The sequence below is a fragment of the Pseudanabaena sp. FACHB-2040 genome, assembly GCF_014696715.1.
Classification (GTDB): Bacteria; Cyanobacteriota; Cyanobacteriia; order Phormidesmidales; family Phormidesmidaceae; genus JACVSF01.
In genome coordinates, this window is the sequence record NZ_JACJQO010000012.1 from 169,452 (window position 1) to 214,974 (window position 45,523).

At 54.0% G+C, this 45,523-nt stretch carries 50 protein-coding genes, 2 pseudogenes and 1 riboswitch (1 of these 53 running past the window's edge); of the genes and pseudogenes, 19 read left to right on the forward strand and 33 right to left on the reverse strand.

Annotated elements, in window-relative coordinates:
- Positions 1–1,010, forward strand: the 3' portion of a protein-coding gene (locus H6G13_RS15490; protein ID WP_190484235.1) for a heterodisulfide reductase-related iron-sulfur binding cluster. It extends 349 nt beyond the left edge of the window; 1,010 of the gene's 1,359 nt are visible here — the last part of the coding sequence; its start codon lies off the left edge, out of view; it ends in the stop codon at positions 1,008–1,010.
- Between the two features lie 196 nt (positions 1,011–1,206).
- Here H6G13_RS15490 and H6G13_RS15495 read toward each other — a convergent pair whose 3' ends face one another.
- Together H6G13_RS15495 and H6G13_RS15500 are read right to left on the reverse strand one after the other, a co-directional pair.
- Positions 1,207–2,421 carry an AI-2E family transporter gene (locus tag H6G13_RS15495; protein WP_190484237.1) on the reverse strand — a complete coding sequence of 405 codons (1,215 nt, stop codon included), beginning with the start codon at positions 2,419–2,421 and terminating at the stop codon, positions 1,207–1,209.
- Between the two features lie 248 nt (positions 2,422–2,669).
- Positions 2,670–3,248, reverse strand: coding sequence for a phycobilisome protein (locus tag H6G13_RS15500; protein WP_190484240.1), 579 nt, complete (start codon positions 3,246–3,248; stop codon positions 2,670–2,672).
- A gap of 281 nt (positions 3,249–3,529) precedes the next feature.
- On the opposite strand from H6G13_RS15500, the gene H6G13_RS15505 reads away from it, so the two are divergent.
- The 3 genes from H6G13_RS15505 (at position 3,530) to psaK (ending at position 5,175) form a co-directional block, all read left to right on the forward strand.
- Positions 3,530–4,066 (forward strand): phycobiliprotein lyase, encoded by a 537-nt coding sequence (locus H6G13_RS15505; protein ID WP_190484243.1) that lies wholly within the window; start codon positions 3,530–3,532, stop codon positions 4,064–4,066.
- A 135-nt stretch (positions 4,067–4,201) separates the two neighbouring features.
- Positions 4,202–4,795 carry a chromophore lyase CpcT/CpeT gene (locus tag H6G13_RS15510; protein ID WP_190484246.1) on the forward strand — a complete coding sequence of 198 codons (594 nt, stop codon included), beginning with the start codon at positions 4,202–4,204 and terminating at the stop codon, positions 4,793–4,795.
- Between the two features lie 113 nt (positions 4,796–4,908).
- The gene (psaK, locus tag H6G13_RS15515; protein ID WP_190484248.1) at positions 4,909–5,175 is read left to right on the forward strand and encodes a photosystem I reaction center subunit PsaK; all 267 of its coding nucleotides are present in this window, start codon (positions 4,909–4,911) and stop codon (positions 5,173–5,175) included.
- A 103-nt stretch (positions 5,176–5,278) separates the two neighbouring features.
- On the opposite strand, the gene H6G13_RS15520 is transcribed toward psaK, so the two are convergent.
- Both H6G13_RS15520 and H6G13_RS15525 read right to left on the reverse strand, forming a co-directional pair.
- Positions 5,279–6,022, reverse strand: a complete 744-nt coding sequence (locus H6G13_RS15520) for a phycobilisome rod-core linker polypeptide (protein WP_190484250.1) — start codon at positions 6,020–6,022, stop codon at positions 5,279–5,281.
- Between the two features lie 522 nt (positions 6,023–6,544).
- Positions 6,545–7,126 carry a phycobiliprotein lyase gene (locus H6G13_RS15525; RefSeq protein WP_190484253.1) on the reverse strand — a complete coding sequence of 194 codons (582 nt, stop codon included), beginning with the start codon at positions 7,124–7,126 and terminating at the stop codon, positions 6,545–6,547.
- A gap of 651 nt (positions 7,127–7,777) precedes the next feature.
- Here H6G13_RS15525 and H6G13_RS15530 point away from each other — a divergent pair.
- The 7 genes from H6G13_RS15530 to H6G13_RS15560 all read left to right on the forward strand — a co-directional run bounded on the left by H6G13_RS15530 (position 7,778) and on the right by H6G13_RS15560 (position 12,774).
- Positions 7,778–8,296 carry a phycocyanin subunit beta gene (locus H6G13_RS15530; protein ID WP_190484256.1) on the forward strand — a complete coding sequence of 173 codons (519 nt, stop codon included), beginning with the start codon at positions 7,778–7,780 and terminating at the stop codon, positions 8,294–8,296.
- 99 nt (positions 8,297–8,395) lie between these two features.
- A complete protein-coding gene (gene cpcA, locus H6G13_RS15535; RefSeq protein WP_190484259.1) occupies positions 8,396–8,884 on the forward strand; it encodes a phycocyanin subunit alpha in 489 nt (162 codons plus the stop codon).
- Positions 8,885–8,989: 105 nt separating this feature from the next.
- A complete protein-coding gene (locus H6G13_RS15540; RefSeq protein WP_190484263.1) occupies positions 8,990–9,811 on the forward strand; it encodes a phycobilisome linker polypeptide in 822 nt (273 codons plus the stop codon).
- 188 nt (positions 9,812–9,999) lie between these two features.
- Positions 10,000–10,869 carry a phycobilisome rod-core linker polypeptide gene (locus H6G13_RS15545; RefSeq protein ID WP_190484265.1) on the forward strand — a complete coding sequence of 290 codons (870 nt, stop codon included), beginning with the start codon at positions 10,000–10,002 and terminating at the stop codon, positions 10,867–10,869.
- Between the two features lie 122 nt (positions 10,870–10,991).
- A complete protein-coding gene (locus H6G13_RS15550) occupies positions 10,992–11,240 on the forward strand; it encodes a phycobilisome linker polypeptide (protein WP_190484267.1) in 249 nt (82 codons plus the stop codon).
- An 11-nt stretch (positions 11,241–11,251) separates the two neighbouring features.
- Positions 11,252–12,085 carry a HEAT repeat domain-containing protein gene (locus H6G13_RS15555; protein WP_190484269.1) on the forward strand — a complete coding sequence of 278 codons (834 nt, stop codon included), beginning with the start codon at positions 11,252–11,254 and terminating at the stop codon, positions 12,083–12,085.
- Positions 12,086–12,111: 26 nt separating this feature from the next.
- The gene (locus H6G13_RS15560; protein ID WP_190484378.1) at positions 12,112–12,774 is read left to right on the forward strand and encodes a HEAT repeat domain-containing protein; all 663 of its coding nucleotides are present in this window, start codon (positions 12,112–12,114) and stop codon (positions 12,772–12,774) included.
- Here the strand turns inward: H6G13_RS15560 and H6G13_RS15565 are convergent.
- Genes H6G13_RS15565 through H6G13_RS15575 form a run of 3 tightly spaced genes read right to left on the reverse strand, consistent with a single transcriptional unit; the run spans position 12,749 to position 15,311 of the window.
- Positions 12,749–13,789, reverse strand: coding sequence for a DUF389 domain-containing protein (locus H6G13_RS15565; protein WP_190484272.1), 1,041 nt, complete (start codon positions 13,787–13,789; stop codon positions 12,749–12,751). The genes H6G13_RS15560 and H6G13_RS15565 overlap by 26 nt on opposite strands.
- Positions 13,790–13,810: 21 nt before the next feature.
- Entirely contained in the window at positions 13,811–15,031 is a 1,221-nt protein-coding gene (locus H6G13_RS15570; protein WP_190484275.1) for a lipid-A-disaccharide synthase-related protein, read from the reverse strand.
- A 22-nt stretch (positions 15,032–15,053) separates the two neighbouring features.
- Positions 15,054–15,311 (reverse strand): chlororespiratory reduction protein 7, encoded by a 258-nt coding sequence (locus H6G13_RS15575; protein WP_190484276.1) that lies wholly within the window; start codon positions 15,309–15,311, stop codon positions 15,054–15,056.
- Positions 15,312–15,627: 316 nt separating this feature from the next.
- On the opposite strand from H6G13_RS15575, the gene sir reads away from it, so the two are divergent.
- Entirely contained in the window at positions 15,628–17,577 is a 1,950-nt protein-coding gene (gene sir, locus H6G13_RS15580) for a sulfite reductase, ferredoxin dependent (protein ID WP_190484278.1), read from the forward strand.
- Between the two features lie 112 nt (positions 17,578–17,689).
- Here the strand turns inward: sir and H6G13_RS29175 are convergent, their stop codons facing one another.
- From H6G13_RS29175 to H6G13_RS15605, 6 genes and pseudogenes are all read right to left on the reverse strand, one after another.
- Positions 17,690–17,824, reverse strand: coding sequence for a hypothetical protein (locus H6G13_RS29175; RefSeq protein ID WP_277882516.1), 135 nt, complete (start codon positions 17,822–17,824; stop codon positions 17,690–17,692).
- 30 nt (positions 17,825–17,854) lie between these two features.
- A riboswitch (Glutamine riboswitch) is annotated at positions 17,855–17,939 on the reverse strand.
- A gap of 82 nt (positions 17,940–18,021) precedes the next feature.
- Positions 18,022–18,534 carry an isoprenylcysteine carboxylmethyltransferase family protein gene (locus H6G13_RS15585; RefSeq protein ID WP_190484281.1) on the reverse strand — a complete coding sequence of 171 codons (513 nt, stop codon included), beginning with the start codon at positions 18,532–18,534 and terminating at the stop codon, positions 18,022–18,024.
- Between the two features lie 68 nt (positions 18,535–18,602).
- A complete protein-coding gene (locus H6G13_RS15590) occupies positions 18,603–19,553 on the reverse strand; it encodes an aldo/keto reductase (protein ID WP_190484381.1) in 951 nt (316 codons plus the stop codon).
- Positions 19,554–19,645: 92 nt separating this feature from the next.
- Positions 19,646–19,912, reverse strand: a complete 267-nt coding sequence (locus tag H6G13_RS15595; RefSeq protein ID WP_190484284.1) for a DUF3143 domain-containing protein — start codon at positions 19,910–19,912, stop codon at positions 19,646–19,648.
- A gap of 376 nt (positions 19,913–20,288) precedes the next feature.
- A pseudogene (locus H6G13_RS29495) lies at positions 20,289–20,729 on the reverse strand (J domain-containing protein); the annotation flags it as partial.
- Between the two features lie 18 nt (positions 20,730–20,747).
- Entirely contained in the window at positions 20,748–21,599 is an 852-nt protein-coding gene (locus tag H6G13_RS15605) for a hypothetical protein (protein WP_190484384.1), read from the reverse strand.
- Positions 21,600–21,699: 100 nt separating this feature from the next.
- Here H6G13_RS15605 and H6G13_RS15610 point away from each other — a divergent pair, with 100 nt between their 5' ends.
- Positions 21,700–22,788 (forward strand): FAD-dependent oxidoreductase, encoded by a 1,089-nt coding sequence (locus H6G13_RS15610; RefSeq protein WP_190484289.1) that lies wholly within the window; start codon positions 21,700–21,702, stop codon positions 22,786–22,788.
- 127 nt (positions 22,789–22,915) lie between these two features.
- Here the strand turns inward: H6G13_RS15610 and H6G13_RS15615 are convergent, their stop codons facing one another.
- The gene (locus H6G13_RS15615) at positions 22,916–23,092 is read right to left on the reverse strand and encodes a hypothetical protein (RefSeq protein WP_190484292.1); all 177 of its coding nucleotides are present in this window, start codon (positions 23,090–23,092) and stop codon (positions 22,916–22,918) included.
- A gap of 275 nt (positions 23,093–23,367) precedes the next feature.
- On the reverse strand, positions 23,368–24,633 hold the full coding sequence (locus H6G13_RS15620) for a CCA tRNA nucleotidyltransferase (protein WP_347277488.1): 1,266 nt from the start codon (positions 24,631–24,633) through the stop codon (positions 23,368–23,370).
- 286 nt (positions 24,634–24,919) lie between these two features.
- Here H6G13_RS15620 and H6G13_RS15625 point away from each other — a divergent pair, with 286 nt between their 5' ends.
- Positions 24,920–25,168, forward strand: coding sequence for a Ycf34 family protein (locus H6G13_RS15625; RefSeq protein ID WP_190484295.1), 249 nt, complete (start codon positions 24,920–24,922; stop codon positions 25,166–25,168).
- A gap of 12 nt (positions 25,169–25,180) precedes the next feature.
- A complete protein-coding gene (locus H6G13_RS15630; protein ID WP_190484298.1) occupies positions 25,181–27,061 on the forward strand; it encodes a serine/threonine-protein kinase in 1,881 nt (626 codons plus the stop codon).
- Between the two features lie 23 nt (positions 27,062–27,084).
- Here H6G13_RS15630 and H6G13_RS15635 read toward each other — a convergent pair whose 3' ends face one another.
- Positions 27,085–27,429 (reverse strand): DUF5320 domain-containing protein, encoded by a 345-nt coding sequence (locus H6G13_RS15635; RefSeq protein ID WP_190484300.1) that lies wholly within the window; start codon positions 27,427–27,429, stop codon positions 27,085–27,087.
- Between the two features lie 310 nt (positions 27,430–27,739).
- Between H6G13_RS15635 and H6G13_RS15640 the strand changes: the two genes are divergently transcribed.
- Positions 27,740–28,669, forward strand: a complete 930-nt coding sequence (locus tag H6G13_RS15640; protein WP_347277489.1) for an NAD-binding protein — start codon at positions 27,740–27,742, stop codon at positions 28,667–28,669.
- 312 nt (positions 28,670–28,981) lie between these two features.
- Here the strand turns inward: H6G13_RS15640 and mdh are convergent, their stop codons facing one another.
- The 9 genes from mdh to H6G13_RS15685 all read right to left on the reverse strand — a co-directional run bounded on the left by mdh (position 28,982) and on the right by H6G13_RS15685 (position 35,992).
- On the reverse strand, positions 28,982–29,965 hold the full coding sequence (mdh, locus tag H6G13_RS15645; RefSeq protein ID WP_190484303.1) for a malate dehydrogenase: 984 nt from the start codon (positions 29,963–29,965) through the stop codon (positions 28,982–28,984).
- A 205-nt stretch (positions 29,966–30,170) separates the two neighbouring features.
- Complete coding sequence (locus H6G13_RS15650) at positions 30,171–30,392, reverse strand: NAD(P)H-quinone oxidoreductase subunit O (RefSeq protein ID WP_190484305.1); 222 nt, start codon at positions 30,390–30,392, stop codon at positions 30,171–30,173.
- 89 nt (positions 30,393–30,481) lie between these two features.
- Positions 30,482–31,330: a DNA-formamidopyrimidine glycosylase gene (locus H6G13_RS15655; RefSeq protein WP_190484308.1), complete on the reverse strand. Its 849-nt coding sequence runs from the start codon at positions 31,328–31,330 to the stop codon at positions 30,482–30,484.
- A 104-nt stretch (positions 31,331–31,434) separates the two neighbouring features.
- A complete protein-coding gene (locus H6G13_RS15660; RefSeq protein ID WP_190484311.1) occupies positions 31,435–31,647 on the reverse strand; it encodes a photosystem I reaction center subunit IV in 213 nt (70 codons plus the stop codon).
- 305 nt (positions 31,648–31,952) lie between these two features.
- On the reverse strand, positions 31,953–32,852 hold the full coding sequence (locus H6G13_RS15665) for a hypothetical protein (RefSeq protein ID WP_190484314.1): 900 nt from the start codon (positions 32,850–32,852) through the stop codon (positions 31,953–31,955).
- A gap of 151 nt (positions 32,853–33,003) precedes the next feature.
- Complete coding sequence (locus H6G13_RS15670) at positions 33,004–33,789, reverse strand: RNA polymerase sigma factor SigF (RefSeq protein ID WP_190484315.1); 786 nt, start codon at positions 33,787–33,789, stop codon at positions 33,004–33,006.
- A gap of 692 nt (positions 33,790–34,481) precedes the next feature.
- A complete protein-coding gene (locus H6G13_RS15675) occupies positions 34,482–35,045 on the reverse strand; it encodes a Spy/CpxP family protein refolding chaperone (RefSeq protein WP_190484318.1) in 564 nt (187 codons plus the stop codon).
- A 15-nt stretch (positions 35,046–35,060) separates the two neighbouring features.
- The gene (locus tag H6G13_RS15680) at positions 35,061–35,447 is read right to left on the reverse strand and encodes a hypothetical protein (protein ID WP_190484321.1); all 387 of its coding nucleotides are present in this window, start codon (positions 35,445–35,447) and stop codon (positions 35,061–35,063) included.
- The gene (locus H6G13_RS15685) at positions 35,444–35,992 is read right to left on the reverse strand and encodes a sigma-70 family RNA polymerase sigma factor (RefSeq protein ID WP_206756528.1); all 549 of its coding nucleotides are present in this window, start codon (positions 35,990–35,992) and stop codon (positions 35,444–35,446) included. The genes H6G13_RS15680 and H6G13_RS15685 overlap by 4 nt, the downstream gene beginning before the upstream one ends.
- Positions 35,993–36,203: 211 nt before the next feature.
- Here H6G13_RS15685 and H6G13_RS15690 point away from each other — a divergent pair, with 211 nt between their 5' ends.
- Positions 36,204–36,794 carry a YkgJ family cysteine cluster protein gene (locus H6G13_RS15690; protein ID WP_347277490.1) on the forward strand — a complete coding sequence of 197 codons (591 nt, stop codon included), beginning with the start codon at positions 36,204–36,206 and terminating at the stop codon, positions 36,792–36,794.
- Here the strand turns inward: H6G13_RS15690 and mtnA are convergent.
- Entirely contained in the window at positions 36,791–37,849 is a 1,059-nt protein-coding gene (gene mtnA / locus H6G13_RS15695; RefSeq protein ID WP_190484324.1) for an S-methyl-5-thioribose-1-phosphate isomerase, read from the reverse strand. The genes H6G13_RS15690 and mtnA overlap by 4 nt on opposite strands.
- 134 nt (positions 37,850–37,983) lie before the next feature.
- Here mtnA and H6G13_RS15700 point away from each other — a divergent pair, with 134 nt between their 5' ends.
- Positions 37,984–39,027, forward strand: coding sequence for an alpha/beta fold hydrolase (locus tag H6G13_RS15700; protein WP_190484327.1), 1,044 nt, complete (start codon positions 37,984–37,986; stop codon positions 39,025–39,027).
- On the opposite strand, the gene map is transcribed toward H6G13_RS15700, so the two are convergent.
- The 4 genes from map to H6G13_RS15720 all read right to left on the reverse strand — a co-directional run bounded on the left by map (position 39,017) and on the right by H6G13_RS15720 (position 42,199).
- Entirely contained in the window at positions 39,017–39,748 is a 732-nt protein-coding gene (gene map, locus H6G13_RS15705; protein ID WP_190484398.1) for a type I methionyl aminopeptidase, read from the reverse strand. The two genes, H6G13_RS15700 and map, sit on opposite strands and share 11 nt — an antisense overlap.
- A gap of 16 nt (positions 39,749–39,764) precedes the next feature.
- The gene (locus tag H6G13_RS15710) at positions 39,765–40,397 is read right to left on the reverse strand and encodes a hypothetical protein (RefSeq protein WP_190484329.1); all 633 of its coding nucleotides are present in this window, start codon (positions 40,395–40,397) and stop codon (positions 39,765–39,767) included.
- Between the two features lie 69 nt (positions 40,398–40,466).
- The gene (locus H6G13_RS15715; RefSeq protein WP_190484336.1) at positions 40,467–41,591 is read right to left on the reverse strand and encodes an aldo/keto reductase; all 1,125 of its coding nucleotides are present in this window, start codon (positions 41,589–41,591) and stop codon (positions 40,467–40,469) included.
- Between the two features lie 104 nt (positions 41,592–41,695).
- The gene (locus H6G13_RS15720; protein ID WP_190484338.1) at positions 41,696–42,199 is read right to left on the reverse strand and encodes a bifunctional nuclease family protein; all 504 of its coding nucleotides are present in this window, start codon (positions 42,197–42,199) and stop codon (positions 41,696–41,698) included.
- A gap of 290 nt (positions 42,200–42,489) precedes the next feature.
- On the opposite strand from H6G13_RS15720, the gene ribE reads away from it, so the two are divergent.
- On the forward strand, positions 42,490–43,188 hold the full coding sequence (gene ribE / locus H6G13_RS15725) for a riboflavin synthase (protein ID WP_190484341.1): 699 nt from the start codon (positions 42,490–42,492) through the stop codon (positions 43,186–43,188).
- Between the two features lie 144 nt (positions 43,189–43,332).
- Here ribE and H6G13_RS15730 read toward each other — a convergent pair whose 3' ends face one another.
- The 3 genes and pseudogenes from H6G13_RS15730 to H6G13_RS15740 form a co-directional block, all read right to left on the reverse strand.
- Entirely contained in the window at positions 43,333–43,866 is a 534-nt protein-coding gene (locus tag H6G13_RS15730; protein ID WP_242028346.1) for a pentapeptide repeat-containing protein, read from the reverse strand.
- Positions 43,867–44,040: 174 nt separating this feature from the next.
- Positions 44,041–45,423, reverse strand: coding sequence for a photosystem II reaction center protein CP43 (gene psbC, locus H6G13_RS15735; RefSeq protein ID WP_190484344.1), 1,383 nt, complete (start codon positions 45,421–45,423; stop codon positions 44,041–44,043).
- Positions 45,407–45,523: pseudogene (locus H6G13_RS15740) on the reverse strand (photosystem II D2 protein (photosystem q(a) protein)); the annotation flags it as partial. The pseudogene H6G13_RS15740 and the gene psbC, both read right to left, overlap by 17 nt.

Below are 45,523 nucleotides of genomic sequence, written 5' to 3' on the forward strand. Positions count from 1 at the left end.
ACTCCCGCAGTCTGCCCCAAAGGCTAGTGCGAAGTCTGATCTTCTCCCTCTTTCCCTACCCCGACCGGCTGCGGCTGTTGCTTACCCCGCTGGGCCTGTACCAAAAGCTGGGGCTCTCCCGGCTGGTGCAGGGGACTGGGCTGCTGCGACTGGTTTCTCCCAATCTGGCCGCGATGGAGTCTCTGCTGCCTCCGGTCACCCTGCAGTGCTTTCAAGACAATCTACCCGAGCAAGTTCCGGCTCAGGGGCAGCAGCGGTTCCGGGTTGGGATGCTGCTGGGCTGTGTGCAGCGCGTCTTTTTCTCAGGTGTGAATGAGGCCACCGCCCGCGTGCTCTCAGCCAATGGTTGTGAAGTTATCATTCCCAAAGAACAGGGCTGCTGCTCGGCCTTACCGGCCCATCAAGGCGAAGAAGCTCAGGCTCAGGCTCTTGCCCGCCACATGATTGAGGTGTTTGAACAGGCCCAGGTCGATTACGTAATTATCAATGCCGCGGGCTGCGGCCATACCCTGAAGGAATACGGGCACATTCTGAAGGATGATCCGGCTTATCGGGAACGAGCCAAAGCCTTCTCTGCTAAGGTGCGGGACGTGCAGGAGTTTCTAGTCGAGGTCGGGCTTACTGCTACACTGCACCCCCTGACTGAAGAACCGCTCACCTTGGTCTATCAAGATGCCTGTCACCTACTCCACGGCCAGAAAATTAGCCAGCAGCCCCGCCAGATCCTCAAGCAAATTCCCGGCGTTCAGCTGCGAGAACCGATGGACGCGGCTCTGTGCTGCGGCAGTGCTGGGGTCTACAATATGCTCCAGCCCCAAGTTGCTGAAGAACTAGGCCAAATGAAGGTCAATAACCTGCTTAATACAGGAGCGGTTCTGATCGCTTCGTCTAATCCAGGCTGCTCGCTTCAGATTCAAAAGCATCTAGAGCAACAGAATAAGGCTATGCCGCTCATGCATCCCATACAGCTGCTAGATAAGTCCATCCGAGGGGAGCAGCTAGCGCTTTAGCTTGCCCGCATAGGTCACGGTCGTTAGGACGCAGCTACAGCTGTGTACAACACTTCTTTGAATTGTGAATTGTACTGGCCCCTTAAATCCCGTTTTCTTGATGCCCGAAAGGCTTTATTCTAAGGAACTTCAACCTTCCTTCAGAATTAGAGGCTAGGGGATAAAAACCACTGTAATGACCGTGACCACAGCAACCCTACTTCTCAGCTACCAGCGATTCTTGGGAAAACTCACTAGCAACCTGTGCCCTGTCGGGTGCCAGTATAGTACTGACTGTGCTGGCGTCAGAATCGGGGGAATCTTGATTGGCTTGCCGCACTGACCGCACCGATCGTACTGACAGCAATACTTCTTTAATGACGACTGCAGTGGGTACGGCGACAACCACACCTAGCAGCCCGCCAACTCTTGCTCCAGTCAAGATGGCGATGAAAACCCAGAATGGGTTGAGCCCGGTCACGCTGCCTAAGACGCGGGGGGCCACCCCGTTTTCTACCAGCTGCTGAACAATGACGGCAGCGATTACTACCTGTACGGCAATACTGATGTCTCGCAGGGCCACTAGAAAAGTTACGAGAGCAATGCCGACGGTTCCACCAAAGGGCACTAAGGCAATTAGGCCAATCGTGAGGCCAAACAGCAGGCCAAAGGGAACCTTTAAGATCAGGAAAATAGCGGTCAGGGACAGGCCCATGCAGGTTGCAACAATGAGCTGGCCCAAAAAGTAGTTTCGGAAGCTGCGGCTGAGGGTTTTGGAAAAGGGAATCTGCAGACGGGTGGGCAGCCAGCCGACCAGGCTCTCCCAAACTTCATCTCCGTGCTGCAGCAGGTAAAAGGTCAAGATGATGGTCAGCAGTACGTCAAACAGCTTGCCCGCTGTGAAAACAGCGACTCCCAACGTCAGGTTGAGCGCTTCTCCCGCCAGGTTTTGAATCTGGATTTTAAGCCGGTCGTTGGCCTGAGAAATGACGACATCTAAATTAAAGGGCAAGCCCAGCTGATCGATCCGGCTGTCTAGCATGAGGAGCTGGTTTTTGCCGGAGTCAAACCATTCCGGTAGTCGGGCTACTAGCTGCTGAGCCTGGGTAATCACCAGCGGCAGCACGGTCACTCCAAGGGTGAGAAACGCAAACAGCGCTACCAGAGAAACTAAAATAGCGGCCTGTCCCCGCTTGAGCCCGGCTCTTTCTAGCCAGCTCATGGGATAGTTCAGCAGGAAGGCTAACAGGGCAGCGACCAACAGCGTCACTAAGATGGATCGAAAGTAGCTGAAGATGGTCGAAACTGCCCACACGTTGAGTAGCACCAGGGGGGCTGCCAAAGCCACCATGAGAAATTTTGACAAGGAGCTGAGGCTTTCCCACCAGAGGGTAAGCCTGTTTTTTGATGTCGCTTCTCCGGCTTGTGTCATGGAATTGAGCAATTTTTAAGACTACCTCTCCGGCTCTCGCTGGCGCTGCTTCTCATTGTGGCGTAAGTTCAGGGAACCGGTAGGGGCACACCCGCGAGCTGCTTTCTCTAAAAATGATGGGTCAGGCTTTTCTCAACAATGGTCGCTCTACTGCGTCGTATCGCTCTCATCCAAGCTAACTTGCCTCCGATCTGGTTTCATGTTCCCAGAGAAAGAAAAAACCTTCAAGTCAGGATTGGCAGGGAGCTTTATCTCTCTGTAGCTATTTGAAATTCCTGCAATTGCTCAATCAGGTGATCGAAGAAGGGAGCTTGCTGGATTGCCTGCTGAGGAGACAGCCGCACTAGGCTATGACGCTTAAGCGCTACCAAAGCTGCCACCATTGCATCAAGGGGTACCTCTAGCCGGTAGTAGAGCTGGCGCAGTCGGGCAAGACCATGAGCGTTGGTGTAGGGGCTCTGACCGATGACTATGCCATAGGTAATGCAGCGGAGAAAGTGCCACAGATCTCGCCAACATGCGATCGCACGTGCTTCAGGATATAGCCCACCGCCGGGTTCAGTGATGTCGGGAAAGTGGGCCAGCAAATCTGTGCGTGCTGCATTCACAATGTCGTCTGCCTGCTCTCGGAGGACGTTTAAGGCTTCGGCCAAAGCTAAGTCTTGCTGAAGGCGTGCCAGGGGCAGCAGGTCTGTCTGTTCCAGAAATCGGCCTTCTCGATCGGCTTGATAGAGGACAGCCTGCATATCCAGAGGCGCTAGTTCGATATCAACTAACTGGGTGCGAACTTCAAATTCGTGGTCGGCCACAGTTGCTTTATTCGCCATACTGCTAAGGCTCCTGGCTTTGACGACCTAAGGGCAGGAATATACATCTGACCCTCATCTCAAATCATAACCGGAGACAGATTGCAGCTCGAAATTAAGTATAATTACTTAGCCTTTGCTTCTGAGCTTTTGAGAATTTCCTTCCTACGGCTAACCCCTTAACCCTTTCGGGTTATTGCGATCTACGGGCGTCTCTACTAGGATTAAGAAAATTAACAAAATCCCTAGTAGGGATTGACTTTTGGGAAACTTTAATCTCTACCTAAGGTTGGGACTGAGCTATGCCGTTTTCAGTGGATACCGCCCGTTTACTGGCTGAATCTTTAGTGGAGTCGTTTTTCAGGGATTCGGAGGGCGACTGGCAGTCTGAGCGGCGCTACTACACCCTAAAGAGCGGGGAGACTCAAGAAGTCGTTAGCCAAATCCAAATTAAGTTCTTGCCTGCAGGCCACGAGGAACTGATCCATCTAGCTCAGCTGCATGAGTTGCGCCCTGAAGAAGCCTTAGTTTCTGGTGCCAGAGTGACATGGGAAAGTGACTACGTCGGCACTAGTAAAAAGCCTGTCGAGGGCAGCACTATCTTCGGCGTGCGTGGTTCAACGCTGTTTCGAGATCGGGGTTTTGCTACCTCCAAGCCCGTTACCGCCCACTTCTTTTTCCGTGATCCTAGGACGATGTTTCTCCGCACTGAGTATCAGGGATCTTCTTTTGAAGAGGAGATCAAGCTGATTGGCAAGCAGTATCGTACGCGCCAAACTGTGATTTCTCGTGCGGGTGAGGAAATTATGATTGGGCAGTATTTGGAGAAACGACTTTAGGAAAAGGCAGATCGGGAGGGCGCAGAGGGCTGCGCCCTCAACTTGACATTGAACTTAGCACTGATAACTGCCTCAAAATCCTTAAACCCGTAAAATAAGGAACGATCCCCGACGTATGTTGCTTGGTCGTTCCTCATGACCCATTCGACTGATGTGCTGACTTTGGCTCGCTGGATGGCTGCTGACTTTAGTAACCAACAGCAAGCTTTTGACAACCCTCCCCTGTTCGCCCATATCCGGGTGTGTATGCGGCCGCTGCCGCCAGATTTGCTTTCTGGCACGAGTTTTTATTTGGAGCAGGCTTACGATTTTCAGCTCAACCGGCCTTACCGGGCTCGGGTGATGAAGCTTATTCCTCAAGACGACTACATCCTGATTGAGAACTACACGTTAAAGGATGAAGAGTCGTTCTATGGGGCTTCCCGAGATTTAGGAAAACTGGCTGAACTAAGCAGCGATCGCATTGAAAAAATGGGTGGCTGCAATATGATCGTTCGCTGGGCGGACGGTCGCTTTAAGGGCAGTGTAGAGCCAGGTAAGGCCTGTATGGTTGTGCGCCAGGGCAAGACTACTTACCTAGACAGTGAGTTTGAAATTGATGCCAGTAAGTTTATTAGCTGGGACCGGGGCCGCGATCCTGAAACAGATGAGCACGTTTGGGGTTCAATGGCAGGCCCGTTCCACTTCCAGCGGCGGGCCAGCTTTGAAGGTGAGGTCGTTACCTCTTAGCATTGCTGCTTAGGCAGAGTCCGGTTTTTTAAGGATTGCAACAGAGAGGATGAGTTGGCACCTTTATGAGAAAGGATTTAAGCAAGGTATTCGATTATTAAGAGGTCAGTACTTTGATGAACACCCTTTTACTCGCTGCTTCAACGATTCCTAACACCGTTAGCTGGAGCCCCAAGATCGCTATTGTCATGATCGTGGCGAACGTGCTTGCGATCGCAATTGGCAAATACACTATGAAAAACCCGGGTGCAGGCCCAGCTCTGCCCGGCTCTGCGTTTTTTGGTGGCATGGGCTGGCCCGCTCTGCTAGCGACCACTAGCTTCGGCCACATTCTCGGTTTAGGCACCATCTTGGGCTTGGCTAACGCAGGCGTTCTTTAACCCTACTCCTGCCTGTACAGCAAAATTCTCCATAATATTTCTTTGTAAAAGCAAAAGCCCTCCTAATCGGAGGGCTTTTTATTAGGGCACAGGCAATAGATTGCTAGAGGTGGAGCCAGCCAAACCAGGACAATACGACTGCGATCGCAGTTAGCCCCAATAAGCTAGCTAGGGCATAGGTCAGAGCTGCCCCCACTTTACGGACTGGTTCAGGCGGCAGCCAAAGCGTGCCATCATCCACCACCCGATCGGCCGAAAAGTCGTACCCCAATGCCGATAGCGTGCTCAGGTGCTCCTGGTCATAGCGGGGCATCCGCTCAAAAGGCAACTCCCCCTTAACCCGTTGAGGCAGCACCCGGCGGCGCTGGTAAGGTACTGTATTCTCCCCAAAATTGCTTAGATACTCTTCGCTGTTAAGCAAGTCATCAACAAAACCATAAAGCCCCTTGGTCGCCAGAATAATAGACCAGGCAATCTTTTCTCGCTCATCATAGACATTGCGGCCTAAAAGGCGCTGTACGCAAAGTTCAACAAAGCGATAATTGTTGTTGACCTCAAAATTCCAAGTGCGGAAAGCACCCGAGGTCGCCAGCCCTCGAATAAAATCCCTGACAGTAATTTGCCCTGACCTCAGTTGAGATTCCAGCAAAATCTGACGATTGCTTTTCAGCATCTGCTGTTCGTGAAAAACCTGACGGTAAGCGGCTGAAATCAAATCATCTGTGTCTAAAGCCGATAACACGCTATCAGCCGTATAGATTCTGGGGTGCTCATCACCTGGAACTTCAAAACCCTGAACCCGTTGATTTTGACTATTGGGAAAATAGTTTAGTAAAGGAAGAGCCACTGCTTAATAACCTCCGTTCACTTTATAAATCATTGTTAACGAGACTGAAACTTAGCAAATGCCAAGTTTTTAAGGCTCTAAGAGGCAGTCTGAGAAGTGTCAAAGCCCGTTTGAGTTCTCCCCTAATACCATTAGAAAGAGGGAGAGAAATTCCTTTAAGAAGGGAAAATTGCGGCAGCTCATTATTTAGAAACTGAGCTGAAACAAACTTTCTAAAGCCCCCTAAGAAACCTCAACCGACTCTGCTTTAGACTAGGAGATTAGGGGATCAGGCTTTATTAATTCGACAGGGATAGTAACATTCAGTCACGTTTCTTTAAACTGCAAGAAGCATTGTTATTGACCCGATAGAGACTCTTCTATCGATTAGAGAAGGCGACGTTATGTATTGCTTCAACCACGTCTTTTTCTCTAGCTATTCTCTTTGGGCAAGGCTCTTAAAAGCACACGAACTGCAGTTGGCATTGCCAACTGCAGTTCGCTTCCAGCTTATATTTCAAGTTATTTCAAGTTGTCTAGGGTCTACCAGCCAAAGGCTGAGAATGCTTCCTCAGGGGCATCTACCGACCCTGATTCTGCCTTATCGGCAACGCGAGACTCAGCACAAAAAGACGCCGTGCTGAGACCACCAAAGCGCTTCACAACACTGGTTCGCAGGCGCAGGTCGGGGTTGGCAAACCAAAACCGCTCTACCGAGCTCATGGTTTCGTACTCAGTGATCAGCACTAGGCCCTCGTCCTCATCAATCTCATAGCTGCCAATGACAGGAACGATTTCGGCATAACCCCGTTCCCGTAATAGCTGGCCTGAGCGAGGGTTATCGGCATTGGGGACAAGGGCAAAGACGGTTGTGCCCTCATGGTTCTCATCGTCTTTATCCCAAGCCATAGAGCCTTGCCATTTAACAAAGGCACCCCCTACAGCCAGGGCGGGCTCGACGCTGTGCAGCTTACAGATTTCAACCACGCTGGGATGGTCTGCATCTAGCGCTTCTACAGAAATAGTAGACCCCCCCAACTCAGCTCGTCTGAAAGGCAGGTGATGAGTGGTTCGCTGAGATTGCCATTGACCCGCACTGAGGCGGAAAAAATCCATTACATCCATTGACTCTGCTGGGGTAAATCTGTTCAGTGTTGCAGTTCGTTTCAGGTTATAAAGCTGATGATAAATCATCCTGACTCAGTAGAGCAGCCTCTCAGAAACCCACTCCAGTAGACACAAGCCCTTTCAAGACAAGGCTTTCAATCCTCTGAAGGCCTTTAAGAGACAACAACAAACAGTTTTTTGCCCCTACCAACTGGGTCGATGTTGAGCTTTGTTAAGCGATTCTGTAGAAGTACAGGCTTAAAAAAGGAGCGGAAAAGTTCTTGAAACGCCAAGATACCCTCCCTTTGAAGGGGGCAAGCTGCGTTTTAGCCTTAACAACTTGTAAAAGATAAATACGCTACAGCAGTGTATAAAAAATCTGTGAGGGTTTGGATGACAAGCGAAAGCTAGTCCAGGCAATGCTTCCAGGATCTGCTGCGGAGTGTATCCCAGATGTTTCCTTATGTCTCACAACTTCCCTCAAGATTGCTAAGGCTGTTGTATTAAGCTTCCTGAAGCAATTTTGAAGAAGTGTTAAAAAAATGAGAGATGTCTACTGCCTGTCTTTTAAGATTCTCTCTATAGACCGATGACGCAGCTTCTTGCTGATAACGGTCATAGAACCAGAATCATCAAACTCAGCGACAAAAAATTTAGGAGATTGAGTCGATGTTTGACGCATACACCAAGGTAGTTTCCCAGGCTGACGCACGAGGCGACTATCTGTCCTCCGATCAGCTGGATGCTCTAGGTCGTGTTGTTAGCGACGGTCAGAAGCGGATCGACGCTGTTAACCGCATGACCGGCAACGCCTCCAAGATCGTTGCTGATGCTGCCCGGGCTCTGTTTGCTGAGCAGCCCCAACTGATTGCTCCTGGTGGCAATGCTTACACCAACCGTCGTATGGCTGCTTGCCTACGCGACATGGAAATCATCCTGCGCTACGTCACCTACGCTACCTTCGCTGGCGATGCTAGCGTTCTCAACGATCGCTGCTTGAACGGCCTGCGTGAAACCTACGCTGCTCTAGGCACTCCCGGCGCTTCTGTTGCTGCTGGCGTTGAGAAGATGAAGGCTGCTGCTCTTGCCATCGTCAACGATCCTGCTAACATCACCCAGGGCGACTGCAGCTCTCTGGTTTCTGAAATCAGCAGCTACTTTGACCTGGCTGCTGCTGCTGTTGCCTAGGTTCACCTGATTTGAACCTCACTGGCGCTTGTTCAAATCAAGCGCAATCCTCTGACTGTTCATTCATTCGCTGTGAAGACACTTTAGGAGAACCTATTCATGAAAACCCCTCTAACCGAAGCGGTCGCTGCTGCTGATTCCCAAGGTCGTTTCCTCAGCTCTTCTGAGCTGCAGGTTGCTTTCGGTCGTCTGCGTCAAGCTCAATCTGGTCTAGAAGCTGCTAAAGCGCTAACCAGCAAGGCTGACTCTCTCGTCAGCGGCGCAGCTCAGGCTGTGTACAACAAGTTCCCCTACACCACCCAAATGCAAGGTGCTAACTACGCATTTGATCAGCGTGGTAAGGACAAGTGCTCTCGTGACATCGGCTACTACCTGCGCATGGTGACCTACTGCTGCGTAGCAGGTGGTACCGGCCCCATGGATGAGTACCTGGTTGCTGGTCTCGATGAGATCAACAGCACCTTTGAACTGTCTCCCAGCTGGTACGTTGAAGCTCTGAAGTACATCAAGGGCAACCACGGTCTGTCTGGTGATGCAGCTACCGAAGCTAACTCCTACATCGACTACGCCATCAACGCTCTAAGCTAGTTGTTGGCTCTGCCCGGAAGGGCAAACAGTTGTTAGCGACTTGTTAGCAGTTGTTTGCCTGACCGGGCATTGTTGTATCTGTAAATGCCGCAAGGAGATTTTCAGATGGCAGTTACAACTGCGGCGGCACGCTTAGGTGTGTCCCCTCTTGAAGAGTCGATGCGGGTAGAGCTGCGCCCCAACTGGAACCGAGATGATGCAGAGGCAGTAATCTATGCTGCTTACCGCCAAGTCTTTGGCAACCAGTACATTATGGCCAGCGAGCGTTACACCAGTGCTGAATCTTTGCTACGGCAGGGAGAGATTTCAGTACGTGATTTTGTTCGGGCGCTGGCGCTCTCTGAGCTGTACCGGGAGAAGTTCTTTTCTTCTAGTCCGCAAAATCGCTTTATTGAACTGAATTTTAAGCACCTGCTAGGTCGCGCACCCTACGACCAAGACGAAATTGCTTTTCACACTGACCTGTATATCAACCACGGATACGCGGCGGAAATTAATTCCTACCTTGATTCGGCTGAGTACCGCGACAATTTTGGGGACGGCATCGTACCCTACTATCGTGGATATCTAACTCAGGCCAATCAAAAGACCGTAGGATTCACCCGGTTCTTTCAACTGTACCGGGGGTATGGGACGAGCGATCGCACTCAACGTAGTGGTGTTCGCGCCCGTCTCACCCGAGAGCTCGCCAAAAACTCTTCTTCCCCCGTAGGCAAAGTTAACATAGGTCAGACCCTGGTGGGAACCTCCGGGGGTAGTCGTGAAAAGCTTTACCGGGTTCGAGTAGTTCAGGCTGCAGCGCCAGGTCGTTTGCCGACCGTACGCCGCAGTTCCTCCGAATTCTTGGTGCCCTATGAGCAGCTTTCTAGAAAGCTGCAGCAGATCAATAGCAGGGGTGGTCGGGTTACAAGTATTGATCCCGCCTAACGCCCAAGCCAATCCATAGTGAGTATCTCTTGTGAGTACCTTAGGGGACTGACAGCCCGAACGAGGCTGTTTTATTGCCCGTTCTCCTTCAAATGAAGTGCTGCTGTCTACTCCCTACAGGCTGCATTTGCTATCAGTAAATGCGTTCAGAGACTCACATTTCATCTTTTTGTAGGAGGACTTTCAACGTGCCTATTACGGTAGCTGCATCTCGCCTTGGGACTGCTGCATTTAGCGAAACCTCCCCTGTAGAGCTTCGTGCTAACTGGACGCCGGAAGATGCCGCAGTGGTAATTCAGGCTGTCTATCGCCAGCTTTTGGGGAACGACTACTTAATGAAGTCTGAGCGCCTAACCAGTGCTGAGTCTTTGCTCAAGAACGGCTACATCACCGTACGCGAGTTTGTGCGGGCAGTGGCTAAGTCTGAACTGTATAAGACGAAGTTCTTTTACGGCAATTTCCAGACCCGAGTAATTGAGCTGCATACGAAGCATCTGCTGGGCCGTGCGCCCTATGATGAGTCTGAGGTTGTCTTCCACCTTGATCTCTATGAGACCAAAGGCTACGACGCCGATGTAGACTCATTTGTCGACAGCGAAGAGTACCAAGCCAACTTTGGCGACAACGTCGTACCGTATTACCGGAGCTTTGTCTATCAGGCTGGGCAGCGGTCTGTGGGCTTTACCCGGATGTTCCAGCTATATCGGGGCTATGCTACCAGCGATCGTTCTCAGGCTGCTGGTAAGCCGTCTCGGTTGGCGGGAGAACTGGGTCGCAACGCCTCATCTGCTGTTATCAACCCATCCAATTCTGGTGGTGGCTGGTCGGCTAACAAGAAGAGCGTGCCTAACAAGGCTTTGGGCGGCTCAACTCCCTACGGTCAAGGCGCAGGTCGGGTTTATCGCATTGAGGTTTCTGGTGCGAATCTGCCCCGCTATCCCAAAGTTCGCCAAATCAACACCTCCTATCTAGTGCCCTACGAAAAGCTGTCTGCCAAGCTGCAGCAGATTAATAAAATGGGTGGAAGAGTGACTAACATTACACTTGCTAGTCTCTAGCTTCTTTTAAGGTAGGTATTAAGAGGTGGAGTGATAGAGCCAGTATTTGCTGAAGCTAATCACTCCACCTTTGCAACGATTGCTGTGGTTGTTCATTTTTCGAGAGTTAGGAGACTTTTTTGATGCTTGCTCAAAATGCCTTTGGTAGCACCACCACTTCTCCCTCCGGCGGCCGGGTCTTTCTCTATGAAGTGTCTGGACTGCGCCAAAATGAGGGAACTGATAATAACGCCTATCCTGTTCGCAATAGCGGTAGTGTCTTCATTAAGGTTCCCTACAGCCGAATGAATGAGGAAATGCAGCGCATCACCCGCATGGGCGGCAAGATTGTCAGCATTACCCCGCTCTCTGAAAATGGTGCAGGCGCTTAAGAGTCTTGACAATGGCGCTGGAATTTCAACAGCTAGTCAATGCCCAGGGAGAATCTCTCACTGTTGAGCAGGCGATCGCAAATCTTCGTCAGACTGCCGATCCTAGCCTGCGCTACTACGCAGCCTGGTGGTTGGGGCGGTTTCGCGTTAAGGAACCGGCTGCGATCGCAGCTCTAGTAACAGCTTTAGACGACGAAACCGATCGGGCCCCTGACGGGGGCTATCCGCTGCGGCGCAATGCGGCTCGGGCTCTGGGTAAGCTGGGCGATCGCACAGCTTACCCAGCGCTGATGGGCTGCCTTGATTGTGCTGACTACTATGTGCGGGAAGCGGCGATTCAGGCTTTGGAAATGCTGGGAGGTGATGCCTGCATTCCGGCTCTACGCGCCATGCTGGCCGGAGGGGTAGACGCGGCGACTCAAGTTACGGGAAAACCCCACTTGGTACAGCCCTATAACGCCATTTTGGAAGCGCTGGGTAGTTTGGGGGCGCGGGCGGCAGTTGAGGAGATTGCCCCTTTCCTGAACCACCCGGTGCCCCAGGTGCAAAATGCAGCCGCTCGGGCTATGTATCAGCTAACCGGCGATGCGGCTTATTGCGATTGGCTGGTGCAGGTGCTGCAGGGGCCTAACCTGCAGCTGCGCCGCTCGGCCATGATGGATTTGGGGGCTGTGGGGTATTTGCCAGCGGCGGGTGCGATCGCAACCACCCCGGCCGAAAATAGCCTCAAGCTGATCGCCCTGCAGGGTTTGTTAGAGCATCACCTGCAGGCAATGGACTTTCCGGCCAATCCGCTCTCTTCAGATGCTCGTCAGGTGATGGCTCTGATGGACGACCTGCTGTGACCTCAAGTAAAACCGTGACCTACACAATGGCGTCTCCCTCTGCCGAACTCGCCGTTCTCATCAAGGCGGTTGAAACGGCTGATTCTAAAGCCGGAATTGTGCAGGCAGTGCGGGCTCTGTCTGCCGCCAACCATCCCGAGGCCGTACCCACGCTGATTGAGGTGTTGGGCTATAACAATCCCGGTGCTGCCGTAGCGGCTACGGAGGGTCTAGTCAGTTTGGGAGCAGTGGCGGTACCGGCGCTGCTAGAGCAGCTCGACGGCCACAACTACGGAGCCCGCGCTTGGGCAATTCGAGCCTTAGCCCTGATCCAAGACCCCCGTGCCTTGAACGTTTTGGTTGAAACGGCTCGGGGCGATTTTGCCCTCAGCGTGCGTCGGGCTGCCGCTAAGGGGCTAGGCACCCTAAACTGGTCCAAGTTGCCTAAAGCGGCGGTTGAAGCTGCTCAAGCCGAAGCCCTCACGACCTTAATTGAGACGCTTGCTGATCCTGAATGGGTCGTGCGCTACGCTGCAGTTGTTGGGCTACAGGCGTTGGCCCTGGCTTCCGCTAGTGCCGCCGATCGCATTGGGGCTGCTCTCGAAACGGCTGTAGAGCAAGATCTTGTCCTGGCCGTGCAGGCGCGAGCTCAAATGGCTCTAGATAACCTTAACGAAAATTGTTCTACGGGGATGGAGACGCAGGAGTAGGAGATTCGGCAGGCGGTAGCTCATGAGTCACTTCCTCTAGCCGACTTACCTGGAAAATGAGCTTGAAAGGGCGGCCCATTTCCCGACCGACAAACTCTTCTAGCAATCCTACCTGCGTAGGCGTTAACGGCTCACTGGCATAGACAATCAGCAGTACCTCAGGTGGGCTTCTGAGCCAATCGGTTTCCATGCTAACCAGCCGCAGGCGCTGAAACGTCACAGTCTTATTTAGCAGCGCCTGCCGTAAACTGGTCTCCAGACGGTTCTGCCGCAGCAAAGTGAAGGAGCTGTAGCCCAGCGGCACCATTAGCAGGCTGGTCAAAATTAGCGTTAGCCCCAGGGGACGACGGGCCCGGTGAAAAGGAGAGTAGCCCCCCAGCATAAAGGCCACCATACAGGCCAAGGTAATGCCGAAGAGGTTTGTCATATAGAGCAGCAGGGCTCCCAGGCTCAGCCGCCAGTTGCCCTGAGCTACCCATAGTCCCACCACGCAGATAGGCGGCATCAGCGCGACCGCAATGGCGGTTCCGGCTAGAGTCGTTGAGATTTTGGGTTCAACCTTGGCAAAACCTGCGATCGCACCGGCAGTCAGCGCAATGCCCAAGTCGAGCAGGGTTGGCTGAGTGCGAGCCAGCACTTCGCTGCCATACTGGGCAACGCTTGTAGCCAGTCCTATGAGGGCAGAAATAAGTACCGGCAGAGCTGACCCGACTATGACTGAGAGTAGCCCAGAGCGGATCAGTCGCCGATCAGCTTCGAGAATACCAAAGGCAACGCTGCGAATCGGCAGCATCAACGGGGCAATGATCATAGCCCCAATAATGACAGCAACACTATTTGCTAACAGCCCAAGCGTTGCAATGATGCAGGACCCGACAACTAAGATCAGAAAATTCTGCTCTAGAGCGGACTCTTCTAGCAGGCTGTTCCGCATCTGCTGAAGGGTCTCCTGGGACACTCGCCGCTCCGAAGAAAAATACTTTTGGTGCAGTTCAGACAGTTTCTTCCACGGCATGGCCTCTCTCCGGAACTCTGCCTAAGCTTGGGTGCAATCGGCTAAATATTGAGCAATTTGAGTAGAGCCCCCCGGTTCTCCAACCCGCTCTTTACCGTTTTTGAGGCACTGAGCCGGGTAGTGCGGATCGTTGAGTATGGATATTACCTTATCGGCTGCTTCTGTAATTAACTCTGGCGTTGCCGAGCGCCTGCCGACGGTGACAACAGATGGCCCCAACAGCCGCATTTGGGCTTCGGCAAAGGGGTAGGTAAACTGAGGGCCTAGCCCAATGATCTGCACGACGGGCTTGCCTAGACCCACTGCCTGCTCCACTGCTGTACCGGCCATGCCAATGGCCAAACTGCACTGCTGGAGAATGTCTGCAAAGGCATCGCGGTGACAAAATACATGGGTTTCGCCTTTGACCAGATGGCCAGCCTGCTCCAAAGACCAACCCTGTTGATGAGCCAAATTTTGCAGGTGGTCATCGGTAATACTGGGCACTAGCGCTGCCTGAAATTGGGCTGCCTGCCTTTGAGCTATGGCCTCACAGAGCTGCAGCTGCAGCCCTAGGTTGTGCAGGGCTTCTGGCAAGCGGCTGCCCGGAAGTAGGGCAATCATGGGCTGCTCTGGCACCCGCTTTAGGTCTTTGCCCGTAGGTTTTAGTACGTCCATGATGGGGTAGCCAGCAAAGACGGTCTTAGAGAGCCCCCGCCGCTGCAGGTCTTGGGCGGTAAAGGCGTCGCGGGTGAAGATTTGGCGGCAGCGGTGCGATCGCAGCGCCATCATCGCCAGCATCGGCACTACCGCCCGACCCTCGTAATAGCTAGAGGTGGAGACTAGAAACGCCATAAACGGCTTTCCAGTAATGTAGGCAAAGAGAATTGGCACAATATCGCCGGTGGCAAACAGCAGATCACAGCGCTGGCTATAGCCGCGCACTGCCTGAATCTGCCGCCAGGTTAACCCGACCAGCCCCGCAGACAAGTCCCGCAGAAAGTTTAGCGGGTTGGTGTCTCTAGCCCAGTTCATTGGGTTGAGCAAGCGACCTACCACAATATAGTTGAAACCGCCTGAGGGCAATTTTTGCGTGGGGCCAACGATGGGCACTTCTAGTTTCCGGTAAGCATTGCCCTCCCCCACGATGGGCATAGCGGCTGTTTCAACGTCAGGAGCGATCTCTCTCAGGGCCTGCAGCACCAAGCTGGCATTGAGATCCTCTCCATGTCCATTGCTTAAGAAAAGAATGCGCTTGCTCATGAACCTGCAATTTAAAGACTGCCTACTTCTCTAGGCGAACAACATACCACTGCATCTGCTCACCAGGGCGAAGCTCAAAGTCACAAGCGGTATCGCGCAAATGGGTGGCCTGTTCTTCTAGGGTCTGAAATTTCTGCAGGTCGCGCGGCAGGTCGCTTTGGCGGTCTTGGAGCAAAGCTGTGAGCCGATCTAGCAGCTCCTCAGGGGTCAGGAAAACCTCTTCCTCACCGGGCACCAACACGACATACATCTCTTCATCAAACATCAAAGCATCTGGCATAGCGTTCCTAGAGAGCGGCAGCTGGCGCTGAGTATCAGCCCCTTTGCCCCCATGCTAAACGGTTTGGCTGCTCGGTTTTCGGCAGCATTTCTCCCGAAATTTTTATGTTTCCCTAACGAAGTTCTACTTTCCTAAGTGGATCCAGTGATAAGATAGCTATATCATTCACCCAAAATCCGACCGATTTACCGGTCTTTAAGGATTTGTTCATCGCCACCTCATAAGACGATGAATGTACTCCCCGTGAATGCTTGCGGTTGCTCAAATTGCGATCGCCCAAATTAATTGTCGCCCAAAACTGACTGGAATCCTGTTCATGGTTCAGACCCCTATCAAGCCAGCTCCTCAAGACTCCGGCGCAAATCCACAAAAGCGCTCTAAGGTAGAGGCTCTCAAAGAGCGGAGCAACTTTCTGCGAGAACCGCTCGCCACCGAACTGCTGGAAGACACCACCCATTTTTCTGAAGATGCGATTCAGATTCTCAAATTTCACGGGTCTTACCAGCAAGACGACCGGGACAACCGCGTTAAAGGGGCTGAAAAAGACTATCAGATGATGCTCCGCACCCGTAATCCGGGTGGCTTTATTCCTCCTGAGCTGTATCTAACCCTCGATAAGCTCTCCGATGAATACGGGAATCACACGCTGCGGGCCACGACCCGTCAGGGCTTTCAGCTCCATGGCGTGCTCAAGAAGAACCTAAAGGCAACAATTGCTGCCATTGTGCAAAACCTGGGTTCAACCCTCGGAGCCTGCGGCGACATTAACCGCAACGTAATGGCTCCGCCAGCGCCCTTCAAAAATCGACCTGAGTATACCCTGGCTCAAGAATACGCCGACAACATTGGCGATCTGCTGCGCCCCCAGACCGAAGCCTATTACGAGATCTGGCTGGATGGGGAAAAATTCCTCTCCGTAGAGGAGCACCCCGATGTGGTGGCAGCCCGCCAGCACAACACCAATGGCACTAATATCGAAGGTAACCTGGAGCCAATCTACGGCACCCACTACATGCCCCGCAAGTTCAAGATTGCGGTGACAGTGCCGGGAGACAACTCGGTTGACGCCTATACCCAAGATGTGACCCTGGTTGTAATGACCAACGATCAGGGTGAGCTGCAAGGCTTTAATATTTTGGCTGGAGGCGGTTTGGGCCGCACCCACAACAAAGAAGAAACCTTTGCTCGAACTGCCGATGAGATCGGCTACGTTGATAAGGCCGACGTTTACGATGTGATGAAAGCTATCGTAGCGACTCAGCGGGACTACGGCGATCGCTATAACCGTCGTCATGCTCGGATGAAGTATCTGATCCATGACTGGGGCGTAGATCGCTTCCGGCAACAGGTGGAGCAGTACCTAGGTAAACCGCTGCAGCCGTATCAGTCCCTGCCTGAGTGGACTTTTTACGACTACCTGGGTTGGCATGAGCAGGGCGACGGCAAGCTGTTTGTCGGGGTGCAGATCGACAATGGTCGGGTCTATGACAATGGCTCCCTCAAGCTGAAGACGGCTCTGCGAGAGATCATTGAGCGCTTTAATCTGCCCATGCGGGTCACGCCTAACCAGAGCGTGCTGCTGTACGAGATTGATCCCCAAGACAAAGCCGCTATTCAAGAAATCTTGAGCCGCAACGGCATCAAGGCTGAGACGGAAATCGATCCGTTAGTGCGCTTTGCCATGGCCTGTCCGGCGCTGCCGACTTGCGGCTTGGCTATCACCGAGTCAGAGCGGATCATTCCCAGTATCCTAGAGCGGCTCCGCACGCTGCTGACTAAGCTCGGTCTAGAAAATGAACACTTTGTAGTGCGGATGACGGGCTGCCCCAATGGCTGCGCCCGTCCCTATATGGCGGAACTGGGCTTTGTGGGCAGTGCTTTGAAGTCTTACCAGGTCTGGCTAGGGGGTTCTCCCAACCAGACTCGGCTGGCGCAGCCCTTCATTGAGCGACTTCATGAGGATGACATTGAGAGCAAGCTAGAGCCGATCTTTGTGCTTTTCCGCGAGGAGCGCCAGTCGGAAGAAAGCTTTGGCGACTTTTGCGATCGCATCGGCTTCGAGGCCCTTCGCCAGTTCAGCGAAAACTACGTGCCGGTGCAGGATGCGGTCAAGCTAGCCAAGGAAAACCGCCATCGCATCAGCATCTCCAACGATGTCTACACCATCCTTAAAGGGGCCTCCGACCGGGAAGGGCGGCCCATGTCCCAGATCACGGCAGATGCGATCGCGCTTTATCTTAGTCAGCAGGCGCAGTCAGACCTGTAGACCTCGCTAACAGCCCAAAACGACAACGGGAGCCTGATTTCAGACTCCCGTTTCTATGTATCTTGTCTAGAGAAGATTGAGCTACCAAAGAATTGATCTCGGAGTGAGTCAACTAGGCAGCACTCGTCCCATTGGTGTGGTGGATCCGGTCAGGCAATACCCACAGTAGAGCTGGGCAGACCACCACCGTCATTGCTGTTACAACAGCAATAATTTGCAGACCTTCAATCATTGCGCTATTCATCATGTTCGCCTCTAAGTAAATGTCTACGGTTGAGGCGCGTTCCTTGAGGATGACTCCCTACTTCCGTCCTGCTTCAACCCATATTTAAGAAGGACTGTTCATAAGCAAGATGAACGATTTATCCTTTATCTGTATCTATTGTTACATTTTTTGAGAGAATTGACCACTTAATTTACAGTCTTTCATACAATTTCAGATGCTCAAAACACCCACGGAATAAGCTTTTTCACCCGTTGGCGGTAATCACTATAGTGTGGGTAGCGCTCCATCAGCCAAGATTCTTCCAAGCTGGCTTTGGCATTGAGGACAAGGAAAAGTGCGATCGCACCCCCCAGATGAGTCAGACTGAAGTGCCACAGAGCATAGCCCAACGCGCCTAGAATCAGCCCACTGTAGAGGCTGTGGCGCACTAGGCCATACACCCCAGTTTGCACCAGTTCCCCAGACTCTCTGGGGTAAGGCAGCGGCGTTAGATTTTTGCCCAAATCGACCAGCCCCTTAGCCAAAAAGAGCGTAGCTACACCCACGAGCAGTACAGCTATCCCACGAGCGCTGTTGATGGCCGCCGCGGGAATCTGCTCTAAAGCCGCAGGCTGATAGCGCGGCAGCCCAAAAAATCCCATCAGTAGGATGATCTGGGCCAGCAGCCAGTACTCTCCCCGCTGCCCCTTCCAGCTATCTCGCGTAAATCCCCAATCTGTAAATAAGCTCATAGTCTAACGACGTTCTTTTCAGCTTATTTTAGGGCTTCTGCTGATAGGGGTACCCTCCTGCGGCCTTTCTAGGGCTTCCACGCCCGAGTCACCTGGTCTATCTGGGCCCGCTCCGGTTCACTCAACTGCCACCCCAAAGCTCCGGCATTCTGAGCCGCCTGACGAGCATTTTTAGCGCCAGGGATAGGAACGACGTTGCCTTGGGCTATAAGCCAGTTCAGGGCGACTTGGGCCGGGGTGCGATCGTACCGTTCACCAATGGTCTGCAGAGTTTGAATCACGGGCGCTAGTTTTACTAGGGCCTGCTTGCTAAACTGTGGCGCTAGACTGCGGGCTCCGCTGGGCGTTTGATAGTTTTCCGGAGTATATTTGCCAGTCAGTAGACCTTGAGCCAAAGGGCTATAGGCCAGAATGGTGATCCCCAATTCGCGGGCGGTCTCTAGAATGCCGTTGGTTTCAACGTGGCGGTGCAGCAGGGAATACTGCACCTGGTTTACCGCCAGCGGAATTCCCCGTTCTGCTAAATATTTGTGGGCTTCTCGCATTTGCTGAGCTGAGTAGTTGCTCACCCCGATCGCCTGAATTCGGCCCTGCTGAACCTCATCTGCTAAGGCATTCATCAAAGATTTTTGGCTCAGAAAGAAGTCTAGGTGAGCGTGCACCTGATATAGCGCCACAGTAGGAACCTGCAGGCGCTTGAGGCTGGCTGTTAGAGCATCAGCAACCGCTTGAGACGAGAACCGCCAGGGCAAAGGAAAATACTTAGTGGCAATCATCACAGGCTGATTTGTTGCCTTCATAAACTGACCCAGCAGCTTTTCTGAGTCTCCTAGCCCGTAGATCTCAGCGGTATCAAAGAAATTAACGCCGCCTTCCAAGGCCGCCTGGAATGCTGCCTGAACATCCTCAGCTCCGTAGTCTTTGCCATAGTTCCAGAACAGGGAATCACCCCAGGCCCAAGTACCGATCCCCAAAGCGGGAATGACCGGACCTGTGGTTCCTAGGGTGACGGTTTGAATGGTGGCTGGTTCAGGCATGCTTCCTCCAAGAGTGAGCGTTTCTTTTCAAGATAACGTCACAATTTGTTAACTGGGGGCAACGCCTGAGCTGGCTAGGGGCCAGAGAAGATGGCTTCGCTAAGATCCTGCCGACTGAGAGAGTATTTGAAAATGCGCTGGATGTCTTGGCCGTCTGGGCTGGCTTTGAGATAGCGCACAACAATGGAGTCGATATCGAGGGTCAGATCAGCCTGCCAAGCCGCTCGCTCTACGTGCCACTGATGGGGCGATCCGGGTTCCTGCTCGCAGTTTTGCTCTCGGAGCCACTGCTCAATGTCGGGTAGGGGATGGTTGTACAGAGGCGTGTCAGCAGACGTCATAGCTGTGAGATTTGGGTAGGGACTAAAGGCTTAAGGGATAAAACAGAAACAAGCAGCTATCAGAACTGGGCTACAGCCACTCCAGTACGATGCGGGCAGGCGCTCTACTCGGTTGTCGGGAGGAAACTCGCGGTTGAGCGAGGGGCGGCTCTACCAAAGATTCAGGGCTGGCCTCAGCCGAGTCGGCTAAGTCAGAGGTGTCTGCTGGAGCTGGCAATGGGTCTGGGTTAGTGCTTTGGACTGAAGGGGAAGGGGCCAGGTTCTCCAGAGGTGCCTCGGCGTTATTCTGCGCGAAACCGGAAGAGACTGTCGGTTCTGGCGGTGCAGCCATCACCTGCTCTGTGGGCAGCAAGTCTTCAGGTTGCGGTATGGCTAAGGCCGCCTCTCCCTGGGTTAAGCCAATGGTGGCTACGAGCACCAGACAGGCTACAAAAGTGATTCCTAAAATAAAAAGAGCAAAAATTTCCCCTGCTGACAGGGGCCGATCGTTGGGGTCGAGGTAGGCGTTTGACTTGTATTCTCGCCGCTTGAGTGAGACGGGGGTATTGAGATCAGCCGGGGGCTGAATCACGGAAATGCGGGAATAGCCCATCTGTTGATCATAGGCCCAGCGCCGCTCGGAACTGCTGAGGGTGGCGTAGGCTTCGTTGAGCAGCTGAAACTTTTCAGTGGCAACGGAGGCGGGCAGATCGGTAGTGTCGGGATGATAGAGCTTGCTGAGATCCCGATAGGCACGACGAATCTGCTGGGCGCTGGCAGTGGGTTTGATGCCCAGGCGCTGATAGTGAGTCTTGGGTTCAGTGTCCGGCTCTGGCATGCGTCCTTCAGGCAGCGATCAGCAGTAAGCGGGTGCAATGGGCTCAAGGGAGCGGGTCAGACGGATTTGGGCCAAGGTAAAAACAACGGGGATAATGCGGCCGTGATTGGTTGCGATCGCACGCCAGCCCAAATCGGCAAAAAACCACATCCACAGCATAGGCCCGACCCAAGCTAGTAACGATCGAGTGGTACCATAACGCGCCGCATTCACTGCCATTCCCCGAGAGGCCATCCGCATCGCTACTCGGCTCTGAATTTGGGTGGCTAGGGCTGCGCCGCCGCGCCCGAGGGTTTGCTTAGCTACCTCATAGCGAGCCATGTGCAGAGCAAACTGGCGGGCAATCTGCTGCAGCAACCAGGGCTTGACTACTGAACTCACGGCTAGGGCGGTGCTGCCCTTGAGGAAAATGCCCATCGGGTTGGTCTGCAGGGGCAGAGGCAGGGAGTGAAATTGAGGTGAGGTCGCCAGCGACTCGCAGATCTCCTGCTGTAGCTGCTTGCGATCGCGAGCAGAAAGCTTATTCCAAGCTTGCTCTAGCAGGTGTAAAAAGATTTCAGCCTCTAGCTCTTCAGCGGAGAGGGCTTCACTATAAGGAAGATTGAGGTGTTTGCAAACCTGGACCAGCACCTGCCGATAGCTGATCTGTTCATGGCGGCGGCTAATGACCGTAAGGCCATCGGCAGCCAAAAACCTAAAGCGCTCTTCCAACAAATCCAACTGTTCCTGGCGGGTGCGGCTCTGTACCGTCAGCGGATCGGGCGCATAGAGGTAGTCGAGCGGGTTGAATTTGGGGCGAAAGAGCATATCGGTCAGCGCCTGTAGCTCTTCTTCTGTCGCCAGCTCCAGGGCAGATCGCAGTTCGTCCACCACATGCCACCGTCCTTGATATACTGCCCCTTATTCTGACACACTTCCAATCAGGTGGGCAGATACAGCCGCTCCAGCAAAGGCGTTTGGGGGAAACAAGGTGGTTTGGGATGTGGTAGTAGTCGGTGCAGGCATGGCCGGTCTTTTGTGTGCCCGGCGGCTGGAGCAGGCTGGGTACCAGGTGCGAGTTCTGGAAAAGTCGCGGGGACTTGGCGGGCGCATGGCGACTCGGCGAGTGAATGATCAGCCCATCGATCACGGCTGCCGCTTCATCACACCCACGACGCCTTTGATAGACCAGCTAGTGCAGCAGCTAGAGCTTCAAGGTTTGGTACGACCTTGGCAGCCAGCGAGCTACAAAGTCACCCCAGACGGCCAGTTGGCTGTGGCTGCGCCAAAAGAATGGTGGGTAGCACCTCAGGGTATGACAGCTATTCCCAAGCACCTGGCAGAGAATCTAGGCATTGACCGACAGACCCGCGTTTTGGGGCTAGAAGCGGCAACAGACAGCTGGCAGATCAGTTTAGACGAGGGCAGCGCAGCCGCTAGCGAACCGCTTACCGCTCAAGCTGTTGTGCTAGCAGTACCAGCACCTCAGGCTTTAGAAATCTTGCAAACCGTCAAAACCCAGCTCGATCCTGCAGTCTGGCAAGGCTTAGAGGCCGTAACTTTTGAGGCTTCTATTACAGTCTTTGCAGGCTACAGCAGCTTGCCTGAGACCAGATTGGCCGCAGGTTCAGAAGGATGGATGGTCTATGGCAACCCCGACACGCCCTTTACTTGGGTTGGGTTAGACAGCGGTAAGCGCGATTGCGCCTCGGTGCCAACGGTCGTGATTCAGAGTTGCGATCGCTTTGCTCAACCCTACCTATCGGCCCCCGATCTAACCGAGGCTGGACGGCATCTGCTGGAGCAAACCGCCCAAATCTTGGAGAAAACCCTTGGGCCAAGTCTAAGGCAGCCTGACTGGATTCAGGTTCACCGCTGGCGGTACGCAACGACAAAAAGTCCTTTTCCCAAGCAGAGCCTGGTGACAGCTAAGCCTTTGCCCCTAGTCTGCTGCGGCGACTGGTGCGGCGGTTTCGACGTCAACACAGCGGCAGCGTCTGGCTGGACAGCAGCTGAAGAAATTCACAATCTTTTAAGCGAAGACTCTGCTCAGTTCTCCCTCCAAACATCGCTGGTTTGAAAACACGCAGTTGGAGGAAACTGACCTAGAGGCGCTAAAACTTTTTTAAGCTGGCACGGGCTGGCGGGCAAAAGCCCGCGCTGTATTCAAAGCCCGACCGGAACAGTGCCGAAATTTAGAACAGCGGCTAGTTGCCTGCTGCTGCGTAATCGGTATCTTGTTCATCTGTTGCCCTTTCTTCACCTTCGCTGCGGTTATTGCGTCTGAAGAAACGCTGATTTCCAGAGCGTTTCTTGCGAAAACGACGAGCATAAGCCTGGTTACGAAGTGCTTTCTCTTTTTTGGGATTGCGGCGCTTTGCCATAACTGACCTCAGACAGAACACTGATCACCGATGAGCAAAAAGCCGCTCCTTCGCAGCAGATCAGCAAAATTTTGGGCTGTCTGAGATCCGGATACTCACCTTTTGACGTCATGACCAGACGTACACTTTAACACACGACTGCAATCGCTGTGAAAGGGAGATAGTGTCTAACTCCCCCCCAAAACTGCTCGAAAGAATGACAGTAATTGGCTGCGATTTAAGCGGTCTGTAGGGGCCGCCTCCTAAGCTGGAAACGGCCTTTGAAAGAGACACAGCTACGGGTGTTGAAGCTGCTCCTTGGCCCACTGGAGAGCCTCTGCTTGAGTGGTGATTTCACCCTCTGCCTGAACAATCTGAATGGCTTCCAGCAGCTCGCCAATTTGCGGCCCTGGGCGTAGATTCAAATGCTGCATTAGGTCACGCCCGCTCAACAAAGGACAAGGATGAGCGACCGGATCGTGAGGGTCTAGGTATCTCTGAATTAAAGAGCCTATGGCAGGTTCGGACAGCCCTTGAGCCAGCCCCAGCAGAGCAATGCCCAAAAAACTAGATCCAGATGCTTTAAACAGCATGTACTGCTGTCGGCGAGAGAGTGCTTCGACCTGGGTGCTTTGCAGGTACAGCCAACCCTTGAGAATAGCCACCACCGCCTGCTGCTCAGCTCGACTGTACTTTAGGCGGCTCATCTCAACCTCTGCCGTATTGGGGTCGGCTGACACTAGCTGGCTGAGCTTGGTGGCCTTAAGCCAAGAGCGGTGCAGCCCCGGCACCGACTGCTCACGAACCCAGCCGGTCAGGAGATCGGCGTAGCTGGGCCAGCTCTGCTGCAGGGCGACGAAAGCATGGTCGATGTTTTTCAGCGCTGTTAGCTGCTCTTGAGTGACGTAGGGCAGCCAGGTGCCTAACAGGCCATCTTGCCAAGCCATCTGCAGCAGAGCAGTGCCCTCTGCAAAGCTTAGGAGGCAGTCTAGTTCTCCTCTAACCCGCTCGGCAGCAACTTGACTGAGCAATTTAACCAGCGTGCGGATGGTGACTTGAGTCTCTGCATCTACGCTAAAGCCCAACTGAGCTGCCTGCCGGTAAGCTCGCAGTAGGCGCAATGGATCTTCTGCTAGGTTCTGGGGGGCGATCATGCGCAGGGTGCGCTTTTGCAGATCGAGGTGCCCGTTGACCGGATCTAGCAGCGATTCACTATGGGGATGATATGCGATCGCATTAATCGTAAAGTCTCGGCGGTACAGGTCGGCTTCTAGGCTGCTGCCAATCTGTTGGGCAAAGTCTACAGTGGCGTTGTCAAAAACAACTCGGGCAATCTGGTGCTCACTATCGAGCACGACAAACCCTGCCCCATAGTGATGAGCAATGGTACGAGCCGTTTCAATTGCTTTTTCTGGTAAGACAAAATCTAGGTCAAGATACTCTGCTTGACGCCCTAGGAGAGCATCTCGCACGCTGCCACCGACTAAGTAGGCACTGTCCGGTAAAAAGGCCAGCTCAAAAGGCCAGGACTGAGGTGAAAGGGCCGACTGTTCAGTGGGCACGGTAGTTAGGATTCGAGACAGTGTGGGACTCAATGACCCCCCATAGAATTTATTACAGCAGTCAAAAGAGATCCCGGCATCTCTAAATCAGGAGAAGGGCACGTCTAAGGGCATAGCTTTTCATTTTGCAACATCCACTGCCTGCCGGGGATGCTCTTTAAAGACTTGAGCTAGAGTATCAAAAAAGGATGCCAATCAGTACGTCGCCAACCAGGGTGCCTAGAGCTTGGCGCTAGTTTTTAGCTTAACGGGGCTTTGCCCTAAAAGAAATGAGGGGGAAACGCTTATGTGCATTTGCATAAATTGCCACTATGTTGATCGCTGCACAACTTACCATGCGGTCGAGGGTCAGCATCAGCAGCCCCATTTAACTGAGTCTCCTAGTTTTGAAGCCGTAGAGCCAACAATCAACGTTAATATCCGCCAACAGGATGACCTGATTGAGATGGAGTGGGATGTGGTTGGCTGCGAGAGCTTCCGCGAAGAATCGGGCAAGTGGGCCCGGCTCCGGCCTGGTGAACTTATTCCTACCTAGCAGGTCAATGGATTGACCGCGCTGTGCCTAAATCCGGCCTGCCCCCAACCCCAAAATCCTGCTGAGCACCTATTTTGTCAGAGCTGCGGGCAGCCTCTACGCTTGGGGCAGCGGTACTTGGCGCTTAAGGTGTTGGGGCAGGGCGGGTTTGGTCGAACCTTTTTGGCTGCCGATACGACTGTGGGCCTGTCTGAGCTTTGTGTCATTAAGCAAAATTGGGGTCGCGATCGCAACTCCACCGAGGCCTCTCAACGCTTTCGAGCAGAGGCAGAACGGCTGCAAGAGCTAGGCGGCCATCCTCAAATCCCCCAGTTGCTCGACTACTTTGAGCTAGAAAGTGGTCAGTTTTTGGTGCAGGAATATGTGCCAGGGCCAACTCTAGAAGACCTGCTGGCCCGTCAGGGGGCGTTTGACGAACAGCGCCTGCGTCGCCTGCTGATGGAGGTGTTGCCGGTGCTGCAGTTTATTCACAGCCGCCAGATCGTTCACCGAGACATTAAACCCGCCAATTTAATTGCGCCGTCTCGACCTGGCCTGCTAGCGTTGGTGGATTTTGGGGCCTCTAAAGCCATTGATGCAGCGAGCGGGGCTAAAAAGGCAGGAACTGTGATCGGCAGCGCTGGCTATGTTGCCCCTGAGCAGGCGTTGGGGCAGGCAACCTTTGCCAGCGATCTCTACAGTTTGGGGGTGACCTGCATTCACCTGCTAACCGGGCTTCACCCTTTTGATCTGTACTCTATCAGCGAAGACCGTTGGACCTGGCGCACCTATGTCCAGTCTCCGGTCAGTCTCAAGCTGGCTCGCACGCTAGACCGGATGCTGGCTCGTAGTCTGCGTCAGCGCTACGCTTCGGCAGATGCGGTGCTGGCCGATCTCAATCGGCTGCCTCAACTAGGAGCACTACCGGGCGGCGGCAGAACCAAGCACTCACGCTTGAAGCGACGGGCGGCGCAAGAGCCAGCTGCGCCTGCCACCCCAGGCTGGCAGCGAGTTCGCACGATTACCCAACCGGGTGGGGTGGTTAATGGGCTGGCCGTGAGCCCTAATGGACGTGCGATCGCAACCGCCTCCAGTGATCAGTCTGTACGCTTATGGGATTTGTCCGACGGCAGCTTAATCCGCACCTTTGCCAAGCGCTTGGGCTTTTGGGGAGCCGGGCACCAGGATGCCGTCACGGGCGTCAGCTTCAGTCCCGATGGCTACACGCTATACAGTGCCAGCCAGGATGGCGTCTTAAAAGCTTGGGACTTGGCCACCTACCAGCTCCAGTGGCAGCAGCAGTTTCCGGGCTGGGGTACCGCCGCCCTGGTGCTCACCCCCGATGGCCAAACCCTGATTACTGCTGGAGGCGCAGGCAAGATTCAGATTTGGGATGTGCCCTCCGGCCAGCTTCGAACCACCCTGGCTCATCACCAAGACTGGGTCAGCAGCTTGGCCCTAAGCGCCGACGGTCAGCGGCTTGCCAGCGGTAGTTGGGACAAGACCCTGCGCCTCTGGCACGTGCCCACGGGTCGCCTGCTGCAAACGCTAACCACTGTCGCTGCTCAAGTCACCGCCGTAGCCTGGGACGTCAGTGGCGACAGAATTTACAGCGGCGATAGTCAGGGAATGGTGCAGACCTGGCAGCCGCAGCAGTCAAGCCAGGGTCGCCTGCTCAGTCAACAGGCTGACGCAATTACAATTCTGGTTCCCAGTAAGGATGGTCGCTGGCTGGCAACGGGCAGCGCAGACGGCACTCTAAATGTCTGGGATATGCGAGTCAAGGCCCGATCTGCCATTCTTAAACACAGTTGGGGCGTGCGATCGGCTGCCTTTACGGTTGACAGTCAAACCTTAATCAGCAGCGGGGCAGATGAGACCCTGCAGATTTGGCAACCGCTGCCTAAAGATTAATGCTCCCATCGATACGTTAGGCGCTAGTACTCTAGGAAAAGCAGGTTGAAGTCATCAGGGGCGCTGGGAGCACTGGCTGCTCGGCTACTAGGCAAGTACACGTTACTGGTTGGGGCCGAGGCTTGTCCGTTGTTTGTGTTTCGGAGTTGCTGTGCCCCCTCTTCTAGAGCACTGGTGTGGGCGTCAAGCTCTTCTAAGCGCTGCTTAATCTGCTGCTGCCGCTCCTCCAGGCTCTGCAGTTCCTGCTGCAGGCGCTTCTTTTCCACAGTCAGCTTGTACATGTCCAAGTAGTGAGCAGCCTCAGTCCGCTGGCGGGGCAGGGTGCTGATTTTGGGCAGGATTTTGCGCTGGATGCGGCGAGGGTACATAGGGAGTCTCCAAGGGGGCGGCGGCAGCTTTCGTGATCAGATTTGTTGCCCTCAGCGTACCCAGCCGCGCAGGTGACTAACAGACTTAACAAGCTTTGACCAAGCCCGTTGTAACCCAAGGAATTAATCTTGAGCCAACCCTAAATTTTGTGACACCGTACCCTGCGCTACAGCCCTTTCTCTAGCTTGCCGGAAGGATTAGAAAATCCTGATCTGTCGGAAGTGGTCTGAGGCGACTGAAGACCTAGCTGGTTTGGTTGGGCCAGGCAGGCTGATGACAATCTAAAGTTTTAACGATGGCTGAACTCTCGTGTCCTTGCCTTATATTCCTCAAGTAATTGTTTGCGGTCTGGGCCGGGCCGGCTACCGGATCTTCATGCTGCTGCGGCAGCAAGGTGCCCAGGTGGTTGGGATTAGCGACAAGCCCCTGGATATCGGTGATAGCGCTATCGTGGTGGGCAACTTGCGATCGCAAGACACCCTCAAAGCCGCCAGCATTGAGCAGGCCCACACCCTGCTGCTGGCCAGTTCAGACGACGCGTTAAACCTAGCCATTCTCACCCAGGCCCGACTGCTCAATCCTAAAATCCGCATTATCAATCGCCTGTTCAACGCCAGCCTGGGAGAACGCCTCGATCAGACTCTGCCTCAGCACGTCAGTATGAGCGTGGCGGCTCTAGCGGGGCCGCTCTTTGCCTTTGCCGCCCTAGGCAATCGGGCCATCGGTCAGATTGAGCTTTTTGGCACAACCTGGGCCATGCACGAAGAGTACATCGATGCCGATCACCCCTGGAATGGCCGCCTGCTCAAGAGCCTCTGGGAAGATCGGGGACGGATGCTGATTTACTACCACTCTAGCACGGCTGAGATCGATCTAATCTCGGCCGTGCTAGAAGGGGAGGTTTTGCATACAGGAGATCGGCTGATTGTAGCTACTCGGCCCCAACTGCAAAAGCCCCGCTCTCAGCCCATGCCCTATCTCTGTATGGCGGGCGGGCTGCTGTGGGTTGCGATCGCAACCCTTATTACCCCTCACCACCCCTTCTGCAGCAAATCAATCCAGTCTGTCGCCAAACAGGCCGATCTCGTTCCCCTATACCTAGAAACCCGAGGCCAGACCCTGCACGGGTTTGCGCTCCTAAACGCAATCCTCAACAGCGGCGACATTCTCTATCTGACACTGCCTGCCCATGGCTTAGAGCAGCTCTGGCGGCATACCTCCCTGCTGGTTTCTCCCTGAGGATGCGCTGTTAAAACATTAAGTCCTTAACGGCATCCGAAATAGTGCGGAACCCAGCTGAAGTCCTTCTTAGAGCAAGAGATAAATCAGGTGAATCTAGGCAAGCTTCATCTGATTTTCCCCAATAGGATGACAGTGAAATCAACAGAAGGATATGTCTCAACTTCCTTCCTCGTACTGCACAGTACTCCTACCAAAATCCTTAACTGAGGTCCAAGGAGGTCCCCAAATGCCTGAAAATACAACCTTTCAAATCTTTTGGCAGTCCGGCGTCTCTGTTGCAGGCTTTTTACTACTAGTAATTCTGTTAGCCTAGCGCTGGATTTTAAACTCCAGTAGCTGGTCCAGTGCCTGATCAATATTCTGTTTTACCGAGTCTGCAGAGGTCGCCAGCGCCTGGTGCTGGGCCTCAGTCAGAGACAGTTCCAGAACCGTTTCAACCCCTTTCTGCCCAATTCGGCAGGGCACTCCCAAATAGAGATCTTCAAGGCCGTATTGGCCCTCTAAATAGGCCGCAACCGGCAAAATGCGGGACTGATTATAGAGAATCGCCTCAACCATCACGCAAATAGCAGACGCTGGCGCATAATAAGCCCCGCCCTGCTTAAGCAGTTGGACAATCTCAGCCCCCCCATTGCGAGTTCGCTCAATCAGCCGCTCTAATGTGGCGGCATCAACTAGTTCCGTCACCGGGATGCCGCTGACCGTCGAGTACTGGGGCAAAGGCACCATCAGGTCACCGTGCCCTCCCAGCACCAACGCCGAAACATCCCCTGGCGGTACTCCCAACTCCATCGCAATAAAGGTTTGGAATCGAGCTGAATCCAACACCCCAGCCATGCCCATCACCCGCTCAGCTGGCAAACCGCTCACCTTCCAGGCCAGATACGTCATCACATCAAGCGGATTGGTGACAACGATATAGCAGGCGTGGGGGGAGTACTGTAACGCCTGCTGAATCGTCTCAATAACAATTTTGCCGTTGACCTGCAGCAGGTCATCTCGGCTCATGCCCGGCTTTCGCGGTAGCCCCGCTGTAATCACAACCACATCAGAGTGGGCCGTGTCCTGGTAGCTGTTAGTCCCCACAATTTGGCGGTTGTGGCCCTCGGAGCCCCTCGATTCCATCAAATCGAGAGCGACTCCCTGCGGGCGTCCTTCGACAATGTCGATCAGCACCACATCGGCCACATTGCGCTCTAAAATTCGCTGGGCGAGTGAACTGCCGACGTTACCTGCACCAACGATTGTTACCCGGCTTAAATGGCAAAACGGGGGTGGGCTAAAGGCAGTCATATTCCAGCTCACTACTAACGCCAGAGGGAGCAAACCTCCTCTCATACCTTGATTGTGAGCTGAACTACCCTGGGAAAAGAGAAATTTTAGGCAATACTTAACATGCCGGATGTCCCCTAGGAACAGCTGCTGGTTAAGTGCAGTTCACTGGAGGGATGAAGTGCGATCGCACCAGTAGACAGAACCTCTACCGGATTGGTGAGCACTAAGAAAATTTCTCTAGCTGATCCATCCGTAGCCAGACATTGGGAGCAGGCATATGGCCAAACTTGACCTGAGCGTAGTCATTGCGAATATCCACAATTTCTCCCCGCGTCTCAAACACATAGCTGGGGAAGCGAGCATCGCTCGCTTTGGCTTCCAAGCTGCTTTCTAGCTTTTCCCGAATAGCTCTAACTAGGTCACCACGCTTCAATGGAGCTGCCATAAGTCTACGAGGAATAACAATATCTCTGATTGTAAAGCCCAGCGTCGAGTCCCAAGCTTGTGGTGCCTGGATCTGATGATAGGGGTTGCTTACCGTTGACAGGAGGGGCAAAAATGGGCAGAGCGACCCGCCAGCTTCAGGCGCTCAATGGGCTTACTACAGACCCGGCAAGGTTTGCCCTCCCGGTCATATACCCAAGCTACACCGCCATAGTTGCCATTAACCCCATAGACATCTCGGAAATCGCTAAAGGTCGTGCCCCCGGCTTCAATGCTGGTCGTTAGAACTTGAAGAATGGCCTCATGCAAGCGTTTCGCGCGGCGCGGCCCGATTTGAGCGCAGAGAGTTTTGGGGCGAATGCCGCTCAGGAAAAGGGCCTCGTCAGCATAGATATTGCCAATCCCGGCAATCAGGGCCTGATCTAAGAGGGCATTTTTAATCGGACGCTGCCGCTGTTTCAACACCTGGGCTAGATAAGCGGGGGAAAACTGAGCATCAAAGGGTTCTGGCCCCAACCCGGCCAACCCAGAAATAATCGCTTCTGGAGCCTGCCCCGGCGGCACCCACCACATACGGCCAAAGGTTCGTTGATCAACAAAGCGGAGTTCTCGTCCGCCCTCAAAACACAGCCTGACTCTACAGTGAACGGGCAACGGCCCCTCTGGAGCAACCCACAGGAGTTGCCCTGTCATCCGTAGGTGAACTCCAAGCCAACCAGCGTCAGCCCCGCTAGCGTCAGCTAGCCGCCCTAAAAGGTACTTTCCTCGGCGGCACCACTCCTTCAAGGAGCAGCCTGTTAACCCTGCCAGGAAAGCTTCAATAGAAACGGGGTAAGAGAGGGTACGCTCTAGAAGCACCTCTCCACCCCGGATAGAAAGACCTAACGTGACACGGTTGAGCCCCCGACGAACGGTTTCAACCTCAGGTAGCTCCGGCACAGGTCGTTATTACTCCTTAGCGTTAAAGACTTCTTAACTCTATTTTGACGCAGAACTAGGCGCAAAATATCGCTAGAAGCAAGGCTCAGGATAGTTTTCTCAGCTTACTTGTTAGCAGCTTTTTTAGGTGCCCCGATTTCTTCCAGTTCAGACAGGGCAAAGTTGTTGGTGTTGATGCCGGAGTAGTTGACTTTGTCGAAACGGACCACAGCGGGATATTTGATACCGCTTTGATCAACGGACGCAACAACGCCAGTATCCCGGTACCAGTAGGATTCCTTGCGGAGGATCCGAACCTTTGAACCACGTTGAACCATGAATAATGCCCTCTTGAAAGACAGTTATCAAGCGCGAATGACTTGTTCATCAGCGTACTACGTCTGATGTTTCTTGAGCTCAAAGGCGTATTTAAGTTTTGTTGCTGACCACAAATAATTCTGTTTTCAGCAGAGCTTTGTAAGGTTTCTTAAACAAAACGCTTTCCTGCAACTTAGGGAACTTAATAGCATTTGTTCCCTTCTGAGTAGAGCGTATAAACAAAACCAGATTCCCTTAAGAAATAGGAAATCCGGTTTTGTTTAGGTATTTAGAGTTTAATTTGAGAGCTTGGCTTAACCCGAGGTTAGCTCTGAGGTAGGGGCGGAACAGCTAGCGCTTGCACAGGCGTACCTGCTGCTGCAGTCGGAGTTTCTTCTACAGGGCCGCCGGTGCTGCCAACTGGGCGGGCCACCTCAATGCCGTTCTCCTCAAGAATGACAACGGGCTCTACACCGCCGCGCATTTCAATTCGCTTCACTAAGACTTGGCCATTGGCCAGCCGCTGCCCGGTTCTTACATAGCGACTGGTGGGTTCGTCGGGTGCTTGGATGATGGCGTAGGTTTCTCCTCCCACCTGGACTACCCCTGTAACGGCAACTGAGGTAGCAATTTGGGGTTGAGGCAGTGCTGGCAGTGCTTGTGTGGGAGAACCACCTGGACCCACTGCTACAGGACTTCCGCCAGGAGTCGGGACTGTACCAGGTCTGCCAGCAGTTGCCCCAGGTGCAGTACCTGTACCACCCCGGGTTCCCCCCGCAGCTCCGGTGGCTGTACCAGCCCCGGCCCTACCTCCTGTGGCTCCCGCTCCAGTAGCTCCTGCCCCGGTGGCTCCTGCTCCAGTAGCCCCGGTCCCTGTGCCTTGCGGACTGGTCGCTGGGCGAGGAGCGGCTGTCGGTCTAGGAGGAATGGGAACGGTTGCGTAGGGATCAGGCCGACTGGTCGAAATTTGCTGAATCCGCTCGTTAGGATCTGTCGATTGAATAAGTTCAGCACTGGCGATCGCCGCTGCGCTTGGAGCTGCAGGAATTAGAGGCTGAACAAACTCTTCATCGGTCTGTTCGACGGTCTCATCTGGCAGCGGGGTTTGAATAGGTTCAACCACGACATCATCTTGCCCTCGGTTGAACAGTGAGTTGAAAAAGCCACATCCGCTGAGGGACAAGCTAGCCAAACTAGCGAGGGTGATGGCAGTGAGGCGACGCATCGAACAGGTCCTCCTAAGGTTAAACCAGGCAAGGATGAATCTAGGAATCACCCTATTTCATCCTGGCTCCTAAAAGATAACTCAATTGTGTTGAGGCGTGACACTTTAGTTTTGGCTAGTTTTGGCGACTAATTCTGAATTCAAGGGCTGCCTAAGCCACTTCATCTTCAGTGCTGGCCAAGAGGTTGCGTAACCGCTGCAGCCCCTGCTTAACCCGTCGAGATACGGTAACTGAGCTAATACCTAAGCGTTCAGCAGTTTCCTTTTGAGTCAAGTCTTGGAGGAAGACAAATTCCACAACTTCACGCGTACGCTGCTCTAGCTGGTGCAGCGCCTGCTGTAGACGGATTTGGTCTTCCTGAGCAAGTTGGAAGCTGCGGTATTTAGGGTCGGGTAGCAGGTCTCCTAAGGAGGCAGAACCGTTGTCTTCGTCTTGAACCGGCGCATCTAGGCTGAGCAGCGCTCGGTTGCGGCTAGCAAGCTTGACTTCCTGCCACTCCTCTTGGCTAATTTCAAGGGCTGCAGCTACTTCGGCGTCGTTGGGTGACCGATTGAGCTCAAGCTGGAGTTGGCGAATGGCTTTAGTGGACTGGTGTTGCAGCATCTGCCACCGTCGAGGGATACGCATGGAGGAGCCTTTATCCCTTAAGTAATGCTGGATTTCCCCTCGAATGTAGGGAACGGCAAAGGAGCTAAAGGCATATCCTTTGGAGAGGTCAAATCGCTCAATGGCGCGAATTAATCCTAGGCTGCCAACCTGCATCAGGTCGTCGTAGTTTTCGTCGGATTGGTGGAGCCAGTGGTGGGCTTCTCTTCGGACGAGGCCAATGTTGAGCTGGACTAGATGGTTTCGAATGTCTGAGCAGCGAGTCTGTTGGTATTGCTGCAGCAGTTCGATGCTGTCACCTTTAAGATTCCGGTTTGATTGAACTAGCATGGCGTTTTCAGGAAGGTTGGCTGATCCTTGACTACCGGCAGTTCAGGTATGGCATTCCTGATTAGGAAAGCAGACTGCCTGAGCATTTTGTGGGTCAAACCTGGGGTCTTGGTGAAAGACAACTGGTCAGACACGTCGAAATCTCAGAGTCTCATCCGTAGGGCCGATGTAAACTGCAAATCCGTCTTTTCAGATTAGTTCTCAGGGTTTTGCACATCAATAGCGTTTCTACGGATCTTGGATTGCAGCAAACAGACAAACAAAGTTGTAACAGCGTCAAAACCTTAACATACAGAAAATTTCAGTCAAGCCCCGGGGGGTTGTAGGGGAGTTTATGGAGACGTCATCGAGAGCTTGGCTGTTTCCGCAAAACTTCATTGAATCTTTTAATTTGAATGGCTTGAGCATAGTGAAGTGTACGTTAACAAGCTACCTTGCAGACTTGCTTCACCGCTTCGCTATAGGGTGTTATGGGATAGCAGGGGGTAAGGTAGCGACTGCATTTGCTGAACCAGCTTTCTCAAAATCTTACCTTCTGCAAACTTCTCCGTAAATACCGGGAGGTTTTCACAAAGCTTAACAGAATCAGTAGCTCGTGCATAATCGCTTAGGTTGAGCACGCCTAGAAGAGGTCATCAAAAAGCCTGAGAACTGTCGGCGGCTCTCAGGCAAAATTAAAGGTCTGTGCTTCGTTAACTGGTTGGGTTTTGGGGGGCGCGGTTGGAACCGGATTTGCCTTGCCTCTTCTGTGAGCGCCGCTGTTCGAGCATGTTCGCGAGTTCGGTGCGCTGCTCTGGGGTGAGCACTTCGCGAATTTGCAGCATGACTTCAAAGCGTTCTGCCCGCATCTGCTGTTCGAGGTTCATGAGGGTGCTGTGCCGCTGCCGGAGTTCGTCGGTAGAAGCGTTGCTGGCCATTAAACTTCGCAGTTCTTGATGACCTGCACGCATTTGCTCCCGCAGGGGCTGTAGGGTGGTGCGGGAAGACTCGCGAATGGTGCGAATTTGCGACAGCTGATCTTCGTTTAAGTCGAGCTGCTCGAAAACTTGATCAGGGTTGTCGCCTCTGCCAGGTCTAGACTTTCCTCCCGTGCCGGGCTGCCGGTTGCCGGAGCGATCGGCGATGAAGAGATCTAGTAGAGCTTCTGGGCGATTGGCTTCAGGTGCGGTGGCGTTGGCGGTTGTGAGGTAGCCTGCGGTTGAAACGAGGCATAGTGCGATCGCACCCAGTACTACATTGCGTGACGTTGGTTTCATGGTGACAATCTCTGTTTAATCGAGGGGGGAGTCGGCGTACATGGTCAGCAGCCAGCTGGCATCGGCAGCGCTTGCTTCTAGCGTGGGAATATCGGAGTAGGCTGAGCCGCCCCAGGTTTCGGCGACAAACAGCTCTAAGTCTTCCTGGTCAATCTCTGCCACCTGCGGCTGACGCGAGAAACGCACTGTGGCGTAGGCCAGCAGACAGGAGGCTAGCAGTGCCGAAATGCCTAGTTGTCTGCTCCAGAGCCGCCTCGGCAGGTGAGAAGACGAGGTCACCTGTTGGGAGGTAGATAGCGAGGCCATCAGCTGATCCTCTAGGGTAGGGTCGGCGGCGGGCGGAGACGGGCGGTGCTGGCGCAGAAACTCGCTCAGTCTTTGGTCGGGGGAGGGCAATGTCATGGCTGAACCCCTTCTTGCTCAAGGAACTGCCGCATGGCGGCGCGGGCATGAAACAGGCGAGATTTGACCGTGCCAGTGGGAATGGCTAGAATCACAGCCACCTCCTTTTGCGGGATTTGCTCTAGGTCATGGAGAACCAGAACGGCCTGGTGCTCTAGACTGAGAGACTGAAGCCCACGCTGCACCAAATCTTGATAGTGGAGATGCATGATGTCGCTGGGCGCGTGGGTTGGCTCGGCAGTTTGCTTCAAAGACTCTAGCTGTTTGCGCTGCTTGGCCTGGCGCTGCCGCTGATCAGAAGCTACATTCCAGACGATGCGGTAGAGCCAGGTAGAAAACTGGGCCTGCTGCCGGAACCGGGGTAATCCTTTCCACGCCCTGAGAAATACCTCCTGCACCAGATCATCTAGTCCGTCTTCTCCACAGAGCTGAAAAAGGGTAGAGCGAACTTTGGCTTGATAACGCTGGTAGAGAATTCGGTATGTTTGGGGATGGCCCGCTAAACATTGAGCAATGAGTGCTCGGTCGGAGGACGTATTAGTCAACTCTGAAGTAATCGCGGCCTCCGTAACGTTGGAAACTGCCTCTATCAAAGGACGTATATCCCTCAAGCCTGCTCCATATTTTTAGACCTTGAATTGGGGAAAATGGTTCAATCTGCGGTTCAATCTGCAGGAAAAATTTTCTGAGATCTGGCCATGAGCTTTGGATGTGGGCGTGTCGGTCTGTTTGAAAGGGTTAGCAGGAGCATTTGACGTGAACCAGGAGATTGCAGTTCAGGTATTTGCGGCTTACCGTCAAATGGATACTGAGACGGCGGCTCTACGCGCTGAAACTGGGCTGCACTGTCCTCCTGGGTGTGGTCGCTGCTGTGAAAACCCTCAGATTGAGGCGACTCCCCTGGAGATGTTGCCGGCAGCGCTAGAGCTCATCCAGCGTGGGGAGGCCGAGTACTGGCTAGCGCAAGCCGGCCTGCTCAGCAACTGTGCTTTTTATGAAGCTAGCCCAACTGTGCCGGGACACGGGCGCTGCCAGATGTATGACTGGCGGCCTTCTCTCTGTCGCCTGTTTGGTTATGCTGCAGCGAACGGCAAGGGCGGAGAGCCGGTGCTGGCTGCCTGCTCCTGGCACGAAGCGGTGATGCCAGAAATTTTAGGGGGGGTGAGGGATGCGATCGCAACCGGCTTCCCCATCCCTAAATTTTCAGACTGGCAGGCTCGCATCGCCAGCTTTGATCCCTATTGGGGCTACCAACGGATGCCGATAAATCAGGCCCTTCAGGTAGCTCTAGAGCGGGCTGGGCTGGCTTTGGCCTACGAGCAGGAGTCTTCTGCATCGCCGGACTAGGCGCTGTAAGACAGCTGCAGATTTTCTATGTAGGGCGGACGAATGATGCCACGCTCCGTGATGAGCCCGGTTACCAGGGTATGGGGAGTGACATCAAAGGCCGGGTTTCTAACCGAGATATTTGGGGGGGCCGTACGTCGCAGACCAAAGTGGGTTACCTCGTCTTCCGAGCGTTCTTCGATCACGATTGATTGGCCCTCAGCCGTAGCAAAATCAATTGTGGAGTAGGGACAGGCTACATAAAACGGAATCTGGAAATACTGGGCCAGGATAGCGACCCCCAGAGTCCCAATCTTATTAGCGACATCACCGTTGGCAGCGACTCGATCGGTGCCAACAATTACCAGGTCAATCAGCCCCTGACTCATCATGTGAGCGGCCATGTTGTCGCAAATCAGCGTGACATCGATGCCGGACTGCTGTAGTTCCCAACTGGTAAGCCGGGCTCCTTGCAAGAGCGGGCGAGTTTCGTCGGCATAAACCTTAAATCGAATCCCGCGCTCATGGGCCAGATAGAGAGGGGACAGAGCCGTGCCCAACTCCGAGGTCGCTAAGGCCCCAGCATTGCAGTGGGTCAACACGCCCATGCCACCTTTGATCAGCGGCAGTCCGTGCTCGCCAATGCGGCGACAGAGCTGACGGTCTTCGTTATGAATCTGCACTGCCTCTTGCTCCAAGGCTTCCTGCAGTTCAGGCACCGGCAGGTGAGACAGCGCTTGGGCTTTTTTGACAATGCGGGTGAGCGCCCAGCGTAGGTTGACTGCTGTAGGTCGGGCGCTGTCGAGATAGTTCGCCTGGCGTTCTAGTTCGGCCAAAAATTCTGAAATCGGCAGTTGAGTTTGCGGCTTGACGGCCATTACCAAACCATAGGCACCAGCAATGCCGATGGCCGGGGCTCCCCGCACCTTGAGCTGCTTAATCGAGTCCCAAACCTGCTCTACGGTTTCCTGCTTTTCGGTGACGGTCGTTAGCGGCAGTTGGGTCTGGTCTAGGAGAAAGAGCTCTCCATCTTGCCAAAGAACGGGCTCGGGCGGCTTGAGCTGGGCGACAGGCATGGCAGTAGCAAGTAATTCGGTCCTTCATCATGGTAGCGGTCCGCTGAGCGGCTGCGGGGGTGAGGGCATCCCTCATCAGCCCCCGCTTTCTCCAACTGCCGCTTACAATCCAAAAGCGCGTCTAGAGAAGATTTATGCCCCCCTTTCTGCCGCCCTGGTTCTTGAGTAACGGTGTCTTGATGACGGTCTATGTAGCCAGGATAGCTAATCATCTCTGGCAGCGATACACCCTAGACCCAGAGCCTATTTATCAAAGCCATCGGTTTACCGGAGCAGGGGACGTACCACTTTTTGGCATTACAGCAACTCCCAATCAGCCCAAGGGCACGATCATCGGCACCTACGGCATTACGGGGGATTTGGAGGACCAGTGGTTTTTGAGGATTTTGGGCCGTAAGGCATTTGCCCATCAGTATGCTGTCTTGCTGTTTGACTGGCGGGCGCACGGAAAAACGGCTGAGCTGTCTCCTACCCTGACCTCTGACGGAATTTATGAAGGGGATGATTTTGTCCACCTAGCGGCCCAGGCGAAGGCGCTAGGATGTCCACCCCCGTTCTGGTTTACGGGATTTTCGCTGGGGGGACAGCTGGCTTTGTGGGGCATAAAAGCAGCTTCAGCATTGGCACCCAGCCTAGGGCTAGCTGCAGATGACATTGGTGGGGGAGCTGTAATTTGCCCTAGCCTGGACTCGGCTCGTTCTTTGCAGTATTTGATGGCGCACCCAGTAGGGCGGTATTTGGAGCGTGCGATCGCAAACCAGCTGCAAATCCTGGCCCAAAAGATTCAGACTTACCATCCTCAGGCGCTTGATCCAGAGGCCATTCGCCGGGCCGACAGCATTTGGGGCTTTGACCAAGAGCTGGTCATTCCTCGACTGGGCTTTGAGACAGTGGAGGACTACTACGCTGCCAGTTCTCCACTGCCGCTGCTGCCCCATCTGCAAAAGCCAACACTGATTCTCTACGCTGCTGACGATCCGCTCTTTGATCCGACGCTAGTAAAGGACCTAGAAACCGCCTGCAGCGGAAACCCCGTCATTGACCTGCGGCTGACCCAGCACGGCGGCCATGTCGGCTATATCAGCAGCCGTCGCGGCCAGCAGCTAGCCCAAGATCCCGATCCCTGGTGGGCCTGGAACCGGGTGCTGGAGTGGATTGAGTCAGGGCCTAAGCCGTAACCTTAGCCGGGGAAAGGGTGAGGACTTCCACGCCATCGCGGGTCACTGCTATGGTGTGCTCAAACTGAGCCGTGAGCTGGCGGTCGGCAGTAACAGCAGTCCAGCCATCAGCTAGCACTTCAACCTCGTAGGTGCCCACATTGATCATCGGCTCAATGGTGAAGACCATGCCAGGACGCAGCTTCTTGCCCTTGCCTCGAACACCGTAATGGGGCACCTGCGGAGCCGCGTGAAAAATACGGTGAACGCCGTGACCAACAAAATCGCGGACGACTGAAAATCCCTGAGCTTCGGCATATTCTTGAATAGCGGCTCCGATATCGCCAATGCGGGCCCCCGGTTTGACCTCCCGGATGGCGCGCCAGAGACATTCTTCGGTAACTTCTACCAGCTTTTTGGCTACAGGAGACGGTTCGCCGACAAAAAACATGCGAGAGGTATCGCCGTAGTAGCCGTCCAAAATAGGGGTGACATCGATGTTGACGATGTCACCATCTTTAAGCACCTGCTCTGCGCTGGGAATACCGTGGCAGACAACTTCATTGATGCTGGTGCAGATAGATTTGGGAAAGCCGTGATAGCCCAGGGGCGCACTCTTGGCCCCGTGAGCCTGGGTCCAGCGCTCGGCCTCGTCATTGAGCTCTAGCGTGCTGACGCCTGGCTTGACCAGGGGAGCCAGATGCTCCAGCAACTCGGCGGCCAACTGGCAGGCCCGCCGCATTTTTTCTAGCTCCCGTTCAGAGAGCAGAGTGATGACTTCTGGTTGCGGCTGTTGTTCCACGTCTGGTGTCGGGTAGTGTGTGTGATGCTATTTCTACTGTAATCGCCTCAGCTGTAATCGCCTCAGCGATGCTTTGAACATCTGCCTGGGCTGTGTGCAGCTCAAAGCGAGGGTGCCCTAGCCAGGGATGGTGCCAAACTAGTATAGCTTTTTGCTGTAGACGGGCCGGAACAGCACAGTGTAGGGGCAGGTCTTCCAGACGGTAAATTGGTTTAGTAGTGGCCAAGTAATGCAGGCAGGCCTGGGCCAGTTTCTCAGAGAGCACCAGCGTTGCCATCCGATCAGAGGCAGGGGTGGCCTGCCGCTTTTGAGGTGGCCTTTGAAAGGGATTACACTGGCGCACCCATACATTTAGATTCATTTCTTCAATGGCGAGATCGAATTCGTGGTCGCGAGACAGGGCAACTCGAAAATTGTTCTCGCATAGCCTGAGCACTGAGCAGGCATGAGCATTGAAGCTAGATTCGAGCGATTGAAAAGGGGCCAGCTCACTGACCCTATTTCCAAACAGGTTGCGGGCTGCCTGCAGACCATTGGCTCCAGCAAAATCCCAAAGGTAATATCCTGGCGGATCAATTACAACAGTCACAAGCCTATTCCCAGTGTTTTCTCTAATCCTAAAAAAACTGCCGGTTTTGGGCTGTTCCTTTAGTAGCAATTATCCCCAAAGTCGCTTTCGATCTGGCCCTTTAAGGCGGTCGTGGGTATCTCTCAGCAGACTCGGAATGTCTAGTTGTTCGGGGCAGCGGGGCAGGCAGTCGCCACAGTCAGTGCAGCGGTTAGCTTTGGTGCCGGGAAACCAGTGCCCAGCGTTTTCAAACATACGGTAGCGGTATTGGCCAAAGGTGCTCATGTCGTAGGCGACTGCCAGATTGCGCAGCCTTAGCACTTCCGGGATGTGAATCTCTTCGGGACAAGGGAGGCATTGGTAGCACTGGCTGCAGCGATCGCTGCCCAGCGTTGTTTGAAGGTGCTGCTCCAAGCGTTCTAAGGCGGCAGTTTCGCTGGGGGTGAGGGGACTGTCATCAACGTTGGATAGGGGCCAGTCTAGCTCCTCTGGGCTAGCAGGCCCAACGCTGAGGGTGGTTACTCTAGGGTCGCTCAGCAGCCACCGATAAGTGAGGTGCAGGGGCTCGCAGGGGTGGCACAAACTATGGAGCTGGGCGGGCGGGGTATAGAGCAAGCCGCCCTTATCCGCTGGGGAAATGATGAAAACGCCCATGTCTTTTGTCTCGGCCAGATCAATTACGGCAGCATGACGCTGGAAGAAGTAGTAGTAGTGCAGATTGACGAATTCAAAAAGGTTGGTGTGAATAGTGGCTTCGATAACTTCTCGGAATCCGTGGGTGGAGAAGCCGACATGGCGAATTTGGCCTGCGGCGACTGCTGCTCGAACAGCAGCCATGCAGCCTTTAGGTGCTTTGACCCAATCTAGGTGCTCCCAGGTGTTGATGCCATGAACGGCCAAACAGTCTAAGTAGTCGAGCTGGAGCCGCTCCAAAGACTCGCTGATCTGCTGGGCCATTGTCTCGGCATCGGGGGTGGGGGAAATTTTGGTAGTGATCACTAGCTTGGAGCGATCGCACCCCAACTGCTTCAAGGCCTCTCCCAGCCGCCGCTCGCTGTCGCCGTAGCCCCGCGCCGTTTCTAGGTGGTTAATGCCTTTCTCCAAGGCGCTGCTGACGGTGTCTTGGAACGTCTCTAGCGACGCTAGCGATCGCATTGTACCCAGAGAAAAAACTGAGAGTGAGAGGTTGGTCTTACCAAAGCGACGGTACTGCATTGGGGCTTACGCTCAAAACTAAAGTAGGGATGACACGTCTGCCACCCCTACCTGAATCTAGGAAAAAGTCTAGGGAAAAATGAACCTATGGGAACTCTAAAGCGCTAGGAGTCGTTGTTCCTGGGCTGTCCCCGCTGGGCAAAATCAGAGGGGTTGATGCTGGAGAGGAAGTCGTGAAAGGCGCGCTTCTCAGCTTCGTCGGCATCTCGGTCAACCGGGATGGAGGCATCGGCAATAACTTCCTCCATCACCCAGATGGGAGCATCGACCCGTAGGGCAATTGCGATCGCATCGCTAGGTCGAGCATCGATTTCCTTCTTATTCTCCCCTTGAGCCAGGGTCAGCAGGGCATAGAAGGTATTGTCCCGCAGGGAGTGAATCACGACCCGCTCCAAGGCCATATCCCATTCGTCCATCATGCTGACAAACAAGTCGTGGGTTAACGGACGGGGAGAGGTTTGGTTTTCCAGGGCGCTGATGATGGACTTCGCCTGATCTGGTCCAATGTAGATGGGCAGGGCTCGCCGGTCAGCCGTGTCTCGCAGCAACACGACTGGACTTCGCGAGACCGCATCCAGGGCAATTCCGGCGACTTTCATCTCAATCATGGGCTTGGCCTCTTGAATCCACTACGCAGGGGTTCGTTGGATTTACGCGATAAACTGGACAGTTGATAAGCCGGTATAAACCTGCTGCCAGGTGAGAAGCGTACCGCACCGGATGCAGCCCAGTATTTACTCCTCCAAGCCCGAGCCGTATCATCTTGTACTACTAAGCTAACTGTCTGAACAGGCAGAACGGGTATCTCAAACAAAAAAATTATTGCTTCAAGTATGCCCCGAACTGACCGCAGTTGGGCACTACTCTCCTTGAGAATTTCATTAAGGCATCAAGAAACGTGTTTACAGGTCTGATTCAATCTCTTGGCAAACTCTACCCCGCAAGCGACACTCAGCTGCGGATTGACTGCGATGGGCCAGGGCGCGATCGCATTTTGCACGATCTGGAGCTGGGCGACAGCATCGCTGTCGATGGGGTCTGCCTGACGGTTGAGCAGATCCTACAGCGGGGCTTTATTGCCTCTGTATCGCCCGAAACCCTTGCCCGCACCACATTAGGCGGACTGCTCGAGGGTGAGATCGTCAACCTAGAGTCCTCTCTGCGAGTCGGCAGCAAGATCGGCGGCCACTTTGTCACCGGCCACATTGACGGTCGAGGTGAGCTGGTATCTGCTATGGAAGTGGCTGGAGCCTGGGAATTGCGCTTTAGCGCTCCCGATGCCCGCATCGCCCGATACATCGTGCCCAAGGGCAGCATTGCCGTCAACGGAATTAGTCTGACTGTAGCAACCTGCAGCCAGAGTGGAGACTGGTTCACCGTCGCCGTGATCCCTGTGACCTACGCTGAAACTAACCTTCGGCGGCTGGTGCCGGGAGACCCGGTCAACCTGGAGGGCGATGTCTTAGGCAAGTACGTTGAGAAGTTCACCCAAGGGGAATCGCCTGCGGATCTGCTGAGCACTCCCCAGGAATATTCTTCGGCCTCGGTGAGCGAATCACTCTCCCTAGAGTTTTTATCTGAGCACGGATATTTGTAGTAAGCCCCTGCCTTTATTTCTTCAATCAGGTGGGGTAGGTTTAAGTCGGCTGGGTTGCGATCGCGCCCGATCTGAGCCTGCTCTGAGTTCAGGCATAAAAGTCGGTTTCGTAGAGGCTGCCAGCCATAGCAATTTCCACCGCGCCTAAGGGCAGTAAAGTGTATCTCTTGTGTTTCGCCCGGTAACTGGATTCGTGCCCTTAGCCACGTCGCACAGCGCCTTGCTGACCTTGGGATCAAGCAAGACATCTGTGAAGTCGGCTCCCTCGATGGTGGCCTCACGGAAATCGGTGTCAAAGGCATAAGCGCCTTCTAGGATGGCGTTCGTCAGGTTAGCTTTGACAAAGCGAGCCCCGTCTAGCGTCGCTCCCCGTAAATCGACTCCTTCTAGGTTGGCACGAGACAGGGTGGTATCAAACAGGCGCACGCCCTGAAGGTTGCTGTGACTGAGATTAACTTCAGCCATATCGGCGCGGGTGTAGTTGTTGCCCCTCAAATCCTGGTTAGAAAAGTCCATTTGCCGAAGATTCTGGCGATCAAAGTTTTCAGCCATGACGGGACTGCTGCCCGCAACCCACAGCACCAGGCTCAGCACTAGGCCTAAGAGCAGTTTTTTTAGGTGCAATGGCCCTTGGGCCGATCTTAAAGACCATCGCTCCATCCCCACAACCGTAAGCATGATTCTTTGTTTCTACACTGTCTTTACAGCATTGATCCTAACAGGGAGTTTCGCCTTAAAGAATGGCTTTTGAAGAGGGTAAAGGGCAGAAGAGGGTGAGTGGGTTAAATAAAAAGGCTCCTGCCCTAGGGCAGGAGCCGAGACCTCAAAACTCTTGAGCAAATGACTCAAAAATTAGTCAAGGTCAGTCATAGCCAATACAGGCTCAGTCTCACGGTCAATACCCTTCTCAAAGCCAGCCTCAGCAGCACGGGCGCGGCCAGCGTGCCACAGGTGACCAACCAAGAAGAAGAAGCCTAGGACAAAGTGAGAAGTAGACAGCCACTGACGGGGGTTCACGAAGTTAACAGAGTTAATTTCAGTGATGACACCACCTACCGAGTTGATCGACGCGTTGGGCGCGTGGGTCATGTACTCAGCAGCGCGACGCACCTGCCAGTCTTGAATGTCGTTGGTGATCTTGTCTAGGTCAAGGCCGTTGGGTCCCCGTAGAGGCTCCAACCAGGGGCCTTGGAAGTCCCAGAAACGCATGGTCTCACCACCGAAGATGATCTCACCCGTGGGAGAGCGCATCAGGTACTTACCTAGACCTGTGGGGCCTTGAGCAGCACCGATGTTGGCACCCAGACGCATGTCGCGCACCAGGAAGGTCATCGCCTGAGCCTGGGAAGACTCAGCGTTGGTGGGGCCATAGAACTCGCTGGGGTAAGCGGTGTTGTTGAACCAAACGTAGCAGGAGGCGATGAAGCCCATCAGGGACAGCGCACCCAGGCTGTAGGAGAGGTAAGCCTCACCCGACCAGATCAGAGCGCGGCGAGCCCAACCAAACGGCTTGGTCAAGATGTGATAGATACCACCGCCAATACAGATCAGGCCAACCCAGATGTGACCGCCGATGATGTCTTCCATGTTGTTGACACCCACAATCCAGCCCTCACCGCCAAAGGGAGAGCGGAGCAGGTAGCCGAAGATTATAGCGGGGTTCAGAGTCGGGTTAGTGATGACGCGAACGTCTCCACCGCCCGGTGCCCAGGTGTCATAGACACCGCCGAAGACACAGGCCTTCAGCACCAGCAGCAGCGCACCGCAACCCAGCAGGATGAGGTGGATACCGATGATGGTGGTCATCTTGTTCTTATCTTTCCAGTCGTAGCCGAAGAAGGAAGAGTACTCTTCTAAGGTTTCGGGACCACGAATGGCGTGATAGATACCGCCGAGACCCAGCACGGCAGAAGAAATCAGGTGCAGTACACCGACGACGAAGTAGGGGTAGGTGTTGATGACTTCACCACCGGGGCCAACGCCCCAGCCCAAAGTCGCCAAGTGAGGCAGAAGAATAAAGCCCTGCTCATACAGAGGCTTGTCGGGTACAAAGTGCGCAACTTCAAAGAGAGTCATCGCACCGGCCCAAAAAACGATCAGGCCAGAGTGAGCCACATGAGCGCCCAGCAGCTTACCCGATAGATTGATCAGACGCGCATTACCAGACCACCAGGCGAAACCAGTGGATTCCTGGTCGCGACCAGCGATAAAGGAATTACTAGAGAGCGTTACCACGTGGCAGTACCTCTTCGGGGAATACAAACTTCTCGTGCGGCTGGTCAGTAGGAGCCATCCAAGCACGGATGCCTTCGTTGAGCAGAATGTTTTTCGTGTA

Bases quoted from the DNA above. Each gene is read 5' to 3' on its own strand.
- H6G13_RS15570 (WP_190484275.1), bottom strand. From the start codon at position 15,031: ATGAGCAAGCGCATTCTTTTCTTAAGCAATGGACATGGAGAGGATCTC.
- H6G13_RS15665 (WP_190484314.1), bottom strand. From the start codon at position 32,852: ATGCGTCGCCTCACTGCCATCACCCTCGCTAGTTTGGCTAGCTTGTCC.
- H6G13_RS15670 (WP_190484315.1), bottom strand. From the start codon at position 33,789: ATGCTAGTTCAATCAAACCGGAATCTTAAAGGTGACAGCATCGAACTG.
- H6G13_RS15700 (WP_190484327.1), top strand. From the start codon at position 37,984: ATGCCCCCCTTTCTGCCGCCCTGGTTCTTGAGTAACGGTGTCTTGATG.
- H6G13_RS15505 (WP_190484243.1), top strand. From the start codon at position 3,530: ATGCCGTTTTCAGTGGATACCGCCCGTTTACTGGCTGAATCTTTAGTG.
- H6G13_RS15555 (WP_190484269.1), top strand. From the start codon at position 11,252: ATGGCGCTGGAATTTCAACAGCTAGTCAATGCCCAGGGAGAATCTCTC.
- H6G13_RS15525 (WP_190484253.1), bottom strand. From the start codon at position 7,126: ATGGATGTAATGGATTTTTTCCGCCTCAGTGCGGGTCAATGGCAATCT.
- H6G13_RS15575 (WP_190484276.1), bottom strand. From the start codon at position 15,311: ATGCCAGATGCTTTGATGTTTGATGAAGAGATGTATGTCGTGTTGGTG.
- H6G13_RS29175 (WP_277882516.1), bottom strand. From the start codon at position 17,824: ATGATGAATAGCGCAATGATTGAAGGTCTGCAAATTATTGCTGTTGTA.
- mtnA (WP_190484324.1), bottom strand. From the start codon at position 37,849: ATGCCTGTCGCCCAGCTCAAGCCGCCCGAGCCCGTTCTTTGGCAAGAT.
- H6G13_RS15550 (WP_190484267.1), top strand. From the start codon at position 10,992: ATGCTTGCTCAAAATGCCTTTGGTAGCACCACCACTTCTCCCTCCGGC.
- H6G13_RS15615 (WP_190484292.1), bottom strand. From the start codon at position 23,092: ATGGCAAAGCGCCGCAATCCCAAAAAAGAGAAAGCACTTCGTAACCAG.
- mdh (WP_190484303.1), bottom strand. From the start codon at position 29,965: ATGACTGCCTTTAGCCCACCCCCGTTTTGCCATTTAAGCCGGGTAACA.
- H6G13_RS15730 (WP_242028346.1), bottom strand. From the start codon at position 43,866: ATGCTTACGGTTGTGGGGATGGAGCGATGGTCTTTAAGATCGGCCCAA.
- H6G13_RS15560 (WP_190484378.1), top strand. From the start codon at position 12,112: ATGGCGTCTCCCTCTGCCGAACTCGCCGTTCTCATCAAGGCGGTTGAA.
- H6G13_RS15635 (WP_190484300.1), bottom strand. From the start codon at position 27,429: ATGTACCCTCGCCGCATCCAGCGCAAAATCCTGCCCAAAATCAGCACC.
- H6G13_RS15650 (WP_190484305.1), bottom strand. From the start codon at position 30,392: ATGGCAGCTCCATTGAAGCGTGGTGACCTAGTTAGAGCTATTCGGGAA.
- map (WP_190484398.1), bottom strand. From the start codon at position 39,748: ATGCGGCGGGCCTGCCAGTTGGCCGCCGAGTTGCTGGAGCATCTGGCT.
- H6G13_RS15585 (WP_190484281.1), bottom strand. From the start codon at position 18,534: ATGAGCTTATTTACAGATTGGGGATTTACGCGAGATAGCTGGAAGGGG.
- H6G13_RS15565 (WP_190484272.1), bottom strand. From the start codon at position 13,789: ATGCCGTGGAAGAAACTGTCTGAACTGCACCAAAAGTATTTTTCTTCG.
- H6G13_RS15540 (WP_190484263.1), top strand. From the start codon at position 8,990: ATGGCAGTTACAACTGCGGCGGCACGCTTAGGTGTGTCCCCTCTTGAA.
- sir (WP_190484278.1), top strand. From the start codon at position 15,628: ATGGTTCAGACCCCTATCAAGCCAGCTCCTCAAGACTCCGGCGCAAAT.
- H6G13_RS15625 (WP_190484295.1), top strand. From the start codon at position 24,920: ATGTGCATTTGCATAAATTGCCACTATGTTGATCGCTGCACAACTTAC.
- H6G13_RS15530 (WP_190484256.1), top strand. From the start codon at position 7,778: ATGTTTGACGCATACACCAAGGTAGTTTCCCAGGCTGACGCACGAGGC.
- H6G13_RS15715 (WP_190484336.1), bottom strand. From the start codon at position 41,591: ATGCAGTACCGTCGCTTTGGTAAGACCAACCTCTCACTCTCAGTTTTT.
- H6G13_RS15660 (WP_190484311.1), bottom strand. From the start codon at position 31,647: ATGGTTCAACGTGGTTCAAAGGTTCGGATCCTCCGCAAGGAATCCTAC.
- cpcA (WP_190484259.1), top strand. From the start codon at position 8,396: ATGAAAACCCCTCTAACCGAAGCGGTCGCTGCTGCTGATTCCCAAGGT.
- H6G13_RS15675 (WP_190484318.1), bottom strand. From the start codon at position 35,045: ATGAAACCAACGTCACGCAATGTAGTACTGGGTGCGATCGCACTATGC.
- H6G13_RS15495 (WP_190484237.1), bottom strand. From the start codon at position 2,421: ATGACACAAGCCGGAGAAGCGACATCAAAAAACAGGCTTACCCTCTGG.
- H6G13_RS15680 (WP_190484321.1), bottom strand. From the start codon at position 35,447: ATGACATTGCCCTCCCCCGACCAAAGACTGAGCGAGTTTCTGCGCCAG.
- H6G13_RS15510 (WP_190484246.1), top strand. From the start codon at position 4,202: ATGACCCATTCGACTGATGTGCTGACTTTGGCTCGCTGGATGGCTGCT.
- H6G13_RS15595 (WP_190484284.1), bottom strand. From the start codon at position 19,912: ATGACGTCTGCTGACACGCCTCTGTACAACCATCCCCTACCCGACATT.
- H6G13_RS15500 (WP_190484240.1), bottom strand. From the start codon at position 3,248: ATGGCGAATAAAGCAACTGTGGCCGACCACGAATTTGAAGTTCGCACC.
- H6G13_RS15720 (WP_190484338.1), bottom strand. From the start codon at position 42,199: ATGATTGAGATGAAAGTCGCCGGAATTGCCCTGGATGCGGTCTCGCGA.